The following is a 49,060-nucleotide window of genomic DNA, read 5'->3' on the forward strand; positions in this document are numbered from 1 at the left end:
GCAAGAGTGAACCACCTGATCCCTTCCCGAACTCAGAAGTGAAACCTCTTAGCGCTGATGGTAGTGTGGGGTCTCCCATGTGAGAGTAAGTCATCGCCAGCTCATTATTCCAAAAGCCCTCTGCTCACGCAGGGGGCTTTTTTATGCGTGGGGTTTCATGCTTACAACTTTTTCTATTGATATTTTCTGATCTAAAAAAAGAGTTAAAGAGTAACAGGGTGCAGCCAAAACTTCAGAGCTATTAGCTGCACCATATTGTTTGAAGTAATTAAATTTTATCTATCCTTCTTTAAGATATTTAAGAATTGTCAATTACTTCCTGTTGATCAAGCTGACGACGAGCATGTTTAAATGCTGTTCTTAGCCCTTCTTCTAAAGTCGGATGATAGTAAGGCTTTGCCAGAATCTGATGAATATCCTGCTCTGCATCAATCATCCAGGCTAGTATGTGTGCTAGATGTTCGGCTTGAGGGCAGAATAATTCAGCACCTAATAATTTTCCTGACATTTTATCTATATATACTTCAGCTCCACCTTTATTTTCAGCAAGAATTAACGCGCGTCCCTGTCTTTCATAAGATACAAAGCCTCTAATATATTCTGCATTTTTTTCCTCTAATTGCTTGAAACTTTGTCCAATAATAGCCATTTCTGGTTGGCTAAATACGATTGCCAAAGGAGTCAGGGAAGAAATAGGTTGAACATCTGGAAAATTCAAGCAGTTTTGGACTATTTCTTTACCATTGTGGGCAGCTTCATGTTGAATTGGGACATCAGGGGCTGCATCTCCAACAATAAAAATAGGCAAGTTTGCTAATTGCTTGGTTTTTTTATTAATAGGTAGCTTTTTAACATCTTGGAATTCAGGATTAATTTTCTCCAAACCTAATCGATCTAAATTAGAGTTACGACCAGTGGCTGAGAGTATATAATCTACTTCAAGACTTTGTTTTTGATCATTTTCTATATAGTCAATTTTTACCTGATCATTAAGGAGTTTGACTTGATTAGGTAGCGTTTTAAACTTGATATCCAGCTCGTTAGTTAACTTCTCTCTGACCAAAGCTTGTAGAGTTGGACTGGTGAGTACACCTATTTTCTGACTACGAGCAAACATAGTAGTATGTGCTCCTAAACGTTGCATGGCTTGAGCCAATTCAATTGCAATAACGCCACTACCAATCACTGCTAAGGATTTGGGTAAATGTGAAAGCTCAAAGATTTCATCAGAAGTCAGGAGTTTATCGCCTAATTCATTTTTTAAGGTAGCATCAAAATTTGGTCGAGAGCCTACTGCAATAATAAAACTTTTAGCTTGATAAGATTTTCCTTCTACTTGGACTGTTTGAGCATTAGTAAATTTTGCGTGACCAGACACCTTATGAGTTGAATCCCATTGTTCTACTTCTTTTAAAGTGGCCTGAATATAATGATCACGAAGCTTATGCAGGCGATCCATAACGATGGAGGTATTTATTACTGCATCATGCTGTAATCCGAGATTTTCTGCAGTTTTAATCTCATGCATACGGTTAGCAGAAGAAATCAGAAGCTTGCTCGGCATACAGCCTACACGAGCACATGTAGTATCCCATGAACCGGCATTAATAATTAAAATATTTTGGGTATGTTTAATAGCTTCTTTATAGGCACTGATTCCTGCTGTGCCTGCGCCGATAATAATAATGTCATACATAAAATGCTTACCAATTCTCAGAACATGAATATTTATATGCATGATTTACAATGTTTCTGATGTAAATTATGTAACTAGATTGCATATTTTTGCTATTTTGAGTAAATTTTGTGTAAAAGCCAGAAGATTAACTTTTATGGCAGCTTAACTATTATATGCAGTGGGAAAAAACATGAGTTTGTTTATAAATTTAAAAAAATTAGGGGTTAACACGACTGTTTTAGCAACATCGATTTCTTTAGTTGCATGTGGCGGGGGGGGGAGTGACGGTTACTATAATAATGACAATAATAGTCAACCAAATACAGGAGGAAATAATGGAGGCGGCAATGAATCTACAGATAATACAGCTCAAGTTCCAGAAAGCTTGAATATTAGTTTGCAAGATTCGAGTGGCCAAAATATTGTTCAGGTTGTAGATAATTCAACTGTACAAATTGCTGTTCAGGTCTTAAATGCAGATAAAGGTGGAATTTCTAGCAAAAATGTACGATTAGCGATTAATGATTCAGATAAATTAGGTGTAACAAGCAAAAGTTCCTTAGTTGCTACAGCTGAAGATGGCATTGCTATTTTTGAGCTTAAAATTCCTTCAATTAATATTGAATCTGGTAAAGTACAATTAACTGCAACTGTAGATGGCACACAAGTTAAACAGGTATATACCCTTAATATCAAAAAATCTAGTGTAATTGTTAGTGATTATACTCTAGATGTGCCACAAGGCCTTACGATTGATTTACCAAATGGGGCAGTTGAATTTTTTGTCCAAGTGACTGATCCAAAAGGTGGTTCTAAGTCAGGACAAACCGTTGAATTGTCTTTACCTGCTGAGTTACAAGGATTGTTTGTAATTAGCAACGGATCATCTGTACAGACAGATAGTGAAGGTAAAGCAAATTTTAAACTTGTAGCAAATAAAAATTTAACTGCGGCACAAATTCAACAGCTTGTAGATACCTCTAAAACACTAAACTTTAAACTCATTGATGAGCATCGTGCAGAAAAGCAAGCAACTACGTCTCTAACATTTAAAGATATTGCAACAATTGTCGATAAACTTGAAATTATTAAGCCTGATGCACCGATTGCTGCAAAAAATGGCGAAGCACGTATTCGTGTATATGCCAAAAATTCCAATAAACAAGATTTAGCAGGTAAAAAAGTTCGCCTGGAGACCAATCAATCAGGTCGTGGTGTGACCTTGGATAAAACTGAAGCCATTACAAATGCACAAGGTTATGCGGAATTTATCCTAAAAAGTAATTCTGATACACCACTTGCTTTGAAAGATGAAGGAATTGAACTTAAAGCAACTTTCTTAGAGAACCCTCAGAAATTCGCGACCATTACTGTTGATGTTATTACTGCAGATGATAGTGCAACCGATCAAGAAGCTATTCAACGTTTAGAAATCGCTTCATCTTATAAAATCAATGCAATGTCTGATAGTGTTGAAATTAAGGTAAAAGCGATTGCGAACAATGGTCATGCTGCGAAAAAAGGTAAAATCAAACTTACCTTGAATAGCGAAGCTGTAGCGAATGCTGTTAAGTTAGAAGGCAGTAGTGATGGTGTTAACTTTGACTTAAATGAAAGTCAGTCTGTCGGCGCAGAGGGTTATGTCACTTTCAGAATTAAAACACCAGCATCGCAAACAGCAGCAGCTGTAGAAGCATTAAAGGCTTCAGGGATCACAGCGACGTTTACAACAGATAACGGTATTAGCAATAATATTAAAATTGTTGTTGAAGATAAGGCTGTTGCAACTGAAGCAGTTAAGTATCTCTTAATTGACCCAATCAATGAAAACTTTGATCCTACTAAGAATCAAGACATTACGATTAAAGTAAAAGCAATTAGTGAAAAAGGTGGCCCTCTTAAAAATGAAAAAGTATCAATTAAATCTTTACTTTCAGATGATCAGCTGAATAAGTTGAGTCTAAGTTTAAGTACAGCTGCTGAAGTTTTAACAGATGTAGATGGTTATGCAACGTTTGTTTATAAGTATCAATATAATAAATCTGCAGAACAGCAAGCGTTGGCTAAGCAAGGGATTACTTTTACATCCACGGCATTATCTAATCAAAAGACTCAAACAATTAAAGTTAACTTCAATACAAAGAGTGTCAGTGACAAAGTCAGCCTTGATTACTTTACTTTAGATACTGATGGTTTAGCTCAAATTGCACTTAATCAACAAACTGAAATTGTAGTGCGTACGCAAGCCTTTGGTGTTGATGGTGCAGTTCTTGCAAATCAAGAATTAGCTATTGGTATTGATGAAACTGCGATTTCAAATGGTGTTTCATATGCCACAGCAACTAAGCTTGTATCAGATGCACAAGGTAAAGTTGAATTTAAATTAAAAGTTGCAGCACGTAATTTAACTGAATTAAATACCTTAATTGAAAAAGGCCTAACTGTTGCAGTAGTGTCTTATCGTAATGATGGTTCTAAGCATTCAGTTACTCGTAAAATTGATTTAGTTTCAAACTCGATTATTGACACTGGAACGAGTCAAGTGGATTACCTTATGGTAGATCCAATCTTAACCCGTTTTGACTATACGCAAAATCAAGAAATTACCGTTCGTGTAAAAGCATTAGATGTCAATGGAAGCCCATTAGCAAAAGAAAAAATTCAATTAAAATCTGCCCTAACTAATCAGCAGATGCAGCAGTTAGGCTTAAGTTTTACGACCCAAGCAGAACAAATCACTGATGCATTAGGTTATGCAACGTTTAAACTTAGTTACCAGTATAACGAAACGCCTAAACAAGAAGAGCTGGCGAAAAAAGGTATTACTTTCAATGCTTTGGCGAATGGTAAGGTCAGCAATATTCGCATTAACTTTAAGGCTTCGAGCGATAGTATTGACTTAAGTTTCTTTACTGTTGATACAGATGGACAAGCCTTAATTTCGACCACTACAGATACACCGATCAAGATCCGTGTCAAGGCAATGGGTACAGATGGTAAGGTTTTAGCTAACCAACGTATTAGTATTGGTATTGATAATACTGCAGTTTCAAATGGCGTAACGTATGCAACCTCTAACAACCTAGTTACAGATGCATTAGGTAATGCTGAGTTCGTTTTAAATGCGAAACCAAAAAATAAAGATGAACTGAATGCATTGCTTGCGAGTGGTGTAACAGTCGCTGTTAAAGCAACTGCAAAAGATGGTTCTGAATATACAACTCTAAGAACGATTAAGCTTATTGAGCAAGAGCAAGTATCGCAAGTATCTTCACTACTAATCGATCCGTTACAAGCAGCATATGACTATACAAAAGACCAAACAATTCAAGTGCGCGTGAAAGCGATTGGTCAAGCTGGTCAGTCTTTACGTAATGAAAAAGTGAGCTTAACGACAGCCCTTAGTGCACAAGAGTTAGCTGATCTGAATTTAAGTCTTGTTGGCGATGCGACGAAACTGACTGATGATTATGGTTACGTGACATTCACATTTGACTATAAATACAATGCACAGTCTCCTGCACAAAAGAAACTGTTAAATGGTTTTGAAATTACAGCAACTGCCAATGGAAAGACGAATAATACGATTATTAACTTTAAAGCACCTGCAAATGAACAAGAAATCAATCTTGATTATTTAGTGGTATCTACAGGTGGTCGTGCAGTTATCTCAACCGATCAACCAACAGAAGTGATGATTACAGCAACTGCATTGGCAACAAATGGTCAGATATTAAAAGACCAGACTGTGAAAATTGAATTGAATGAAACAGAAACCAATAGTGGTATTTCATTTAATTCTGCGACAGAAGTTGTGACCAATGCACAAGGACAAGCCACATTTAAAGTCAACATTGCACCAGAAAATGCATCTGAATTAGAGGCATTGCTTGCATCTGGTTTGAATGTTCGTTTATCTGCACAGCGTGTAGATGGTTCTGCATACAAAGTATCAAGAAAAGTTGAACTTTATAAGTCAGAAGCAGAAGCACCAAGTGAAGTTGATTATCTGATCATTGATCCAATTAGTGTTTATGACTACAGTAAAAATCACATTATTGCGGTACGAGTGAAGGCGATTGGTGAAGATGGTAGCGCATTACGTAATGAAAAAATCACATTGCGTCCTGAAAACATCTCAAGTGCAGAATTAGCAAAACTTAATTTAAGTTTAAATGGTGCTGCTGAGCAATATACCGATGATCAAGGCTATGCTGTCTTCGAATTTAGCTATAACTATGATGCACAATCTACAGAGCAAAAACCTCTTGCATTGAAAGGTGTAGCATTATTAGCGACTGCAAATGGAAAAGAGCAACGCACGGTTATTAACTTTGCGGAAACTCAAACTAATACGCTTGATTATCTTGTCATTGATATGATTGGTAAAGCTGTCATTGATACGGATGTAGAAACTAAAGTTGCGTTATCTGTGCTTGCAAAAGGTACTGATGGTTCAGTTTTGGCGAATCAAAATGTTCAGATTGAATTAACCAATGAAAATGGTATTAATCTTCTTACAGCTTCGTCAGTAGCAACTGATGCAGAAGGTTATGCAAAATTTGAATTCAGTGTGCATCCAAAGAACCAACAGGAATTAGAAGCATTATTGGCAAATGGCGTAACAGTGAAAGTCTTATCTGCAGTTGCTGATGGATCTGTTCGTCAAGCACAACGTAAAGTTGAATTAGTACAAGCTGAAGAGCAAGTTGAATCTAAAGTTGAGACTTTAGTTATTGATCCAATCTTAAACTCATTTGACTATACTCAAGATCATACGATTCAAGTACGTGTTAAAGCATTAGATGCTGATGGCAGCACGCTTAAAAATGAAAAAGTCGCAATCACGACAGATATTCAAGAGAAATTAGCACAACTGAACTTTAGCTTGAATGGTGCAGCTGAACAGTTTACTGGTGATGACGGCTATGCGACATTTGTATTTGAATATAAATATGCAAAATCTACAGTACAGCGTGAGATCTTAAATGGTGTAACTGTTACCGCAACTGCAAATGAAAAAACACAGACAACAAAATTGAACTTTAGAGAGTCTTTAACTTCAGAAGCTTTAGACTATATTTCTATTGATACAAATGGTTATGCTGCGATTGAAGAAAACGTACAAACTGATATTACCGTTAAGGTACGTGCAATCAATGTGGGTGGTAAAGCACTTGCTAATCAAGATGTCACGATCAGCTATAATGAACAAGCACATAATAATGGTGTTTATTTACTTGATCCAACAGGTGCGAATGTTGGTGCACAAACCTTTACGCAAAAAACGGATGCTGATGGATATGTAACCTTTACCTTTAAGGCATTGCCACGTAATAAAGCGGAAGTGCAAAAGCTGATTGATGATGTGACTGGTGATTTACAGGTTACATTAACAGCTAAACGTGCTGATGGTTCGAATTATGAAGCTTCTCGCCGTATTGATTTAAGAGCTCCTGATGTTGAGTCTACACCTGCAGAAGTTTTAATTGATCCAATTCTGCAAGCATTTGATTACTCAAAAGATCAAAAAATTATTGTACCAGTAAAAGCGTTATCTGCTGATAAGGGTGCTTTACAGGGTGCAAAAGTTACGATTGATACACCGGATTTAACCCTAGAGCAGTTAAAAACAGCACAGTTAACTTTAACAGGTGAAGCAACTAAGCTTACTGATGCCAATGGTTACGCTTATTTTGAGTTTGAATATAAAGTTGCAGGTACTCAAGAGCAGATTAAGTTGGTAAGTCCAGGTGTTCGTATCACGGCGACAACCAGCAATGGTAAAGCTGCTGTTCAAACCTTGAACTTTAAATCACCAAATGCCGGGCAGATTCTAGATTACTTTACCTTAGATGCATCTGATTATGTTGTTACATTGGGTGTGAATACACCTAAGACGATTCAGGTGACAATTAATGCGAAAGATACACAAGGTAAGGCTTTTGCAAACCAAGTCGTTTCACTTGGGTTAAATGAAGCTGCTTTAAGAAATGGTGTAAGTTTTGCTTCACCATCTCAAGTCATGACAGACAGTAATGGTCTTGCAACATTTGAAGTGACCATCAATCCTCAAAATGAAGCGGAAGTTGAAAACCTAGCTGCAAATGATCTTGAATTTACAGCAACTGCGCGACGTGCTGATGGTTCTGATTATACTTTGGTTCGTAAAATTGAATTAGATAAAGCTGCTGTGGTTTTACCAGATTTAGTGAATCTTATTTTTACTACAGTAGATGGTAAGCCACTAGATACGATATCTGTTCTCGGTGGTGAAGCACGAATCAAAATTACAGCAGTTGATAAAGATGGTAAAGCGATTCCAAATACACCAATTGCGGTTGCTCTTTCTAAGCTAACCTCTAGTCGTGTTTCATTAAGTAATATACCAACGCAAACTAACAGTAATGGTGAAGCCGAGTTTACGGTAACGGTATCTGAGGGCGTGTATGATGCTAGTTTGATCAAAAATGGTATTGTCTTTGCCGTAGTAGGTACAAATTTAAATAGCGGCAATCGTATCCAACAAACAGGCTCTGTTCAGGCTACAATTCCAAAAGATTCTGTTAACCTACGCTTAACAAGTGATGCGAGGACACTAGAATACGGTAAACCACAGCAAATTCTAGTTGCAGTTAAAGATGAACTAGGAGCAAATACAATAGGTTATCCTGTCAATTTATCTCTAAATCAAGTTGCTATTGATGCAGGTGTAAAACTCAGTGCTGATTCTGTTGTTACAGTAAATGGTAGTGTACCGGTCACTATTACGATTCCTAATAACCTATCTGCTCAAGCAAAACAAAACTTAGAACGTGATGGTATTATTGTTAGTGCATCAATTCGAAATCCGAAAGGACAGGAGCTGACATCAGAAATTTCCTTTGATGTCATTGCTGCAGTAAACCCATACTTTATCCAATTGGATTTAAGTCGTTTCACAATGTCTTCAGCTGGTTCGAATAATGTTGTGACAGCTAAACTTGTGGATCGTCATGGCGGTGCTATTGCGAATCAATTTGTACAGTTAAGTTTAGCTGACTTCATTGAGAATAATGCTAATTTTGTCAATAACATCTATATTGATGGCCCATCTAGTGTTCAAACCGATGATAAGGGTAATGCTGAATTTACCGTGGTGATTCCACCAAATGCTGACCCTGATTTAATTCGTTTACTTGAGCAAGATGGAATTACCATTCAGGCATCACATATTGATACCAATGGTGCAATCCGTACGCAAAGAACGAATATTCCAGTATTTTCTCCTGCTGCGCAGACCTTCCCTCAACATGCGATTAAATTAAAGTCTGTGAAACAAAGTTTAACTGCAGTAGGGGATTCAACTGATATCATTGCATATGTTGTAGATGAAGATGGTGGCGCGGTTGTCAATCAAGTCGTATCTTTAAATATTGCGAATGCTGCGAACAACGGTATGATGATTGTCGGTCCATCAATGTTGGCATCTAATGAAGTAGGTGAAGCAAAATTTACAGTGCGTTTTGATCCATCATTAATTAAAGAACCTACAACATTATTGGAAGTATTAAGTTCACCGACTTTGATCACCGCGACACATAATAACGGTGAGCGTAATATCACACAGGAAATAGAATTACCAATCATTCGTAATGACCGTGATTTAGAACGCTTATCTATTGTGATTGCACGTGATACAACCAATTTGATCGAAGATACAACGAGAGAATATTATTTACAGAATATTTCAGTTGCAGTTCAAGATCCACGTGGTAATCCAGTTCCTCAGCAACAGATTCAAATGGATGTGGATGCAGTTGCATATATGGTAGGTGAATATACCTATGGTTTCCCTCTAGATCCGAATCTTTATCCGTCAGTTGTAGCTGATTGGTTAAGAGATGTAAATCAAATGTGGCATCCAGACACTCAACAGCCACTTGGTCCATTATTAACGACAATTCGTTGTTCTGTTCCAAGAAATAATCTTGATGGATTTATCAATATTCAGAATATGGATAGTGGTCAAATGCGTAAAGTACCTACAAATGTAGTTGACTTTGTTGGTCATGAAACACAAGGAAATGTATTATATACAACGGATGAACGAGGTCGTGTAGATCTACAAATTCGTTATCCAAAGCGTTTTGCAACTTGGGTGAGTGTTGAGCTTGAAGCATCGTCTGTGAATACAACTCAGCCTGATATTACGCATTATTCATTCACTTTGCCGATTTTAAATAGTGATATCACACCAACAACACATCCAGCAATTGAAAGCCCTTATTTAGGTTTTAATACTATAACTACGGATGCGGTGACTAAAGAAGTTCGTTATACATGTGCTCCTTAATATAATAACTATTTACGATTTATAAAAAAACAGCGCTTCGGCGCTGTTTTTTTTGAGAGCTTCTTTTTTAAAGTTAAATAGAAGTTCCCATGCTGACACCCACAGTAGGCTTAAAATTCATTGAACTACAACCCATCAATGCAAGACTGCAACATATAACCAGTAAAAATTTACTCATTAGGTCAAGCTCTGAAATTAAAAGGAAATGTTAACTAAAAGTACATTTCCCCCAAATACCTTAGTCATCCAGCAGGTCCATCTGTTTCGCCAGTTGATATAAGTTATTAGAGCGATTTCCTGTACGGCAGAACATCAAGATCGGTTTTGGTAATTCGTTATAATGGTTAGCAAAGGTGCGCACATCAAGCTCAGTAATCTGGCCGGCAACTACTGGCTGGAAGACATAATCCAGACCTGCACTGCGAGCAGCTTCCTCAATTTGTACGCTGGTTGGCTGTTCAGGGCCACCTTCCATATCCGGACGATTATTGATAATTGATTTGAAACCTTTTTCAACTACTTGAGAGATATGTTCAGGACCAATTTGGCCAGCAAAGCCTACATTTTCGCTCATGATGTCACTCCATTATGTCATTTATCTTGATAAGCTTTATGATAGCATTAAGCTGAAAACATGATGGCCTAGTTCTGAAAAATTTATAAACGATTACAACTATAAAATAACGCAATGGAGCGCGTATGTACGCCTATACAGTCGAACCACTGTATGTCAAAAGCGGTCAGGAAGTGATTGCTGCGGATTTCTATCGTCCTCAACAGATTGACAAACCAGCTGTGATCCTGATGGCTCATGGCCTAGCGGCTTTACGTCATTTTAAACTGGTGCAATATGCCCAACGTTTTGCCAGTGCAGGTTATGCGGTGGTTCTGTTTGATTATCGCTATTGGGGAGGCAGTACCGGGCGTCCGCGTGAATTGGTGTCGATCGGTGCTCAGCTTGAAGACTGGCGTACCATGATCCAGCATTTGCAGGCACGTAAATCGATTGATGCCAAACGGATTGTGTTATGGGGAACGGCATTAAGTGGCGGGCATGTACTGACATTGGCCGCAGAACTAAAAAATATTCAGGCGGTAATGGTACAGGTACCCTTTGTTGATGGTGCAGAAAGTGCCAAACTTTATCCTTTGCAGCAATTGCCTAAAGCCCTGAAGATTTCCAGTCAGGATTATATGGGGGCAAAGGTAGGAATGGCGCCCAAGACCTTGCCGGTGGTTGATCGTCATAAACTCTGTTTTATGCCGACACAAGACAGTTATGAAGGATATCTATCCATTGTGAATCCAGATTATTACTGGAGTGGTCATATCCCAGCCCGGGTATTCTTTAAATTGATGCGATATCGTCCTATTCAGGAAGTCCGCAAAATCACTATTCCTGTTCTGTTTATCGCAGCACAACAAGACAGCCTGATTCCCATTGAAGCCAGTCGGGAAACCGCAACCAATATTGCACCATTTGTACAATATCATGAGTGGAATATGCGGCATTTTGATATTTATCATGGTGAATGGTTTGAAAAAGCAGTCTCGACCCAATTAGAATTCTTACATCAACATATTGGAGTGCGCTAGATGATCATTGTATGCCCGAATTGCCAGGCTAAAAATCGTGTGCCTGAAGAAAAATTAACGGCCGATCCAGCATGTGGTCAGTGTCATCAAGCTTTAGTTCCACTGGCGCCGATTGAGCTAAATGAACAGAACTTTAGTCAGTTTGTCACCCATAGTGATCTTCCCATCCTGATTGATCTATGGGCAGACTGGTGTGGTCCATGTAAAATGATGGCACCGCATTTTGCTGCTGTAGCAAAAGAAAATCCACAAGTGGTATTTGCTAAAATTGATACCGAAGCCAATCCGCGATTAAGCTCAGCATTTAATGTACGTAGTATTCCGACGCTGGTTTTGATGAATAAAACCAATGAAATTGCTAGAATAAGCGGTGCATTACGTTCAAGCGAACTACAAAAGTGGCTTGATCAGCAGTTAAATAATGCTCAATCCTAATTTAAAAAGCCTGGAGTTCAAGTGACAGATTCTCATATTAAACCAGAGGGAGTACTTTCCCTGCAGACGATTGCAATGCCTGCGGATACCAACTGGAGTGGAGATGTATTTGGTGGCTGGATTGTTTCACAAATGGACTTGGCGGGAGCAATTCATGCAGAGCGCTTTAGTAAAGGACGCTGTGCAACGATTTCGATTAACCAGATGACCTTCCTGGTTCCTGTGAAAGTCGGCGATGTCATTAGCTGCTATACCAAAATTCTAAAAGTCGGTAATACTTCAATCCAGATGCAAATCGAAGTATGGGACAGTCATGATAACTCACGTGCACCTGTACGCGTGACTGAAGGGGTATTTACCTTTGTCGCAGTGGATGTCAAAGGCAATAAACGTCCAATTCCAGATGAAGCAAAACAGAAATTTGCAGAATCTCAGCAGAACTCATAATTCATTAAATAAAAAATCCCAGATCAATAATCTGGGATTTTTTTGTCTGTATTGAAATTAGCCTGGCTTCAACTGGTTCTTGGCAATCCAAGCCCAGAGCATTTCACATTGAATCGGTGCTTCACCAGATTCATCAGTTACAATAACTTGTACCAGTGTTTCACCTTTTTCTGAACTTTGCATCAATTGCTGCTGTTCAGGAGTCAACGTAGCCACCGCAGTCATGGCACCTTTGGTTGGACGCTTAAAGTCCACTTTTAGGCTTTTAATCAGAACCACTGCGCTGTCAGGCACATTCATCGCAGTCACAAAACCGGTCGCTGTTTCTGCCAGCAGTGCCATGGCACAGGCATGAATCTGACCGATATGGTTCTGCATGACCTTATGATTGGCCATACTTACCACGACTTTGGAAGCACTGATTTCCTGATAGCGAATCTTGGCAGAGCCAACCATCGGAACTACTCGGCCAAAAGTCTTACTCAATAAAGCAGTACGCATACCTTGCGGTAATCTTGATGTCGCTTTGACCAGTTTGGTCAGTCGGTTGCTCTTTGCCATAATTCCATCTACAGACGTTGAAATATCTTAGTCTTTAAAGTTGTTAAACTGTAAAGGCAGACCGAATTGTTGTTCTTTCAGGAATGCCATCACTTGTTGCAAGGTATCGCGTTTTTTATCAGTCACACGAATCTTGTCACCCTGAATTGAAGATTGCACTTTAATACCACTTTCTTTAATGGCCTTATTAATTTTTTTCGCAGTATCAGAGTCAAGGCCATCTTTAAGCTTGATCACTTGAACTACATTTTTGCCTGAAGCGGTCATTTTTTGTGGATCTAGCGCCTGAATATCCACTTTACGCTTGAAGAAATGGTTTTCCAGCATGGTATACACTTGCTCACATTGGAAATCACTTTCTGTGCTAATTTTGATTTCCTTGTTTTTTTCATTCAGTTCAATAGAAACATCCTGTCCACGGAAATCGAAGCGGGTTGCAATCTCTTTTTGGGTATTTTGAACTGCATGATTTACTTCAAAAATTTCTAATTCAGAAACAATATCGAAAGAAGGCATAGTTTAGACCTTTACAAAGGGAAAGAATATCTGAGATGCTAGGGATGTTTTCTTCATTTGCCAAGTGTTGTTTACATCAAAGGAGTGCGCAATGATCCGTAAACAAGAAATTACAACATTTGAGTTCCCAGAAAATGCTGTAATCTGGGATGTACGAGATGCAAGTGCTTATGCTGAAGCACACGTGAAAGGGGCGGTCAATCAGCCCATTAACGATCTTTCAGCAGATAGCCTGACTCAGGTGTCAGCGGATCAACCGATTTACATTTTATGTGGTGGTGGGAGTAAAGCTCCACGTGCAGCTGAAAAGTTAGAAGGTTTTGACAGCTCACGTGAATATGTCATCCTGATGGGTGGTACTCGTGCTGCTCGTGATGCAGGTATGCCACTGGAACAAGGTGCATAATTGACCTTGTGAAAAAAAGCGCCTAAGGGCGCTTTTTTGTTGTCTGGATTTCTTCAAAGTCCCCCTTCTTTAAAGGAGGATTTAGGGGAATTAAACTCTTTCTAAAACTTCCTCCCTTGCGGAACAGTGTTCCTCACTCTTTATTAAAGGGAGGAGCTCTTTAATTTTGAGGCTTAAAATAAGGCTTCTTGGCTTTTACCTTCTTTTGAAAACGTGTTACGTCGAGTTTTTTTACCAAGTTTGAAGGTGCGGGGCAGGCTTCTCCCAAAATCTGGGCTGCCAGAATTTCACTACACAGTGGTGCAAATAGAAAACCTTTAGAGCCAAGCCCCGCAAAACTGTAAACTTCTTGATCTACATTCATCTTACCGAGCAAGGGAAAATAATCCTGACTCTGGGCGCGTACTGCTGCTCGACCTTGCCAGGTTTCGGTAGATGGGAATAACTGTGCATATTCAGGAAAGACACTGTGGATAAGTTCATAATTATGCACATGATCTTCTATTAAGACTTCTGCATCATCCCGGCCTGGATAGAATGAAGCGCCCAAAATCAGTTGTTCGGGATTGAGCTGCATACAGTAACCGCCGTAACTATAGGCTGTATCCTGATTCAATGGCTGATCTTGATTATTGACCCAGCTGACCTGTCCACGAATCGGTTTCAGGACTGGATAATGTTCAAAGAATTGCTGGGTATCACGTGCGGTACATACAATGATGTGATCAAACTTGCCTAAGGATTGCTGCTCTGCAAATAACGCAGGCTGTTCAGCAGCCTCAATATGACTAATTTTGGCTTGTTTATACTGAATAAGAGGATGCTGCAGAATTTCATCACGCAGTTGATGAGGTGAAACTGCACCCGCTGCTAATAGTTTTAAAGCTGGAAATTCAGTTTGAATCTCTTGGTCTGCTGCACTTTGAGCAGCAAGAATTTCTGTGGGATATTCATCTGCCAATCCTAAAAGCTGTTCAGGATTTTTTAAGGCAAGCTGATTGACCTGAATTGAGCGAAAAGCTTTAAATTTCTGATAATGAATTAAGGCATGCTGCCAGGCCACCGTCATCAGATGTTCAGCACTTTGCTCAACTGGACACAGTTTAGGATTGAGCAGGGCAAGGGGATTGCCGGAACCGCCTGAAAGCGGTGCTGACTGGTCGTAAATCGTGACTTGATGACCACGCTGAGCAAATGCCCATGCTGTACTTAAACCTGCGATTCCAGCGCCAATCACAGCGATTTGACGAGGTCTGGTAGGACGCTCTAGATCGGGTTCAATTTTTTTTTGAGCAATTTCCTGTTCTAAAACCGTTTCACTGTCTTTATTTTCTTTAACAGGATTCCAGATCGCTTTCAGCATTTCACGTTTATGGCCAAATCCACGTGGACGGGAAATAGAGATGCCGTGCTGTTTTAAACCACGTTTTAAGACACCTGCAACGCTAAAAGAAGCAAAAGTCGTTCCGATCTCGGATAAACGCACAATGTTATTTAAAACATTTTCTTCCCACATGTCTGGATTACATGATGGTGCGAAGCCATCCAGAAACCAGGCATTAACAGGTGCAGTTTTTTCAATGACAGGAAAGACATCATGTGCATCTCCCAGCCACAGATCCAGACTGAAACGCTCTTCAGGAAAGCTGAGACGATGACAACCGGCAATCGGCATTGGATATTGGGAGATGAGTTGATCTGCTAGCGGTTTCAATTCTGGCCAGGCATTTAAGGCACGGACTAAATCTGCTCTAGAAAGCGGAAATTTTTCTACTGAAATCGCATGCAGATGGCTTTGGTTATCCGGACGAACCTGTTGCCAGAGTTGCCATAACGCCAGAATATTTAAACCCGTACCAAAACCCGTTTCACCGACACAGAAATATGCAAAAGGTTTTAATTCGGCAAGGCGGGTACTAAGGTCATTACCATTTAAAAAGACATGCCGGGTTTCCAGCAATCCATTGTCTTTGGAAAAATACACATCACCAAATTGCTTGGACACAGGCACATCAATGCCATCCACCAATTGCCAATCCAGATCGGCAGTTTGAATTGCATGCGACAAAACGGGTACAACCTTAAAGATATTTGGACGGCTTATAGATTACCACTGACGGCGACGTTTGGTATAAACATAGCTCGCAATCAGAAAGCCAAGTAATACACCGACTGCCAAAGTTGCCGCGCCGTAGAGAAACATCTGGGCACTACGTTCACTTTGCAGGACCTGTACCTGAACCCCGAGATTGTCGTTCTTGAGCTGCAATTCCTGATTTTGTGACAGGGCTTCCAGATTGGCTTTTTCCAGTTGCTGTAGACGCGTTGCCTGATCTTTGACTAAAGCTTTGACTTTGGCATCTTGCTGGGCTTTCTGCTTGGCAATTTCTTCTGCGGTGAGCGGCTTTTTCTCAGTCGGCTGAACAGTCTGAGCAGTTGTTGCAACTGCTGGAATAATTCCAGCCTGCTGTGCAGAAGCGCCCTGAGCAGGTGCTTGTGTGGTAACAGCTTGGACAGGAGTAGCTGCTGGCTGTGTAGCCGGGGCAACTGGAGCAGAAACTTCAACAGCCCAGGCAGAAGGAATCATGAAACAAAAGCCAATGAAACTGGCGGTAACAGCGCGCATGAACCTTATCCTTTAGGAAATGCTTTATTAAATGGTTTCACATCAATATGCGCGTATACGCCTTCTTTCAGGAATGGCTCATCCTGTAACCATGCATCCAGTGCTTCACGACTGTCAAAATCAACGATGATGGTGCTGCCATAGAAACCGGCTTGAGGATTGGCTGGATCTTTAGGCATGGCACCTGCAACAATCAGACGGCCTTCAGCATCTAACTGTTCTAGACGTGCAAGATGTTGTGGACGAATCGCAAGGCGTTTTTCAACTGTACCTTCCCGGTCGGTACAGCTAACGACGAATAATGGCATGATGACTCTCTATCGTTTGTAGTTGGACTTATTCAGCTGTTCTAAAGTATTTGCGCAATACAATAAACTGAATAATGATAAAGGAAAACATCACGATCATGTCACCGAATGCAGTAAATTCGCCCCAATATTTTCCATCCATCCATAAATAGGCAAAGAATGTATGCAGAAATGACATGAGGGTAAACATACCCACCCAGGCATAGTTCAATTTAAGCCAGCCTTTGGCGCTCAAATTAAATACTGGGCCAAACAGACGCTGGATGAGTGGCTTCTTATCTTTGCTAAACCATGGCGATAACAGGAAGACACCTGCAAAGACCAGATTCAGTAATACAGCTTTAAGACGAATATAGAAATCGTCGCTGAGCATCAGGGTGATCCCACCGAAGATCACCGTCATAAACAGAACAATCCATTGCTGTTTGTCCAGGCGAAATTTCTGCATGACAAATAACGCACCATAGACCACCAGCATGGAAATGATCAGACCCGTAGTTGCAACGAGAATATTGTTATTGTCGACACCCCCCGCAGAACCGATCAATTGTAGAAGTTGATGGTCAGTGTCTTTTGGATCTACAGTTTTATATAAATAAAAGAAAATAATGAGTGGCACAAAGTCTAAAAGTGCTTTCATGTTAGAGTATCTAAATCTGATCAAATAAATGTCATAGTATAGAGATGCACGGCGTAGATTTACATACACATAGTAATATTTCTGATGGAACTTTGAGTCCTCAGCAATTGGTCGAAGCGGCTGCGGACAAACTTATCCATACTTTGGCCCTGACTGATCATGACACTATGGACGGTTTAGTGTTGGCTGAAGAAGCTGCCAAAAATCATGAGATTAAGATAATTTCTGGAGTCGAGATTTCTAGCCAGTGGTCACGTCCTGCGACCAAGAAAAATTATGGCGTACATATTGTGGCACTCAATGTTCAGAATCCTGAGCCGTTACAAAAAGCCCTCAATCAGCAGAAGATCATTCGTGCCGAACGCTCTAAACAGATCTGTGACCTTCTGGTTCCTTTAATTGGTCAGGATATTTATGCTGACGTGATTGCCAAAGTTGATAATATTCCTGATCGGGTTACCCGAACCCATATTGCCAAAACGCTGGTAGAAAAAGGCATTGTGACCCGCCCCCAACAGGCCTTTGATAAGTACATCAAGGAAGGTAAAAAGGCCTATGTCAAATTTGATGGTCTGGGTCTGGAAGAAACCATTCAGGTCATACATGACAGCGGTGGCTTTGCCGTGTTGGCGCATCCAACCCGTTATGATTTATCCGCGACTAATATTCGTTATCTGATCGAGATCTTCGCCAAGTTTGGTGGAGATGCGGTGGAGTTGCCGCCCGCTATTGATCCAAGTTCAACCCGTCAGATGGTTGACCGGATGATTGCAGAGCAAGGACTTAAAGTTTCAATTGGCAGTGATTTTCATGGTGACCATATGCCCTGGATTAAACTGGGGAATGTGCCGAGCTTAAAACCAGGGCAGGTCGGGATTTGGGAGAGTTTTTGTTAATTCTAAATCTTGATGAATGGATCAGTTTTAAGATCTTGGGCGAATTTATACATCAAATGCAGAATGAGGACATTAACAAGTAATAAGGCCCATTCAGAAGTGATTAAAGTCATGATGACGATATACAGCATGATGGAAGTCAGGACTAAATTTCGATAAAAGTTTGGATGTTTTTTTGAAATGAACAGATGATCAATCTTGAGATCAAGTTTGAACTTACGATAGGCAATCACATCAATGCGTGAGGATAAGGCGAGTTCCAATTGTTTAAAGTATTTTGCATGAGAATGAATGAGATAAGTTTTACCATAACCTGTGGTTAACTGTAAGTCATGACTTTCTGGACAGGTTCTCAAGGCTTCTATGTGTGTAATTCGGGATAAGTCGAGCATAAGCGCCGATGGGATTTTTTCTAATCTCCCTAGTCCTCTTTGTGCTCCAACTTCTGTGCCAATGAATATTGAAAAATCATTATTTTGGGAAATTTCAAATAACTGGATGATTACATGAGAGCGTGTCAAAAAATGTATATCGATCAGTTGCCCAATCATCGCATCACTTAATTTGACTTGAAGTGTAAAAAAAGGCGAAAGATTAAAAACCTGTTTTAAATCTACATTAAACCAGATGCCTTGATCATGATTGGGCAGTTGTAATAATAACTGTGGCTGTTTCACCTGCCACCATTTTGCACGAATAGTACGTTGAGCCAGAATAATTGCTTGTGAATGTTGGACTGCTTGCTCAGTCATATCTTTTTTGAGTTGAGGATCGATCAAATATTTTTGTATAAAAAAAGGAAACTTTAAATTTATTCCTCGATCCTGAAACAGAAAGAGGGGAACACATAGACTAAATAAAATATGGAAAACAGGCCTACGTTGAAGATCGAGAAAAAGTTCTGATTGGACTAATGAACTCACTATAAAAGCCAAGATGGCACAAAGTAAAAATAGTGCTAAAGCCAACCATGGTCGAACAATGGGTTGAGACACCGCTTGTTGAATTTTTTGTTTTAATTTCATATTTTTTTGAATTTTTAGATAAAAATTAGAACCTCAAAATGCTAATTCTGAGGCATTTATTTATAAATTATAGCAAATTATTATCTTGTGCCTGAATCGGTGGCGGTGTCGGTTTGCCCAGAGTGCCTAACAGTTCGATTTCAATGGTACGAACCATGGAGTCCAGTGGCAAGTCATTGCTTTGAGTTCCGAAAGGTTCTTCAATCTCTGAGCTTAGTGCATCCAGTCCCAAAAAAGTATAGGCCAAAATACCGACCAGCAAAGGCGTAAACAGACCAAGCGTTGAGCCCAGACTAAAAGGTAAAATAAAACAGAAAAAATATACGGTACGGTTCAAGAGTACCGAATAGGCAAAAGGCAAAGGCGTCGTCGCAATCCGGTCACAACCTGTCTGCACAATACTGAGTTCCGCGACATGATTATTCATCTGCATATAAATGATGTCAGAGATTTCACCTTCTTTGAGAGCTTGCATTAGCTCCCACTGAATCAGACTCAAGGTATATTGCGGTGCATTGGCCTGTTGATAGAGCTGAGTAATCGCCTGCTGGCTCATCCCACTTGTTTCCACCAGTTCAGTCGGATTGGCTGTCTGATGGCGCAGACGGTCACGCAGTACGTTCGCGAAAACGATGACGTGCTGAATCACACGTTCACGACGGCCTTGAGACAACATCCGGCAGTCACGGTCAAAATGACGTGCATTGGCAATCAGAATACCCCAGAGTTTACGTGCTTCCCACCAGCGGTCATAACAAGCAGTATTTTTAAATCCGAGAAAGATAGACAGTACTACGCCGATGAGGGTAAAGCCGACGAGAGGGAGTTCTGGAAAATGAAAATAACCTACACGTGAAAAACCACCAATAATGGCTGAAATCAGCATGACCACGCCTAAAGGAGGTAAAACCTTAGGTAAAATCGTTCCTCGCCAGGAAAATAATAATTTAAAAACGTTCTGCTGGTCACGTACGATCATTTATTGGAATCATCACAATTTTTTTTCATGATCTTCTTGAGTTGTAGCTGCTTTGTCAAGTGCTATTCCCCCTTAGGCTTCAGGTTTGATGAGTTGCTGCTCAGCAAAGGAAAAACTGCCCTCCAGCGCGATGATGCAATGGTCAATTAAACGGATATCGACCAGTCGACATGCCTGTTGAATCTGGCGGGTCAGATACAGGTCAGCCTTAGAAGGAGTGGCTTGGCCCAAGGGATGATTATGCGCAATCACAATTGAAGTTGCCTGTTGGGTAATGGCATATCTGAGCAACTGATTAATCGAAATATCACATGCATTCACAGAGCCATAAAACAGCTTTTTAAATGCAATTTTCCTTAAACTGGCGTCCAGACACAGGACCGCGAATACTTCCTGATTTTCACTCAATAATTCGAAACGTAAATAATCCCGTAGTCTTTTTGAATTACTTAATTCTAAAGAATCCTGTTTAAGATGCTCGGCAATATAACGCCGTCCTAATTCTTTAACCGCCATCAGTTGGGTATATTTACTGATGCCCATGCCATGAAACTGGCTGACTTCCTGCAAAGGTGCATCGAGTAAAGCAGTTAAATGACCAAAATGTTGAATCAATAGCCGGGCTAATTCTACGGCCGAATGCTGTTGTGATCCTGATCGGAGAAAAATGGCCAGCAGTTCTGCATCAGATAAACTTTCTGCCCCATATTGAATTAAACGTTCCCGCGGCCGTTCCAGTTCAGGCCAGTTTTTGATTGAAAATTGCATAGTTATTAGACTTATTTATTATGAATTATGAGTTTTCCCTGAAGCTGATCTCTTGGGAATGCAATTATTTAATGCTATTGTGAGCCCCACTGCAACAGAAAGGTAAGCTGTTCGTGAGCTTTGATCTAAGTGTAATTCCTCATAAAAATATCATTTTAGCAGTCACTGGCGGTATTGCTGCCTATAAAAGTGCCATTCTGGTTCGCCGTCTGAAAGATGCCGGGTTTAATGTGCGGGTTGTCATGACTCAAGGCGCACAGGCTTTCATTACCCCTTTGACCTTTCAAGCCTTGTCAGGCAATCCGGTACATACCGAGTTGCTGGACCCTGAAGCTGAAGCGGGCATGGGGCATATTGAGCTGGCACGTTGGGCTGATCTGTTATTGGTTGCGCCAGCCAGCTGCGACACGCTGGCAAAATTTGCAGCAGGCCTTGCAGATGATTTGCTGAGCACTTTGTATCTGGCAACCAATGCACCGGTCTGGGTCGCACCAGCCATGAACCAGCAGATGTGGGCTGCCAAAGCAACCCAGCGTAATCTTGCGACTTTGATTGAAGATGGCGTACATGTGATTATGCCGGATGCCGGTTCACAAGCTTGTGGTGATGTAGGCTTGGGCCGTATGCCGGAGCCGGAAGAGCTGGCACGTCAGGTCACAGAATATTTCCATAAAGCTCAGCGCGCGATTGCAGAAAAATTTGGCATGCTGGCGGGCAAGCAAGTCACGATTACAGCTGGTCCGACCCGTGAAGCGATTGACCCGGTACGTTATATTTCCAACCATAGTACCGGGAAAATGGGTTTTGCATTGGCAGCAGCCTGTTATGCAGCTGGAGCGAATGTCACCCTGATTGCTGGTCCGGTGAGCCTAGATACCCCAAATGGCGTCAAACGTAAAAATGTTTCTTCGGCAGTGCAAATGCTGAATGAAAGCATGCAAATGCTGGAGCAGGGTTGTGACATCTTCATTGCGACCGCTGCAGTAGCTGATTATCGTGTCGCACAGGTAGCCGAGCATAAAATCAAGAAAGCAGGCGATGAGCTGAATGTCGCTTTAATAAAGAATCCGGATATTGTGGCGACCATCGCACAGCAGGAAAAACGTCCATTTATGGTAGGCTTTGCTGCAGAAACCCGAAATATTGAAGAATATGCAGCGGGTAAACTGGTGGCGAAAAAACTGGATATGATTGCCTGCAATGATGTTTCGCGTGCGGATATTGGCTTTGCATCCGATGAAAATGCCATGACGGTATTCTTTGCCGAACACTATCATCTGGATAAGCGTGATCTGGACAAAGCCTCTAAACAGGAAATTGCCCAGCAACTGGTTGAAGCGATCCATGATGCCTTGCACCATGATCCTGCTGCAGAAGATGATTTTTAAGTTTTCAATGACGGTTAAAGCCCTGACTGATTCAGGGCTTTTTTATAGGGTTTTTTACCATGAAGTTAAAAAGCCAGTACAACATAAAAATAAAAACGACTTTATAGACTAAGGATTTATTTATTCATTTATTTAAAAAAAGTATAAAATGGATCACAGAATAATCCAAAGATGAAAAGTTTTACACATCTGTAAAGCAGTGAGAGAACACAAGGGGGCGGGATGAAAAAAATCATAATGATATTGATGATCGCCTGTCTGGCTGGATGCAGCTATTTTGTATCGATTGATGAACTGGCCAGAAATATTCAAGGACAAATGCAGCAAGAATTTAATGCCAATCCGAATTATCAGCATTATCGTCTGACTGTAGTAAATGTAAAAATCCGCCATCGCAAAGGCAATGAGTTTGAAGCAGTTTCACATCTGAATTATCAGGGCAATGAATATCCCATTAACGTTAAAATTTCAAAGGTGAATGGTGGTTATAGCTGGGCCATTGAAGATGATGCTTTTGCCTTTATCGATGAAATCGAGATTGAAAAATATCGTCAGCAACTGGATCGTGAACTGGAACAGTTGGCCTCATCACTTGATGATCTGGAACCTGTGCATGAACCTACCAATATTGAGTTAGGGCCAGATGTCCGTCCAGTTACAGAGCCTGTTCTGCAAGCGGCTTCCTATGATGAAGAACCGATTCCGGTCGGAAATATTACGGCCTATACCCACTAATTTTTATTTTAGGTCATAAAAAAGCACCGGGTCTCGGTGCTTTTTGATTTTAAGGCTGAACTTGATGTTCACGCAGATAATCTTCAGTGCGCTGCATGGCTTCCTGAATATTCAATAATGCTGTTTCTACATCTTTTAGCGTTTTGGCATTGCCACCACTTAAAGCCTGACGCCATTTACGTGCACCTGGTAAGTTCTGAAATAAACCTAAAATATGACGGGTAATAATTGACAATGGTGCACCTTCAGCCATACGTTGGGCAATATAAGGCAGCATTTGTTGCATGATCTCAAAACGGTCCGGTGCTTCGAGATTCCATAGTTGACCCAGCTCAGCTAACAGGTACGGGTTGTGATAGGCTTCGCGGCCAATCATCACGCCATCGACATGCTTGAGATGTTCAAGCGTTTCTGCATAAGTTTTAATTCCGCCATTAATTTCAATGGTCAGTTTCGTACGGTCCTGCTTCAGACGGTAAACATCTTCATAGCGTAGTGGCGGGATTTCACGGTTTTCTTTAGGTGAAAGACCTTGGAGTAAAGCAATTCGGGCATGCACAATAAAGTTATCGCAACCGGTTTTGGCGACCGTATCCACAAAATGCAGCATTTCTTCATAAGAATGCATGTCATCAATACCAATGCGGTGTTTCACACTCACCGGAATATCCACGGCATTACGCATTGCATCAATACATTCTGCGACCAGATCAGGTTCAGCCATCAGGCAGGCACCAATTTTATTATTCTGTACCCGATCACTCGGACAGCCGACATTCAGGTTAACTTCATTGTAACCCCAGTCCTGAGCCATTTTAGTACAAGTTGCCAGATCTTGAGGGTTGGAACCGCCGAGCTGTAACACAATCGGATGTTCTTCTTGATTGAAGTCCAGATGGCGTTTGGCATCGCCATGAATGATGGCGCCCGTAGTCACCATTTCGGTATATAAAATGACATTTGGATTAAACAGGCGCGCAAAGAAACGATAATCTTTTGTCGTCCAGTCCATCATAGGTGCAACGGATATACGTGGGAGCCTTGATATATCAGTGTTTTGTTTTAAATCAGTCATTTAAGCACCTATGAGCATTCGTATCATTTACGATAAATTTGTATCTTTTCCTATCTTTTTGCAACTCTTGCAACTATATTTGCAACCATTCCCGTTCATTTAAGAAATAGTTGCAAGCATGGGCTATATCACAGAGTTAAAATCCAAAACTAAAGGTACCAGATACAAGGCTGTGATCAATATTCGCAAGCCAAGTGAGGGTATCGAGTACTTTGATACTGAAACATTTAGTACCAGAGCTTTGGCAAAAGCATGGCTAAAAAGAGAAGAGGACAGATTAGAAAAGAATCCTCACTTGTTGTCAACCGACAAAGATGCTGTGGCATCTGCAGCCATGTCTTTGGCATCGGCAATTACCAGGTATAAATCTGAAATTTCAGACTATGGCAGGACTAAGGCATTTACCCTTGAGATGCTGAAAAAGTTCGATATTTCTCAAAAGTCCTTGGCTGATCTTAAGCGTACCGACTATGCAAATCATGCGCTGCGTAGACGTGATGGCTATAAAAATGAAAATTATGATTTAGATCCAGTTGAGCCAAGTACTATTCTTTTCGAATTTCAGTGCATGAAATCGGTATTGGATCATGCCGAACTGCTTTGGGGTGTCGAGATCGACTTCAACGAATATGAGAAGGCCGTTAAGGGTTTAAGAAAGTCCCGTGTGATTTCTGAGTCTGAAGAGCGTAACCGGTTGCCAACGACAAAAGAATTGCAGGATCTGACCACGTATGCGTACATGGATTTTCATTTAAAGAATTATTCAAATACGCCTTTGTACTTGATTATGTGGCTTGATATTTACACGGGTCGTCGCTTGGGTGAATTGCCAAGGCTTGAAATACAGCATTATGATCGTGAGCACAAGAAATGGTACCTGGAAGCAGTGAAGCATCCAACGAAAAAGAACAATGACAAATGGTTTGTGGTCTCAGATGAAGCAGCAGAAATCATTGATGAGTTACTCAAGCCTGAAATCCGTAAAAAAATGCTTTTACGTGGCGGTGATGATCGGTACCTGATCCCAACACATGAGGAAAATATTGCACGTCATTGGCAGAAAATTAAGAAACAAGCCTGCATTGATGATTTACGTTTTCATGACCTTCGCCATGAGGCAGCAACACGTTTGGCAGAGCAGGGCTTAACGGTACCACAGATCCAGCAGTACACTTTGCACGATGACTGGAATAGTCTGAAAAGGTATGTGAATTTAGATATTATTCGAAAGGATCTGCTCACATATAGGCAAGCAATTGAAGTGGCCAAAACCACTGGCATTGCTGAAGCCATAAAAAAAGCCTCTGATTAGAGGCTTTGGGGTTTGCGTTTTTTTACCAATAAGCTTTGCCATATTTTGAAGAATCTGTGTGATGTATTTCTACACGCATTCCACGCTCTTCAAGCTGCTTAATATAATTGTCTGTTTCCAATTGATCACTTTGTGCAAAATACGGCAAATCTAAAGCAATATAGTTTTTCCCATTTTTGATTTGTCTTTTTATACCGCTTTCAATTTGTTTGCGACATTTTTCAAATGTTCCAACGCCAGCCATATGTTTTTCCTTTTTAAGATTAAGATGATTTTTCATCAAGTAATTGAGCAAGAAGCACCGCACCAGTACGGCAACGGTTTACAAGTTTCATGACATTGGGGTCATCATAGGTCACAAGATTGTCGCGGAATTTTGGCAATGGCAGCTCACGTCCTGCCTTAGAAAATTCATGGTTGATATGCGCCACGATTTTATTGTCAAGATTGCGTTTAAAGTTTGGGTCTTTAAGCATTTCAATGTGAGTCATTGGCTGGCTCCATCTCAATTACTTCACAAGTAAATTCACGGGAGCCTGGAGTGGCAAATCTTTCAGTTATTCCGTATTCTTTTTGAAGGTAAGCATTAAAAAACTCTGGCTTGTCCATTACGCGAAAACCATCTGGCAAGGCATCCTGAGCCTTTTTAAATATCAACTCAAGCGTAGATCGAGTAGGGTACTGGCCCACAGGAAGCGACATTGTGACTACTGCCTGTTGCCCAGATTCCTCTTCAACCGCATAAACCTTCATTTCGATTTCAATTGGTGCATTCATCTTCATTTACGCCACCGCCATTTTTTTAATTTTGTTAAACGTCTTTGAGTCCAATTCCTTTTCAGCAACCTTGAAAAAACGCATCGCCAGCTCCTGCGCTGAGTGATTATTCTTCTTCATGATCTTGGCATCTTGATCAAGCAAAGTGACAGTCTGGTTGATGCGTGTCAGCATAGAATTGACTTGTGACAATTCAATATTCAGTAAAGCAATTGAATTGCCGTTTTTGCATTTGTCCTTGGCTTCAATCAAGCCTGCACGTTTGGCTTTGAGCTGGTCACGTAGATCCAAAAGATCATCACGGCTAAATTGTTGACTTAGTTTTAAAGGACTAAGTTCTAACAATTGTTCTTGTGCATTTTCAAGTTTCATTACCATTCCCACATTTTGTATTTAATAAATAAAGTGCCATTTGCTAAGAGCATCAGCTCAAGCATCAACAAGAAAAACTCTGCCATTGGTGAACTCATCCTGAATGCGTTGAAATTCTGAAACAGCAAATTGTTGAGCCATTTCATTAATCAGTGATTGAAAATGAGCAAAAATATAAAGTCCGAACTCAGCCATGTTGAGTAGCTGTGGATCTGCAGAGCTTTTTGATTTGATCAGTTCAATTTCGGCATGGCTTGCAAGCTTGAGCTCAAGCAATAACTGGTAGTATTTATCCAGGTTATGAATATCTACATTCACAGATACATCGGTTGGATCACACATGAATGGTTGGCCACTGTATAAATGGCCAAACACTCGATTATCTTCAAGACGGTCAATAATGCCGTTCCCTGCAAAATGAATTCCTGAAAATTCAGTACTATTTTCAGAGATAAAACTCACTGCCACATGGTCGCCTGTATTCATGCTGCTAATTCCTTTCTTTTGTCTTGAATAATTCTTCTACAAGCGATGCAATGATGTTTATGAGAGGATTTATATACACGGAACTCAGTTTCACCATGTTTTTGACACTTGCCAATAAATAAATCTTTGCCTAAGCGCAAGGCTTTATGTTTTGCTTCAAAGTTGAATTTGCAACGTTGTTGCTCTGTACTTAAAGGTTTTTGATGATTCTCCAAAACAGGTCGATGGCTACTCACAGATGCAGTCATCGCTTGGCGCATTGTGTTTTGAGAATTATTCCATCCCGTTTCTTTGGGTTTATCATTCAGACCTGAGTAACCTGCAGGAAATTGATCTGGACACTGTTTTTTTTGCTTGCGCAGGAACCAGCGAACCTGAATATCAAGTCGTCTTGATTCGGATTTTTTGCGCAAAATGTCATGGCTTGAATTAATGTGCATACTGTTCACCATTCATGGCTTTATGATCGTGCTGGGCCAATGCAGTTTGCTGATCGATATACACAGCAAGATCATGCAAATTGACCATCCAAGATGCTTTCTGTTTTTCGCCTAAACGGATCACAGGGAACGGCAATTCCTGTTTCACTGCTTTACGTTTGGCAATTTCAAGTGACATGTGGCTCAAGTAGTCTTCAACCACATTTTCAAGCGGTACCACTGGAGACATGTAGCGCAACACAAGCATCGTGTACGTGTTGATAACTGGAGCAAATTTACCTTTCACTTCAATTCCCCTAGTTCCTTGAAGATACGTTCAGCCGTTTTTACATCAACGGTTGCAGGTACCACATGCTGACCAGGCATGTGAAAAGTAATCACATGCACACCATTGTTATTACGGATCACCACGTTGTTCACATTGCTGATATTGATAATGTGCTTAGTGTGGTTTAAATCGGTGAATTGAAGCATTAACGATTCTCCCGTTTCCTTAAAGCTTTGTGATCCGCTTTAAGCTCCTTTTGGTGCTCATTTAACTTGCACATTACAAAAATCACTGCAATTACAAGTAATAGAATTGGATATGCAAGACAGAATGCGATGGCTGCAATTGCGACATATTTATTCATTAGCTCACCTCATTAATTGAAATTAGAGCTGCGTTTAAGTGCTTGTCTTCATCAGATACAGCAGTTGGAGTGTCATGAATCAAACAATGACAGCATTGTTCATCCGTATAATTTGGACATTTCCCTTGGCAAGCATGGCCACCTTTTTTTCGATGCAGTTTTGGCCATGAATCAATGACTGATTGCTCAGGTACGATGCTTTCAGGGGTGATGGATAGGTTCATAAATACTCCTCAATCAATTGAGCACGCATAGCCTTTGCAACGTCATCAAGCCATTTAGCTTTTTCAGTTAAGTCAATAAATTCGAAATTGATCGCAGCATCAATGAATGCATTTGCTTGTGCAATTGCGATTGTAAATTCGTGTTGATTGTTTGATTTGTAGATGCCGTGAATAGCGGTCTGTATCTGTGATACAGCACGTTCTTTGTAGAAATCAAAGTCTTTAATTTGTGGTTGGGCAAAGTCGTCTGCGAGTAGACGACTTAAAATGATTTGATCAAATTGATCAGTTTTTTGAGGATTTGAACTTTTCATAAAAAAACCTAAGTTGACTTAGAATGTATTTAAACTAAGCCAACTTAGGTTTTGTGTCAATTAAATTTCTAAGCTATCTTAGAAATATTTTTTATAAAATTGAATTATAAGAATTTTTTAGATGGTTCAAATTTTCCAATATATTTGCCTTTGTAAATGCAATTTTCTTTAAGGGGAATGATGTTAGGTTGAAAATTAGGATTTAATGCCTGTAAATACATACGATTAGGCTCTCTAACCAATGCTTTGAAAGTAGCTTCATCATCGCAGCGAACTACTACCATTTCGCCAGTTTGTATTGAAGTTAGGTCAATATCTGGATCTATGCAAATATAATCGCCATCTTTGAAGTGAGGTGCATTGCTAGTACCCTGTACGATCATATAAAAACTATTTTTCCCTGCATTTGGTGGTGCAGGTAGCCATTTTTCAATTTCATGTGGCTCTAATGATCGAACATTAGTCCAATTTCCTGCTTGAACGTAATCTAAAACAGGTAGCATTCTTGAGATAGGTCTGAAATCTCTAACGGATTCACTTGCTTCATGTTGTCCATATTTTAAATATTCAATGGATGTATCAAGCATTTTGGATAACGTTTCAAGGTTTTCATATTTGGGTTCATTAACGTCTTTTTCCCAAAATCCAATAGTTACATCCGATACGCCTACTAAATCTCCTAGTTTTCCTTGGGTTAGCTTTTTCTCTTTTCTAAGTTTTTTGATTCGAGAGCCGATGGTTTCCATAAAAAAATTCCGAGATAAATATCTAAGCTATCTTAGCTATTGACTATCAAAGATAAGTTGTGTCTAATTAAATCTAAGTCAACTTAGATTTTGGTATTAACATGACTCGTAAAGAAGCAATGGAATTATTGGGCTTTAAAAAATTGATTCAGTTAGCAGATAAGCTTGAATTAACGACCGCCGCTATAGCGCAATGGCGTGACGGGGAGGATATTCCAGAATATCGCGAGTATGAAGTCAGAGAATTAGCCGCTGGTCGCACTCCAAAACGTTTGCTTAAGTCTAAGCAAAATGTAGCTCATGCAAATAACTAAAAAAATGAATGAATTGGGAAATTTTAAACATGCAACTTACAAGCACTCAGCGTTTAGAACGTACAGTACTGTCATTGTCTATGGCATTGAAAGCAGCAGTGTATCGCCAAAATGATGATTCAATCATGGCAATTATTGCTGAAAAGAATGGTTTTAATATCAATACATTTCGCAGTTCGTTAAATCCAACGACACCTACGCATAAAGCTAATATTTATCATTTAGAAGCGGTTTTGTCGGAAACTCAAGATGCCCGAATTATGGATAGCATTTGTGCTATTCATGGCAATGCTGCTTGGTTTGAATTGCCAAAACATGAAAATCTAAATATAGCTGATTTTGTGATGAAAATCGGAAAGTTAGCACGTGAACAAGGTGATTTGTCACAGTCAATTGCAACTGCAATTGGTGATGGGGTGGTTAGTAAAGATGAATTAGCCATTATTCAAAAAGATGTCATGGATCTTATTAGAGTGGCACTAACACTATTGGCTATGGTTGAACAACAGCATGAGCAGGTAGTGTGATGGTGAAATCTAGATTTCAATTGGATGATGTAAAAGCCAAAGCGCAAGGTCTTTGGGCTGATACGATTTTTCCGAGATTCAATATCGATGTGCGATTTAAGAAAAAAACACCATGTCCAGCATGTGGTGGACGTGATCGCTTTCGTTATGACGACAAAAATGGCAATGGTGATTATATCTGTCAGCATTGTGGCGCGGGTGACGGCTTCAGTCTTATCCAAAAATGCACACATTTATCGTTTCCAGACACGATTGCAGAAGTTGCAGCCATTGTCGGACTTGATGCAACGTCAAATATCACAGATGCAGACCGTGAAAAATGGCGTAAAGAAAAAGAGTTACGTGATAAAGAACAACGTGAGCGTGAACGCAAGCGTCAGGAGCAAATTGCACGTAAAGCTGAAGGTATTTTTCGCAATGCATATTTGGGAGATTTCAGTCAGTATTTGAAAGACAAACAAGTAGATAAAGACCCAAAAATTAAGATTGACCATAACGGCAACCTGTTAATCCCTGCTATCGATTTTAAAGACAATAAAATGTGGAATTTGCAGACCATTGAGCCTGATGGCACAAAATATTTCATTAAAGGTGATACCAATGATTCTGGTGAATGGGAAACCGGCGGTGGCCGCATGGGCGGTTTGGGCTTCATGATTGGAGAAGTTCAGCCAGATCAATACAACCCGTATTACATTGGTTTGGCGGAAGGTTATGCAACGGGAATGTCTACTTTTATGGCTTCTGGTATTCCAGTAGCACTTGCATTCGTAGCGAATAATTTACCGAAAGTAGCGTCAGTACTTAAAGCTAAGCATCCCAATGCGTTATTCATACATTACGCGGATGATGACAGTGCCAAAGAAGATACAGGCTTGAAGTACGCCCAAGAAGCACAAGCCATAACAGGTGGCATCATTGTACTGCCTGATTTCACCAAAATTAAGGAGTCAGTTGCATGAATTCTAAGGTCTATACAGACTTCAACGATCTGCATGTCAATTGCGGACTCGACGAAGTCGGAAAGCAGATCCGTTCAGCTATTTCTTCTATTCAGATTTCCCCCGCACCCCCAAGTAATGCAACCAACAATTTTTTGGGGCAAGATCCCGATTTTGAACAAATCGATGTTGTTGAACAAAGTGGGGGCGCGGGTATTTCGCAGGAAAATACTGCTCAATCTGTGCCTTCACCTGAAAATCAAATGGAAAAATGGATTGCCCGTTTCTGCTTAATCGAAGGTGAAACCAACGTTTGGGATGATTACGGCAAAAAGATTTGGAAAAAAACCGCATTTCAGACCATGTTAGGTGGCAAGAAAGTCTTTGATCAGTGGAATTCACATCCAAAACGTAAAACCATTTCATCAGATGATGCAGCTGGGCGTGCAACGGATGAAGGTCATCTCAAAGCAAAAGAGATGATCGAACGATTCATTATGCTTGAAGGCAAAAAAGCATGTTGGGATACATTTCGTCGTGAGCTTGTCGGCACGGATGTTATGAAAGAAAACTGGGCAGGTGCTTATGATGTATGGGCAAAGTCTAGAGAAAAACGCATGATTTGGCATGAAGACCTAGTTTTTGTCCCAAGCATGCATATCAGTGAAGGTCAGATCAATACCTATGACGGCATGGACATTTCACCGATGCTGGATGATAAAAATCAGATTGTTCAAACTTCCGATGCGTTGGAGCTGTGCATACCAATTATTAACTTGGTCAAATTTTTATGTGGTCGTGAAACGGCTGCTTATGAATGGCTGATGAAATGGCTAGCTTATCCTCTGCAACATCCAGGTGCAAAAATGAATACATCTGTTTTGCTGTGCAGTGCCGTGCAAGGTTCGGGTAAATCCCTATTCTTTGAGAAGATCATGACACGGATTTATGGTGAAAAGTACTCTGTCACATTGGGTCAAAATGGTCTTGAATCCATTTATACAGATTGGGCTGAACGTAAGCTGTACTGCCTATTTGAAGAAATATTTAACAATAAGTCTAAGTTCGGCATGATGGGTCTGATCAAACACATGATCACGGGTGAAAAGATCCGTATCGAGAAAAAGTTTATGTCAGGCTATTCGCAGAATAACCACATCAACTGTGTGTTCTTATCCAATGAAGTACAGCCATTGGCTATTGAAGAACGTGACCGTCGATTCTTGGTACTCGAACCAAATCAAAAATTAGGTGATGACCTAAAAGGATTGATTGAAAACTGTCTTGAACCTGACAGTAAAGCAATCAGTGCTTTCTATACCTACTTGTTGTCGATGGATCTGACGGACTTCACCCCATACACTGAGCCACCAATGACCAAGGCCAAACAGAAAATCATTCAGTTCGGTTTACCAGGCTGGAAATTATTCTTAGATGATTGGCGTGTAGGATTATTAGAGCATCCATTTGTTTGTTGTCTCTCAGATGATTTGTACATGGCTTATCGTCAGTGGTGCCATAAGAATGGAGAAAAAGCGATTCCATCTAACAAGTTCTTAAACTTGATTGCATCTGAGCGTGTCGTGGCCAAAGGGCATGGACGGATCTATGAGGATGTTGTCACTGGAGCTGGTTATCAGGAAAGACGCAAAGAGGTGCAAAGGCGCATGGTCTTTACTGCCAATCCACCTGAAGGCGTAAAAAGAGCAGATTGGCTGAGTGGACAAGTGAAAGAATTTCGTGCTAAGTTAAAAGGAGATCATGATGTCCCTAACACACTATAAAATATCAATAATTGTTACGGGTGTTACGGGTCTGTTACGGGTTAAATCAATACCCCGTAACACTGTCAAAGCCTTACACCATCTCACTTTCAGCGACCTTGTTACACCTGTTACGGGCTTATGCGCGCGCGCACGCGTGAAAAAAAAATTATTCAATCTGCTAATTCTTATTTCTAAAGCTAAGAATATTTTTCTTACGTGCGAGAAAACAGCCCGTAACACCCGTAACACCTGTAACAACTATTGTTTTTATTACATTTTTAATTTTTCTACACGTAACAAATCAGCATTTACCCGTAACAAATCGACCTGTACCCGTAACAATCAACAAGGAATGTGAATAATGGAACAATATTTGCGATTGTTAAATCCTAAAACAACGAATTTTGATGCAATTGGTGGTGGTAGTCATGGTTCAATCACAGCGCAGGATGTATGTGTGGCAATGAGTTATGCTCGATTATCGTTACTTCAAGACAATTTAGTCCGTTTAAAGTGTCTAGGTGCGAACTCAATCGAGAATATTGAAAAGTTTGCTACGGTACTTTTGGGTAAGTATGATACTCGGCTTATGAATGCAGGCTTGGCGAATAGGTATCACTTGGCGGTTATTCGTGTTGCGCTTATTGAGTTTTGTAAAGTTCCAGCCAACTACAAGCCGACTGAGCGAAATCGTGAGGTTCTTTCGGGTTTTAGTGATTCAACTGTGCGAAAGCATCTCGCTAAACATATTGATGCAATCCTTGAAGACTTTCAGGATGAATATAAGTTAAGTGAAGAAAAGATATTTTTTCAGCTAAATAAATCTAAGTGAAATTAGATATTGACACAAAAGCAAACTTGGGTTAATTTTTCCCACAATGCAAAACTGTATTTAAAGCGCTGTAAGTTCTTAAGAGTCTCTCCCCAGAGGCTCTTTTTTTATGGCTGTATGTCAGGCGCGGGGCAGGGCATACAGTCTTTTTTTTAAGGATGACCGCATGGCAAACAATCAGATGATCGTTCGCATCTCAGTTCAGATGCCTAAACGTCGAATGGTATTGCTCACAGCGCTTCATGCAGTGGACAAGATCATTCAACTGAAAGCAACACAGAAACTGCGTGAATTAATTATTAAACGTTCCATCAAAGTTACTCCGGTGAAACATGAACAAAGCACCACAGAAAGCTAAGCGTCCATGTCTATCATCGGGCTGTAAAGACTTTGCATCGAACAAAGGATATTGCGACAAACATCAGAGCCGAGTGAAGCAACGTGATCGTGATCGCGGGACTGCACATCAGCGTGGCTATGATGCCGAGTGGAAAAAACATCGTGATCAATTCTTGTTGGAACATCCGCTGTGTGTTGAGTGTCGTCGCAAGGGTTACGTGATGCCTGCAACGGTGGTCGATCACATCATTCCACACAAGGGTGATAAGGATCTGTTCTGGAACAAATCAAACTGGCAACCGTTATGTGAAACACACCATAACATCAAGACTGCATCAGAAGATCGCGGTGCTTGGATTCCAGTAGTGAATAAGCCTGTGATAGATCCTGATCGAATGAATCCTTTCAAAGTTGGTGACACAGTGACCATTGCAAATGATGTGATCCTCAGCCGACTTGGTTGTACTGATCAGGATCAATGGGAAGTACTCGATGTGCTCAATGAAAAGATTCTCGAAGTATCCAATGGCATGAAGATACAGCAGCTGCACTTCATTCATTTCAAAAGACATACTGAGACTGCACACGTTAGCTAGTCTCAATGTTGACAGCTCGGAAAGACGGCCAAAGCTAAACCCAATAATACTGACTGAGCCAACCGATACTCTTTAGGGGTATCCCTTTCAGGATGCGGACCAGTGGCTTTGTTTATCGTGAGCACAGAGCGGTGCGTTCAGATGCTGAACTGAAAACATTGACAGCAAGGAAAGCCTTGCACCGATTTCAAATTAATTAAGGGGATATGGGGTCAAAAGTCAAAACCGACCTCCCGATAAAGACCGCCCCCCCATGAAATTTTCTCTCCGTGAGAAAAAATCGAAAGGGAGGGGGGTATCAGAGGTGATTTATGACTGATAAAGATTTCACATTCCAAGCTGGATCTGAACTACTGCAACCGAAAGTTGCAGTAAAGGCAAAAATCCCGCCTAAGCCTGAAGGCTTGACCAAAGTTGCAAATGCAGTTTGGGAAGAGTTAGGACCAAAACTTGTTGAAGTTGGTCTGCTTAGTGAGGTGGATGGAGCCGCGTTTACATTGCTCTGCCGAAATATTTCTGACTATGAAGCTGTCTTGGCCAAGTTACAGACCGTCGATGACTTCGTGGATGAGACACCAAATAAATTTAAGGTCCAGTCAGTGTGGTTCACATTACGGAACAGACTGCATGATGACATTTTGCGACTGTCCAAAGAATTTGGTCTGACTCCAGCTTCTCGAAGTGGTATGCGTGGTGCTCAGACGGATAAGAGTCAGCAATTGGGTCTTGGGTTTGAAACGCCTGAACCAACTAAACCAGAGAGTGCATTTACAGTGCGTAGACGATCATGAGCGAAAGAAATTATTTAGAAATCATGCACCAGTACTGCAAAGACGTGCAAACAGGTGTACGAATTGCGGGAAAGTTTGAAAAATTAGCAGTAAAACGTTTTCTAAATGATTTAAAACGCCAAGAAAACGACCACGATTTTCCATATTCATTCAGTGAAGAGCGCATGAATCATGTGTGCTCGTTCATTGAAAACTTGCATCACTGGAAAGGTGCTTTAGCACGTAAGCATTTCATCTTAGATCCATGGCAAGTTTTTGTTGTTGGCAACATTTTCGGCTGGGAAGATGAGGACGGTATCAGACGTTTTACTGATGCTTATGTCGAAATTTCTAAGAAAAACGGCAAATCTACCCTTGCTGCTGCCATTGGTTTGTACATGTTATGCGGTGATGGTGAAGCGGGTGCTGAAGTTTATGCAGCAGCTGCCAATTATGACCAAGCAAAAATTGTGTGGCAGGATGCCAAACAGATGGTACTGCTGAATGCTGAATTAAGAGCAATATTTGGTATTGAAACGACTCAGTATGAGATCCGTTCGACCACTGGCAACGACAACAGTATTTTCCGTCCGATTGCGACAGACAAAGAAGGCAGTAAGGACGGTAAAAACGTCCATTGTGCCATTCTTGACGAAATTCATGCGCATAAAGATTCTGAAACTTACGACATCATGGCAGATGGTGTCATTGCTCGTCGTGAGCCTTTAGTTTTGGGTATTACCACAGCAGGCAGTAATAAAATCGGGGTCTGTTGGCGTGAGCGCTGCAAAGTTGTCGATATTTTGTATGGTAAAGATAATTTAGAGCGTTATTTCGGCATCATTTTTACCATCGATAAGGGTGATGATTGGCGAAATCCTGCGGTTTGGCCAAAAGCCAATCCGAGTATGGGCGTAGCGTTTGACACAAATTACTTGCAAGGCAAATACAAGAAGATCAAAACCGCTGCTGAAGAAAGCCGATTTAGACAGAAAAGTTTGAATGAATGGGTGCAAGGGGCAGACAGTTGGATTGCTTCGAGTGAATGGGAGTTGATTGCAGATCCGAGCGTCACTGAAGATGATTTTAAAGGATGTATTTCTTTTGGTGGCTTAGACTTGGCAAGCAAAATGGACTTGGCAGGTTATGTGAAATGGTTCCCTAAACTGATTGATGGGCGTGTGCATTGGTATATTTTTGCGCATCAGTACATCAACTCCAACGTGGTAAATCAAAGACGTGCAATGGACGGTCAGAAACGTCCAGATGAATATTTGGATTGGGTCGAAAGCGGTCATCTGATTGAAACGCCAGGGAACGTCACTGACTTTTCACAGATTTATAAAGATGTGATCGAAAGTCATTTGCAAGCCAATATGTATGAAATTGGTTTTGACCCATGGAATGCAGCGCAATTCGGGCAGGATTTGATTGCCGATGGTTTAGAAGCAATTGAAGTTCCTCAAAAGGTCAATCCGTTGAGTATCGGCATGCGTTGGATGGAAGAGTTGATCCGTGATGGAAGGCTTCATCATGATGGCAATCCCGTGCTGCATTGGTGTATGTGCAATATTGAAGTTAAAGAAGACAACAACAGCAACATTTTCCCACGTAAGCCTGACAAGGCACGAAAAATTGATGCTGGTGTGGCTGCCATTATTGGTGCTACACGGGCAATGCTTTGGGATAAATTGGACGTTTTCGACTTGGTACCAGGTGAAGAAGATGGAAACATTGATGACTGGTTGAATGACATGATTAAGGTAGCGAAGCGATGAGTAAAAAGCGCGATAAAGTGAAAATTCGTGATAAAACAAATCGCGATAAGCTGAAGGTTCGCGGAACGGGACCAAAGCAAGACAAAAGGGGGGCGACATTACATGATCGTCCCCTTTCTACTTTGAGAACGGCTAAGCCTGTCAACTTTGATAGTGCGATGACGCTCAGTGCTGTTTTTGCTTGCGTTAAGATTCTTGTTGAGTCAGTGGCCACGTTGCCTCTGCAAATGTTCAAGATCAATAAGGATGGAACGCGAACACAAATTAAAGATCATGACTTGATTCGATTGCTGAACAACAAGCCGAACCGTTATCAGACCCGTGTTGAGTTTTTTGAACAGCTGATGCTGAACCTTGTCGCAGGCAATAGCTTTGGCAAGCGTGATTACATCGGAAAAAAGCTCACCAGTATTCAAATTATTAACTCTGGATCAGTAGATCTGAAGTTAGACGATAAAGGCAATCCGATTTATCAGTGTCAAATCAATGGTCAGAAAGTCGAATATTCTGAAAAGGATATTTGGCATGTCAAACTTTTTGGCACGGGATTGATGGGAATGTCACCCATTGCTTATGGAGCTCAGTCCATTGGTGTGGGTCTAGCTGGTAATGAGAAAACTACTCGTCTGATGTCCAATGGTGCTAAGCCAACAGGCGCGATTTTGACACCAAAGTGGTTGAAAAAAGAGCAAAGAAACGAAATTCGTGATGAGATGGATATTCTCGTAAATGGTGATGATGGATCAATGCCTGTACTCGAAGGTGATATGCGATTTGAGAAAATCAGTCTAACACCAGCGGATCTAGAATTAATTCAAATTCGAAAAATGTCAGTTGAAGAAGCTTGCCGATACTTTGGTGTGCCACCAATTCTGGTGTATTTGACTGAAGGTGCAACCGCATGGGGTAGTGGTATTGAGCAAATTATCGATGGATTTTACAAATTTGGTTTACGCCCATATTTGGAACGTATCGAAGAAAGTATCCGTATTCATTTGCTTCCGCGTGAAGATTGGGATGATTACGAATTTGAGTTCAAGACCAAAGATTTGTTGAGAGCGTCTTATCTGCAACGAATTGCCTCGAATAAAGATCGAATTCTTAGCGGTCAGGCATCGCCTAACGAGATCCGTCGTGAAGAGGGTGATGCACCCGATGCAAATGGTGATTTCTTATTGGTTCCAGTGAATATGACCACTGCTGAACGTATGAAAAAAGGTACTTATGGAGCGAAAGCTGATGAAAAATAAACTGCATGTGCGGAATAAGTTTTCGCCAAACATGCCAAAAGTGCAATGCCGTCGAATGCCTGTTGTTGCGGATAACTTACGATTTATCAACAAGGACGAAAAAACTGGCATCGTGAAGATCAGCGGTTATGCGGTGAAATGGGATTCAATCAATTATCACGGTGAAAAATTCATTCGTGGTGCATTTGCTGAAGTCTGTGCTGCATTTGCAGCAGGAACCAAGAAAATTCATGCTTATTACAACCATGGTTGGCGTCTTTGGTATGTCGATGCACAGCTAGCCATGCGTATTGGTAAATATACAGTTCTTAAAGAAGATGAAGTCGGTCTTTATGTTGAACTTGAATTTACACCACGCTTAGCCATTGCCAGTGATGTGACTGCCATGGTCCAACATGGCACGGTAGATGGATTCTCAATTGCATTTTTCCCAATCGGTGATTTGGATTATGACGATAAAGGCACTCATATTGAGATTCGTCGAGCTGACATTTATGAAATCAGTGTTGTTGATGAGCCATCAGATGATTCTGCGCGTGTGATCAATGATCAGACCATTGAAGCGATTGAATCAGAAGATGATGCTGAAGAACTTTTGCGTTCGCTGGGCTTAGCTGGGGATTACTCAAAAAAACTGATTGCACGTTTAACCGATGTGCATAAGCCAAAAGAAAATCCACCACCAAAAACTGAACCGAAAAAAGATCCTTTGGCATTCTTGGATCAAATAACCGTTTAATTTTCGTTTTAAATCCTGACCCGCTTACAGCGGGTTTTTCATTTTCTATGCATGGAAAAAAATATGAAAGCACTTTCAAAAACTGCAGTTGCTTTAGCAATGGGCGCAATGGCAACTCAATCAGCTCAGCCACTTTCTCCATTTATGGGCTTGAATGCCCGTGATCGTCAGACGGCTGAAGACTACAACCAAGCATGTGCTGACCTTCAGACACGTATGGCCAATTTGGATAAATTGATCACACGTTATAACGATGCTTTACAGCGTTTGGAAGGTGTGCCAGAAGATCTTCAAGAAGAACTTGAAACACGCGCCAAAGAAAACAAAAAATTGGCAAGTGAAATCGAAGAACTGCAACAAAAATTGGTTGATGGTGTTCAACATCGTGGTGCGGATCCTGACACCGTTGCATCGTTGCTGATTCGAAATAAAGAAGTCGCAGATCAAGCCAATGCCATTTGTCGTGCTCGCGGTAAATTTGGTTTGGATGGCGTTCAGGCACGTAACATCGTGACATTGGCAGGAATGGGTGCGACAGCATCGTTGGCTCAAAATGATTTGAGTCGTACTGTGGAACGTCCATTGACCATTTTGGACTGGATTAGCTTCACACCAATTACAGCTGAATTGGTGCCATTACTACAAGAATCTGCTTATGAAATCATGGCAGAACTTGCACCTGAAGGTACTGAAAAGAAAGAATCTAACTTAACTTTTGAAGTTGTAGATCTTAAAGCGGGTACCGTGGCGCATTGGATCAATATTTCGTTGCAAACGATGGCAGATATGCCGACATTGGCATCATATATTGAAGGTCGTTTGGCGTATGGTGTACGCCTTAAACTTGAAGCCTATATCGTTGCTGGTGATGGAGTTTCAGGTGGTACTGCTAAATCATTCAGTGGTTTACTTGAAGTTGGCAACCATGAAACTGTGACTGCGGAAGCAGATGATACAGCTGTTGATGTGATTAGCCGCGCAAAATATAAAGCAGGTTCAACTGGCTTATTGCCTGAAGCGGTGATTTTGAATCCTGAAGATTGGGGCAAAATCGAACGTTTAAAAGGTGATGATGGTCATTACATTTTTGGTTCACCTGGTGCAGCAGTTCAGCCTGTTCTTTGGGGCTTACCAGTGGTGCTTTCAGCAGCAATGACATTGGGTAAATATTGGGTTGGTAATATTTCTTTAGGTATTGCGGGATTTATTCGTGAAGATGTCGCAGTTGAGCTATCAACTGAAGATAAAGACAACTTCCGTAAAAACTTAGGTACCTTGCGTGCAGAAATGCGTGCATGTTGTGGCGTTCAAATTCCTGATGCATGTGTTGCAGGTGACTTACCTGTGCCTCCTGTCGGTCCTTAATTCGATAAACAATGAAAAGCAGTCCTTTGGGGCTGCTTTTTTTAACTCTTTTCGTGTCGCAAAAAGGCTATTTTTATGAGTAATTTAATTGACCCCAACATTGTCAAAAAACAGTTACGTGTTCTACATGACCGTGATGATGATTACATCGGATTACTCACAAAAGCAGCTCTCAAACATATTCAAAACTTCTTAGATCGACCACTTGAAGAAGTGACGGTCAATGGTGAATTGCATGAAGATTTGACCATTGCTGCCTTGTTGATCATCACAGATATGTACGAGAACCGAGCAGCTCAAACTGAAGTCAATTTATACGTCAACCAAGCAGTTGAAATGTACATGCTGCCATACCGAAAAATGGGGGTATGAGATGGGAACATTTATTAAAGAGTTTGGATGTTCTGATGCTTCAGTTGTAGAGAACACAGTCAATAAGTATGCATCAAAGAATGATCTAGAAATTCGGCAGATATGCGTAGTAATTGATGAAAAATCGAAGTGGCGCTACAGAGCCATCGTACTTTTTCAGAAGCCAATCAATATTGACGTGAACGTTCCAAAGCTAAATGGCTTGATGACGTTGCTTAGTGATAAGGGGAAACGTTAATCATGCAATCAGGTGATTTAGACCATTTATACGAAGTACTGCAACGTACTGAAGAAAAAGACAGTGCAGGTCAAAAAAAGTGGGTGTGGAACAAGATTGGTGAATTTTACGGTGGTGAAGTGCCTGTCAGTACTTCGGCATTTTCATCATCTGGTGCAATGGGATCGGCTTTAGTCGTTCAAATCAATTACCGACCTGCCGACTTTCCAGATTTGTTGCCTGAACATCAACTGCGTGATGCAGACAGCCAAAACATTTATGCGATTACGGGTATTTTGCCTGTCAGTCGTGCTAAGCATCGAATTATGTGTACGGTAGGGAAAATATGATTAATTCGTCTGTGGAAGTTGAAGGCTTAGACGATCTGACTGAAAAGTTGGAAGGTCTAGTCAATCTAGCGAAGCAGACGAGTGTGACGCAATCCGTTTGCCGATTCGCTTTAAAGGAATTACATGCCGATGTGGTCGCAGATGCACCACGGGCAGAGGAAGCGTATTACCGGTATTCCCGTGGATCTGCCAGAGCACGTAGGCGTGGCAATCCGCAAAATTCAAGACGATTGGTTCAACCAGGTACGCTTCAGGAATCAATCAAATTTAAGCGGATTAAATTGCCGAAAAGTGTCGGTGTTGGCATCTATGTCACCAATAAAGCCTTTTATTGGCGATTCATTGAGAACGGGACACCACACATGGCAGCAGACCCATTCTTGCGTAATAACTTTGATCATCAAAAAGAACGTGTCGTCGAACGATTTAAAACCAGTTATGCAAGACGTATTAAAGCCATTATTAAAAAACAGCAGGTGAATGCAGATGCTGGCGATTGAAATTTGTAATGCACTGCTGAGTGGTGCTGGATTTAAGTGTGGACCTGCACCGATTGCTGCAGGTGAAGACCTGACAGATGGCTATGTTACTTTTCAGGACATCAGCACGGTACCGCAAAACGATGTAACAGGTTGGATGGGCATTGATTATGTCCGCATGCAAGTGAATGTCTATCACCATGAAAAATTGAAAGCATCACAGCGTGCCAATCAGATTAAAAAATTATTTTCAAAGCAGAATCCGTACTGTGACTGCACGCCAATTGGTGAGCGTGGATCACATGACACTGAAACCTTGCTGCACTGTCAGCAAATCGATTTTTACATGACTCAATCTGATAACAGTTGTTAGGAGACACTATGACTGATTGCGCAGCGGGAACAGTAGATTCCCAAGGAATTAAATTAAGTGTTAAAGGTGGTGGTTTCACTGATAAGACTGAAGTTGGTGACATCTTAGATTTTCCGTTACCAAGTGGCGAACGTTCGACAGATGATGTAACGTCAGTATTATCTAAGTTTGCTCAGAAATTGGCAGCAGGTGTGATTGATTACGGCAGTTTAGATTTTGTGATGCTGCAGCGTACGAACAACGATCAACAGGTGAAACTTGAACGTGAATTTATCAAAGGTAGCTGTCTTGAGTGGGAAATTGAATTGCCTGATGAAGCGAAAACAGCTTATACCTTCTGCGCTTCAATTACTAAATTTGCACCATCGCGTGAAGCGTCGAAAAAGAACCGTGTGAATATGTCAATTGCGATTTCTGATGCAGTGGATCACCTTGAAGATGGTGTTTCAGTACTGGATGTGCCTGCAGGTCCATAAGCCAAAAACATTCTATAAAGACCCCGTTTCGACGGGGTTTTTTCATTCTATCTATTTAAAAAAATGAGAGGCAATCATGTCTAATTTAGCAAATGCATTCTTGGCAACAGTTGGTAAAAAACAATCTCAAATTGTTGAAATTAAAGATGTGGGAAATGTTGGTGTACTAACTTCATTAACTATGAAGCAACGTGCTGAATATTTTAATGAGCGTAAAAGTCTAGAAGACTCGGAAGGCAATGCACTTTTACTGCAAACAACTGTATTTGACCCCGAAACAGAAGAACATATTTTCAAAAAATTATCGTTGGACGATATCAATAACCTGCCAACGTACGTAACAGATCCATTGATCAAAGTGGCACTGCAAGCGATTGGTGTAACGCCTGAAATGATTGCACAGCAGGCCAATAAAGAAGTGGAACCGCAAGAACTAAAAAACTCCGCGAACGACCAGAACTAATGTTTATGTTTCAGCTCGCACTGCGGTTGGGTCGGACCGTAAACGAGTTGATGAGCAGTATGAGTGCTGAGGAATTCGAGTACTGGAAAGCATTTTCAGTATTCGAGCCAATTGGTGTTCTACGTGAAGATGCATTATTTGCCAATGTCTGTAAAACACTTGCAGATTTACAAGTGAAAAATGAACTGACATTACGGGATTTCACTGTGTTTAATCGCAATAAAGCAGAGCCTGAACCTGATCAAGAGCAAGTCATGCGTAACATCAAAGCATTGTTTGGAGCATTAAGTGCCAAGTCAAAAGCATAATTTTAAGGTCGGGGATGATGTTTATATTCCTGACCTGTTTGCCCGTCACAAATTTCGGGTACCAGATGATGAACAATATGTCGTAGATAAATTGATTGATGATGAACGTTTGCAAGTCAGTATCGAAGATCGTTCATTTGTTGGTCATTATTCACATTTTGCAGTTGTATCTGCTGGCAAAAGTTCATAATTGTTTATATTCTAACCTCTTATAAATATAGGGGGTTAGAATGGCGATTAAACCTTGTAAAGAATGCGGTTCACCAGTAAGTGATAAAGCACCAACTTGTCCACAGTGCGGTGCCAAGCAACCAAAGAAAACATCTAAGTTGGCTTTGATACTTGCAGGGTTAGTTCTGCTCGTTATATTTGGTTCGTTGCTATCAGGCGGTGATGAAAAAGCTTCAGACGAAAATGAAAATAGCACTGTTAGGCAAAAATGGTTTGTTGAAACTGAAACAGACCCAATGACAGATAAGAAGCGAGTTTATGTTTCAGTTGTTGCTAATAACGTTTTAATGAAAGGAAACGATTGGTCTACTTTGCAAGAACCAATAATGACATTTAGGTGTCAGGATGATTCAACCGAAGTTTTGGTTGATTTTAAGCAACCGTTGAGTCCTGAATACGGTAATGCTTTAAGAAGAACTACAAAATTTAGATTAGATGATGAAAAGCCATTTAATGTCACTTTAGACACAGCTCAAGGTAATTTGAGAGTTTATTTTGTTTCAGATCCCGTCCGAAATTTAAAGAAAATGATTGGTCATCAGAAATTATTAATTTCGTACCAAGCACATAGAACTGGTGAACAAGTTTTAGAATTTGACATAACTGAACTCGAAACTAGGCTAAAACCTATAAGAGAGTTATGTAACTGGTAATTTTTTAATTAAAGAAAACCTCGCTTCTAGCGGGGTTTTTTTTATGGGTGAAATTTATGTCAGGTGATATTTTAAGTCGGATTCAAATTCTGCTGGATGCAAATACAGCGAATTTTGAGCAAAAAATGAAAGATGCTCAAGATACCTCTGTATCAACCTTTGACAAAATTAAATCCAGTGCAAAAGTCATGGGTACCGCAGTTGCTGCGGGTGCAGCTTCAGCAGCAATTGCATTATCAGCGATGGCTTGGGAAACAGCAAATCAAGCTGTTGAGCTCGAAAAATTTGCGCTGCGTGCTAATACCACAACTCAAGATTTCCAAAAAATGGCGGTGGGTGCTCAGGCTTATGGCATTGAGCAAGAAAAACTCAGCGACATGATGAAGGACTTCAACGAAAAGCTGGGTGAATTAACGACTATCGGTGCTGGTGGTGGGGTTGATTTCTTTGAACAAATCGCTGTTAAAACGGAAGGATCTGCAGCAGCAGCCGAAAAGCTAATTCTGAAAATGCAGAAGCTTTCAGGTCCTGAAGCACTCCAGCTCTATGTCGATAAACTCGAAGAAGCGGGGGTGACACAACAACAGATGTCATTCTATCTGGAGTCGATGGCTTCAGATATGACAGACCTCATTCCATTGTTGATCAATGGCGGGGAGGGCATGCAGCTTTATTCCGATGCTGCGGAACGTGCCGGCATCGTGATGAACGATGAAACCATTGCCCAGGCGAAGATATTAAAAGAGCAAATGTATTTGCTCGATTTACAGTTACAAGGTGCTAAAAATCAGCTGATGCAGGCTGTAATTCCTGCATTTGTCGATATTGCACAGGCGTTCTTCAGCGGATCTGAGCAAGGCTTGCAGTTTACTGATGTTGCTAATGGCATTGCCGATGGTCTGCGATTTGTCGCCAAAGTTGCGATTGGTGCTGCTACAGCCGTTCAATTGGTTGGTAAAGTTGTTGGTGGTTTACTAGCGACTGGTCAAGCGATTCTTACGGGTAATATTAGCCAAACGCAATCTATTCAAGATGCGATGGTTGCTGATTTAGATGCAACCATGCAATCAGCAGCTGCCAAACTTGATCAGATTAGTAATAACACAGCTTCAACCACAGCCAAACAAATGGCAGCCTTGCGTAGTGTTGAGAAAACAACGAGCGGTGTGAATGCTGGTTTAGGCACATTAGTTGAGAAGCAGGACAAGGCAGAAAAATCAGCATCTAAATTAGCAAAAGCAACATCAAATGGTGCGAAAGCTCAACGCGAAAAAAACCGTGAAATTGAAGAAGCACAACGATTGATCTATGAATACGGTGATGAAATTAACCGTATTAATATGGATCTCGAAAAAGAAATTAAACGTATCAATGATGCTCAATATCTCAAAAGTGATGCTAAGACGCGGATGATCAAAGATGCCCGTGACTTATCAAGTGCTAAGCAAAAACTATTTGTTGCTGAATTGGAATTTGAAGTTACTGAGCACCATTTAGCTGAAGAGGAAAAGTTAAGAAAACAGCTAGATATTGATAAGTTACGTCTTGAGTCTACGAAAGGACTGCATAAAGCAGAACTTGAAGAGAAAAAGAAAGCATTGGATGCATGGTACAGATTGGATCTGGCACACATTGAAGAGCAAAAACGATCTCGTGTGAATGATGCCATGGCTGCATGGGGTGGCACGTATTCAGATATGACAGGGCAGGGTGAAGATCATGCTTTGTCACAACAGCGGTTTTCACGTACAGATCAGTCGCAGGAACTGTTTGACGCTCAAATGGCGTTAGCCAATACAGCTGAAGAACGCGAAGCGATTTGGGAAGCACACCACAATCGCATGCAGTTCATTGAGCAAGAGTACTTCCGTTCTCGTGCCAACATGCAACTGCAATGGGGCATGAGCTATGTCCAAGGTGCAGCAGGTGTCATGGCTCAAGTCTTTGGTGAAAACTCCAAAGCTTATCAAGCCATGTTTGCCGTGCAAAAAGCTATGGCGATTGCTCAAGTGATGATGAATGCGCCTGCTACGTTCTCCGCAGTAATGACATCGGCTTCAGCGATTCCAGTGGTCGGTCCATTCATTGCACCAGGCTTGGCAGCGGGTGCTGTGGCATTGCAAATGGCTCAAGCAGCTGCAATCGGGTCTGTTTCATTCCAGCCTGTAGGTATGGCACATGATGGTATTGATCGTGTACCTGAAGAGGGGAGCTGGTGGCTTGATAAAGGCGAACGTGTCCTTAAAGAGCAAACGTCATCTAAATTGGATAGTACGCTTGATGAGATCCGTCGAAGCAATCGTGAACCTGCACACGATATGCCACCGGTTGAACAGCCTATTTATAACATTCAGGCTTTAGATGGTAAGAGCGTCGAACGTGTCTTGAGAAAACACAGCCGTCACGTTGCTGGAAGTATGAAAGGCTATGCACGTAATTTTGGGAGATAAATGATGTCTGATGTTTTATTTCCAGACTTAACAATTGGTTATGACCTGACGCGAAAGCCGATGTTCAATACCAAGATTATGACTTCTGTGAATGGTCGTGAACTTCGTGCAAGTTATCAAGCTGTGCCGAAATATGAGTTTTCACTGACTTTGCCAGGGCTGCAGGAACGTAAAGGCGAACTGCAAGCAATTGAGGATTTCTTCATTGCTCGTCGCGGTGCTTTTGATTCGTTCCTGTTCAAAATGCCGTGGGACAATGAATATGAATGCATCTTCAATGGTGATGGCACTAAGACTTTATTTCAGCTGTATAAAGGTCAGTTGCCATTGGGAAATACACAATCTCAAGTGGCAATGGATCTTGATCCGACCTTTTGGAATGAAGATGACAATCAGCAGTTCTGGAGCAATAACGATAATGAATTATTCTGGGATGATACAAAAATCACAGTCAGCAAAAGTGGCATTGTTCAAGCAACAAAGCCATTGAAAGCAGGGCATAAATTTTCAGTGAAAGGCACATTTTATTATCGTTGCCGATTTGCTGATGATGGCCAAGCTTTTACGCTGTTCAGTTATCGCTTATGGAAAGGTGAAGTTACATTGATCGGATCATTGGGAAATAAAGTATGAGAGCAGCTTCTGCAAAACTAATTGCGTTACTTGATGCTGATCAGTTCGTGATGGCAGATCTCTACACCATTACGACAGTTCAAGGTGATGAATTACGATATACGAATTATGACTTTGATTTGACTGTTGCAGGTCAAACATATAGTTCGAGTGGTCCCATTATCAGTCGTGAAGGAATTAGCCTGTCACTCGGTATTGAAGTTGATAATTTATCGATCAGTATTGATTGTATTGATGATAATGAATGGAACGGCATCAATGTTGTTCAAGCGTTTCATAATGGCCAATTAGATGGTGCTCGATTTAAGTTAGAACGCATATTTATGGATATGAATACACCAACGGACACCAGTGCCGGCACCATCAAATTGTTTGAAGGTCGAATCATTGAGCCTGACTTAGACAGAAATTCAATCCAAGCTAGTGTTGCGTCAGATCTGGATGAATTGAATGTACAAATGCCACGAAATCTGTATCAGCCAAGCTGTACCAATACGCTATTTGACACGGCATGCGGTCTATTGCGTCAAAACTTTATGGTGCAGACAACCATTGAAACGGGGAGTACTGCAGCACGAATTTTATGCCAAGTGAATCAGCCACAGGGATGGTTCACACAAGGTGTAATTGAATTCTTGGACGGTGGTAATGCCGGTCTAAAACGGACGATTCGCATGCATGAATCAGGTGCTTTGTTATTGACTTTGCCATTGTTGGAAGCACCGCAGGCAGGGCAACGAATCAAGGTTTATCCAGGATGTGATAAGCGTTTAGAGACTTGTCAAAACCGTTTTAACAATTTCGCTCGTTTCCGTGGCGCGCCATTTATACCAGTGCCTGAAACCGCAGTTTAACCAAATTTGTATTAATCCATACCCAGCCTGCGCTGGGTTTTTTTATGGGGTGAGAAAATGCCTTTACCTACACCAGCTGACATTCGTGATAAAACGAAAAAACACTCTCAAGTGCGCGAGATGTTGGCTCAATTATCTGAAAGTGTTATTGAGAAAACTAAATCAATCACTAATGCTATTGACTTCGATACTTACAAAACTGAAGGCTCTTATGCAATTGCTCATGATTTAATAGCAACTTCTACAAACAAACCTATAGGTGCTGTT

The 49,060-nt window shown here is 40.9% G+C and carries 58 protein-coding genes and 1 rRNA gene; 36 read left to right on the top strand and 23 right to left on the bottom strand.

What is annotated here, in order from left to right; translation table 11 throughout:
* Positions 1-102: ribosomal RNA gene (gene rrf / locus FTU01_RS05140) — 5S ribosomal RNA — on the top strand; the annotation flags it as partial.
* A gap of 196 nt (positions 103-298) precedes the next feature.
* On the opposite strand, the gene FTU01_RS05145 is transcribed toward rrf, so the two are convergent.
* Positions 299-1,696, bottom strand: a complete 1,398-nt coding sequence (locus tag FTU01_RS05145; protein ID WP_180048070.1) for a dihydrolipoyl dehydrogenase — start codon at positions 1,694-1,696, stop codon at positions 299-301.
* 172 nt (positions 1,697-1,868) lie between these two features.
* Between FTU01_RS05145 and FTU01_RS05150 the strand changes: the two genes are divergently transcribed.
* Positions 1,869-10,013, top strand: a complete 8,145-nt coding sequence (locus tag FTU01_RS05150) for a hypothetical protein (protein WP_180138409.1) — start codon at positions 1,869-1,871, stop codon at positions 10,011-10,013.
* Between the two features lie 238 nt (positions 10,014-10,251).
* Here the strand turns inward: FTU01_RS05150 and FTU01_RS05155 are convergent, their stop codons facing one another.
* Positions 10,252-10,587: a TIGR01244 family sulfur transferase gene (locus FTU01_RS05155; RefSeq protein WP_004783676.1), complete on the bottom strand. Its 336-nt coding sequence runs from the start codon at positions 10,585-10,587 to the stop codon at positions 10,252-10,254.
* 125 nt (positions 10,588-10,712) lie between these two features.
* On the opposite strand from FTU01_RS05155, the gene FTU01_RS05160 reads away from it, so the two are divergent.
* From FTU01_RS05160 to FTU01_RS05170, 3 genes are all read left to right on the top strand, one after another.
* The gene (locus FTU01_RS05160) at positions 10,713-11,609 is read left to right on the top strand and encodes an alpha/beta hydrolase (RefSeq protein WP_159123097.1); all 897 of its coding nucleotides are present in this window, start codon (positions 10,713-10,715) and stop codon (positions 11,607-11,609) included.
* Complete coding sequence (gene trxC / locus FTU01_RS05165; RefSeq protein WP_004783672.1) at positions 11,610-12,044, top strand: thioredoxin TrxC; 435 nt, start codon at positions 11,610-11,612, stop codon at positions 12,042-12,044.
* A gap of 75 nt (positions 12,045-12,119) precedes the next feature.
* Positions 12,120-12,491 (top strand): acyl-CoA thioesterase, encoded by a 372-nt coding sequence (locus FTU01_RS05170; RefSeq protein WP_171523022.1) that lies wholly within the window; start codon positions 12,120-12,122, stop codon positions 12,489-12,491.
* Positions 12,492-12,548: 57 nt separating this feature from the next.
* Here FTU01_RS05170 and FTU01_RS05175 read toward each other — a convergent pair whose 3' ends face one another.
* Complete coding sequence (locus tag FTU01_RS05175) at positions 12,549-13,052, bottom strand: DUF4442 domain-containing protein (RefSeq protein WP_179993327.1); 504 nt, start codon at positions 13,050-13,052, stop codon at positions 12,549-12,551.
* 27 nt (positions 13,053-13,079) lie between these two features.
* Complete coding sequence (locus FTU01_RS05180; protein WP_004783667.1) at positions 13,080-13,568, bottom strand: YajQ family cyclic di-GMP-binding protein; 489 nt, start codon at positions 13,566-13,568, stop codon at positions 13,080-13,082.
* Between the two features lie 91 nt (positions 13,569-13,659).
* Here FTU01_RS05180 and FTU01_RS05185 point away from each other — a divergent pair, with 91 nt between their 5' ends.
* Positions 13,660-13,974, top strand: a complete 315-nt coding sequence (locus FTU01_RS05185; protein WP_005233835.1) for a rhodanese-like domain-containing protein — start codon at positions 13,660-13,662, stop codon at positions 13,972-13,974.
* A 160-nt stretch (positions 13,975-14,134) separates the two neighbouring features.
* Here FTU01_RS05185 and mnmC read toward each other — a convergent pair whose 3' ends face one another.
* From mnmC to FTU01_RS05205, 4 genes are read right to left on the bottom strand one after another with little or no spacing between them, the layout of a single operon-like run.
* Complete coding sequence (gene mnmC / locus FTU01_RS05190) at positions 14,135-16,042, bottom strand: FAD-dependent 5-carboxymethylaminomethyl-2-thiouridine(34) oxidoreductase MnmC (RefSeq protein WP_180138411.1); 1,908 nt, start codon at positions 16,040-16,042, stop codon at positions 14,135-14,137.
* A 39-nt stretch (positions 16,043-16,081) separates the two neighbouring features.
* Positions 16,082-16,600 (bottom strand): hypothetical protein, encoded by a 519-nt coding sequence (locus FTU01_RS05195; RefSeq protein ID WP_159123094.1) that lies wholly within the window; start codon positions 16,598-16,600, stop codon positions 16,082-16,084.
* 5 nt (positions 16,601-16,605) lie between these two features.
* Entirely contained in the window at positions 16,606-16,908 is a 303-nt protein-coding gene (locus FTU01_RS05200) for a YciI family protein (RefSeq protein ID WP_004783657.1), read from the bottom strand.
* A gap of 28 nt (positions 16,909-16,936) precedes the next feature.
* A complete protein-coding gene (locus FTU01_RS05205; protein ID WP_005233839.1) occupies positions 16,937-17,548 on the bottom strand; it encodes a septation protein IspZ in 612 nt (203 codons plus the stop codon).
* A 44-nt stretch (positions 17,549-17,592) separates the two neighbouring features.
* Between FTU01_RS05205 and FTU01_RS05210 the strand changes: the two genes are divergently transcribed.
* A complete protein-coding gene (locus FTU01_RS05210; protein ID WP_159123093.1) occupies positions 17,593-18,444 on the top strand; it encodes a PHP domain-containing protein in 852 nt (283 codons plus the stop codon).
* 2 nt (positions 18,445-18,446) lie between these two features.
* On the opposite strand, the gene FTU01_RS05215 is transcribed toward FTU01_RS05210, so the two are convergent.
* The 3 genes from FTU01_RS05215 to radC all read right to left on the bottom strand — a co-directional run bounded on the left by FTU01_RS05215 (position 18,447) and on the right by radC (position 21,216).
* Positions 18,447-19,469 (bottom strand): hypothetical protein, encoded by a 1,023-nt coding sequence (locus FTU01_RS05215; RefSeq protein WP_180138413.1) that lies wholly within the window; start codon positions 19,467-19,469, stop codon positions 18,447-18,449.
* A 67-nt stretch (positions 19,470-19,536) separates the two neighbouring features.
* Positions 19,537-20,448, bottom strand: coding sequence for a bestrophin family protein (locus tag FTU01_RS05220; protein WP_159123091.1), 912 nt, complete (start codon positions 20,446-20,448; stop codon positions 19,537-19,539).
* 72 nt (positions 20,449-20,520) lie between these two features.
* Positions 20,521-21,216 (bottom strand): DNA repair protein RadC, encoded by a 696-nt coding sequence (gene radC / locus FTU01_RS05225; RefSeq protein ID WP_159123090.1) that lies wholly within the window; start codon positions 21,214-21,216, stop codon positions 20,521-20,523.
* A gap of 113 nt (positions 21,217-21,329) precedes the next feature.
* On the opposite strand from radC, the gene coaBC reads away from it, so the two are divergent.
* Both coaBC and FTU01_RS05235 read left to right on the top strand, forming a co-directional pair.
* Complete coding sequence (coaBC, locus tag FTU01_RS05230; RefSeq protein ID WP_159123089.1) at positions 21,330-22,604, top strand: bifunctional phosphopantothenoylcysteine decarboxylase/phosphopantothenate--cysteine ligase CoaBC; 1,275 nt, start codon at positions 21,330-21,332, stop codon at positions 22,602-22,604.
* 222 nt (positions 22,605-22,826) lie between these two features.
* A complete protein-coding gene (locus tag FTU01_RS05235) occupies positions 22,827-23,339 on the top strand; it encodes a hypothetical protein (RefSeq protein WP_166135648.1) in 513 nt (170 codons plus the stop codon).
* A gap of 49 nt (positions 23,340-23,388) precedes the next feature.
* Here the strand turns inward: FTU01_RS05235 and dusA are convergent, their stop codons facing one another.
* Positions 23,389-24,414, bottom strand: a complete 1,026-nt coding sequence (dusA, locus tag FTU01_RS05240; RefSeq protein ID WP_180138416.1) for a tRNA dihydrouridine(20/20a) synthase DusA — start codon at positions 24,412-24,414, stop codon at positions 23,389-23,391.
* 118 nt (positions 24,415-24,532) lie between these two features.
* On the opposite strand from dusA, the gene FTU01_RS05245 reads away from it, so the two are divergent.
* Complete coding sequence (locus FTU01_RS05245; protein WP_180138418.1) at positions 24,533-25,726, top strand: tyrosine-type recombinase/integrase; 1,194 nt, start codon at positions 24,533-24,535, stop codon at positions 25,724-25,726.
* Between the two features lie 22 nt (positions 25,727-25,748).
* Here FTU01_RS05245 and FTU01_RS05250 read toward each other — a convergent pair whose 3' ends face one another.
* The 11 genes from FTU01_RS05250 to FTU01_RS05300 all read right to left on the bottom strand — a co-directional run bounded on the left by FTU01_RS05250 (position 25,749) and on the right by FTU01_RS05300 (position 29,717).
* Positions 25,749-25,970, bottom strand: coding sequence for a hypothetical protein (locus FTU01_RS05250; RefSeq protein WP_120375862.1), 222 nt, complete (start codon positions 25,968-25,970; stop codon positions 25,749-25,751).
* A gap of 19 nt (positions 25,971-25,989) precedes the next feature.
* A complete protein-coding gene (locus tag FTU01_RS05255; RefSeq protein ID WP_120375863.1) occupies positions 25,990-26,217 on the bottom strand; it encodes a hypothetical protein in 228 nt (75 codons plus the stop codon).
* A complete protein-coding gene (locus tag FTU01_RS05260; protein WP_120375864.1) occupies positions 26,204-26,509 on the bottom strand; it encodes a hypothetical protein in 306 nt (101 codons plus the stop codon). Before FTU01_RS05260 ends, FTU01_RS05255 begins: the two co-directional genes overlap by 14 nt.
* On the bottom strand, positions 26,510-26,875 hold the full coding sequence (locus FTU01_RS05265; RefSeq protein WP_180138420.1) for a hypothetical protein: 366 nt from the start codon (positions 26,873-26,875) through the stop codon (positions 26,510-26,512).
* A gap of 57 nt (positions 26,876-26,932) precedes the next feature.
* Complete coding sequence (locus FTU01_RS05270) at positions 26,933-27,361, bottom strand: hypothetical protein (RefSeq protein ID WP_180138422.1); 429 nt, start codon at positions 27,359-27,361, stop codon at positions 26,933-26,935.
* Positions 27,358-27,801: a hypothetical protein gene (locus FTU01_RS05275; RefSeq protein ID WP_180138424.1), complete on the bottom strand. Its 444-nt coding sequence runs from the start codon at positions 27,799-27,801 to the stop codon at positions 27,358-27,360. Before FTU01_RS05275 ends, FTU01_RS05270 begins: the two co-directional genes overlap by 4 nt.
* The gene (locus FTU01_RS05280; RefSeq protein WP_373686371.1) at positions 27,791-28,087 is read right to left on the bottom strand and encodes a pyocin activator PrtN family protein; all 297 of its coding nucleotides are present in this window, start codon (positions 28,085-28,087) and stop codon (positions 27,791-27,793) included. Before FTU01_RS05280 ends, FTU01_RS05275 begins: the two co-directional genes overlap by 11 nt.
* The gene (locus FTU01_RS05285; protein WP_180138427.1) at positions 28,084-28,275 is read right to left on the bottom strand and encodes a hypothetical protein; all 192 of its coding nucleotides are present in this window, start codon (positions 28,273-28,275) and stop codon (positions 28,084-28,086) included. Before FTU01_RS05285 ends, FTU01_RS05280 begins: the two co-directional genes overlap by 4 nt.
* 157 nt (positions 28,276-28,432) lie before the next feature.
* Positions 28,433-28,657 (bottom strand): hypothetical protein, encoded by a 225-nt coding sequence (locus FTU01_RS05290; protein ID WP_180138429.1) that lies wholly within the window; start codon positions 28,655-28,657, stop codon positions 28,433-28,435.
* Positions 28,654-28,971: a hypothetical protein gene (locus FTU01_RS05295; protein WP_180138431.1), complete on the bottom strand. Its 318-nt coding sequence runs from the start codon at positions 28,969-28,971 to the stop codon at positions 28,654-28,656. The genes FTU01_RS05290 and FTU01_RS05295 overlap by 4 nt, the downstream gene beginning before the upstream one ends.
* 104 nt (positions 28,972-29,075) lie before the next feature.
* Positions 29,076-29,717 carry a LexA family transcriptional regulator gene (locus FTU01_RS05300; protein WP_120367365.1) on the bottom strand — a complete coding sequence of 214 codons (642 nt, stop codon included), beginning with the start codon at positions 29,715-29,717 and terminating at the stop codon, positions 29,076-29,078.
* 101 nt (positions 29,718-29,818) lie between these two features.
* Here FTU01_RS05300 and FTU01_RS05305 point away from each other — a divergent pair, with 101 nt between their 5' ends.
* The 26 genes from FTU01_RS05305 to FTU01_RS05425 all read left to right on the top strand — a co-directional run.
* Positions 29,819-30,031, top strand: a complete 213-nt coding sequence (locus FTU01_RS05305; RefSeq protein ID WP_120367366.1) for a ribonuclease D — start codon at positions 29,819-29,821, stop codon at positions 30,029-30,031.
* 29 nt (positions 30,032-30,060) lie between these two features.
* Positions 30,061-30,558: a phage regulatory CII family protein gene (locus tag FTU01_RS05310; protein WP_180138433.1), complete on the top strand. Its 498-nt coding sequence runs from the start codon at positions 30,061-30,063 to the stop codon at positions 30,556-30,558.
* A complete protein-coding gene (locus FTU01_RS15505) occupies positions 30,558-31,520 on the top strand; it encodes a primase-helicase zinc-binding domain-containing protein (protein WP_257233486.1) in 963 nt (320 codons plus the stop codon). The genes FTU01_RS05310 and FTU01_RS15505 overlap by 1 nt, the downstream gene beginning before the upstream one ends.
* Positions 31,517-33,283 carry a DUF5906 domain-containing protein gene (locus FTU01_RS15510; RefSeq protein ID WP_257233487.1) on the top strand — a complete coding sequence of 589 codons (1,767 nt, stop codon included), beginning with the start codon at positions 31,517-31,519 and terminating at the stop codon, positions 33,281-33,283. Before FTU01_RS15505 ends, FTU01_RS15510 begins: the two co-directional genes overlap by 4 nt.
* Positions 33,284-33,626: 343 nt before the next feature.
* Complete coding sequence (locus tag FTU01_RS05320) at positions 33,627-34,097, top strand: hypothetical protein (protein WP_180092427.1); 471 nt, start codon at positions 33,627-33,629, stop codon at positions 34,095-34,097.
* Between the two features lie 166 nt (positions 34,098-34,263).
* Positions 34,264-34,455, top strand: a complete 192-nt coding sequence (locus tag FTU01_RS05325) for a hypothetical protein (RefSeq protein WP_075167504.1) — start codon at positions 34,264-34,266, stop codon at positions 34,453-34,455.
* Positions 34,430-35,032: an HNH endonuclease gene (locus FTU01_RS05330; protein WP_180138435.1), complete on the top strand. Its 603-nt coding sequence runs from the start codon at positions 34,430-34,432 to the stop codon at positions 35,030-35,032. The genes FTU01_RS05325 and FTU01_RS05330 overlap by 26 nt, the downstream gene beginning before the upstream one ends.
* A gap of 311 nt (positions 35,033-35,343) precedes the next feature.
* The gene (locus FTU01_RS05335; RefSeq protein WP_180138437.1) at positions 35,344-35,823 is read left to right on the top strand and encodes a P27 family phage terminase small subunit; all 480 of its coding nucleotides are present in this window, start codon (positions 35,344-35,346) and stop codon (positions 35,821-35,823) included.
* Positions 35,820-37,580, top strand: a complete 1,761-nt coding sequence (locus FTU01_RS05340; protein ID WP_180138439.1) for a terminase large subunit — start codon at positions 35,820-35,822, stop codon at positions 37,578-37,580. Before FTU01_RS05335 ends, FTU01_RS05340 begins: the two co-directional genes overlap by 4 nt.
* On the top strand, positions 37,577-38,830 hold the full coding sequence (locus tag FTU01_RS05345; protein ID WP_180092436.1) for a phage portal protein: 1,254 nt from the start codon (positions 37,577-37,579) through the stop codon (positions 38,828-38,830). The genes FTU01_RS05340 and FTU01_RS05345 overlap by 4 nt, the downstream gene beginning before the upstream one ends.
* Positions 38,820-39,569, top strand: a complete 750-nt coding sequence (locus FTU01_RS05350) for an HK97 family phage prohead protease (protein WP_180138441.1) — start codon at positions 38,820-38,822, stop codon at positions 39,567-39,569. The genes FTU01_RS05345 and FTU01_RS05350 overlap by 11 nt, the downstream gene beginning before the upstream one ends.
* A gap of 63 nt (positions 39,570-39,632) precedes the next feature.
* Positions 39,633-40,934, top strand: a complete 1,302-nt coding sequence (locus FTU01_RS05355) for a phage major capsid protein (protein ID WP_180092442.1) — start codon at positions 39,633-39,635, stop codon at positions 40,932-40,934.
* 75 nt (positions 40,935-41,009) lie between these two features.
* The gene (locus FTU01_RS05360; RefSeq protein ID WP_180138443.1) at positions 41,010-41,306 is read left to right on the top strand and encodes a head-tail connector protein; all 297 of its coding nucleotides are present in this window, start codon (positions 41,010-41,012) and stop codon (positions 41,304-41,306) included.
* A 1-nt stretch (position 41,307) separates the two neighbouring features.
* The gene (locus FTU01_RS05365) at positions 41,308-41,544 is read left to right on the top strand and encodes a hypothetical protein (RefSeq protein WP_180138446.1); all 237 of its coding nucleotides are present in this window, start codon (positions 41,308-41,310) and stop codon (positions 41,542-41,544) included.
* Positions 41,545-41,546: 2 nt separating this feature from the next.
* Entirely contained in the window at positions 41,547-41,873 is a 327-nt protein-coding gene (locus FTU01_RS05370; RefSeq protein ID WP_180138448.1) for a head-tail adaptor protein, read from the top strand.
* Entirely contained in the window at positions 41,870-42,373 is a 504-nt protein-coding gene (locus FTU01_RS05375; protein WP_218952498.1) for an HK97-gp10 family putative phage morphogenesis protein, read from the top strand. Before FTU01_RS05370 ends, FTU01_RS05375 begins: the two co-directional genes overlap by 4 nt.
* Positions 42,360-42,725, top strand: a complete 366-nt coding sequence (locus tag FTU01_RS05380) for a hypothetical protein (protein ID WP_180138450.1) — start codon at positions 42,360-42,362, stop codon at positions 42,723-42,725. Before FTU01_RS05375 ends, FTU01_RS05380 begins: the two co-directional genes overlap by 14 nt.
* A gap of 8 nt (positions 42,726-42,733) precedes the next feature.
* The gene (locus FTU01_RS05385; protein WP_180138451.1) at positions 42,734-43,201 is read left to right on the top strand and encodes a hypothetical protein; all 468 of its coding nucleotides are present in this window, start codon (positions 42,734-42,736) and stop codon (positions 43,199-43,201) included.
* 76 nt (positions 43,202-43,277) lie between these two features.
* The gene (locus tag FTU01_RS05390; protein ID WP_180138453.1) at positions 43,278-43,664 is read left to right on the top strand and encodes a hypothetical protein; all 387 of its coding nucleotides are present in this window, start codon (positions 43,278-43,280) and stop codon (positions 43,662-43,664) included.
* 5 nt (positions 43,665-43,669) lie between these two features.
* Positions 43,670-43,972, top strand: coding sequence for a phage tail assembly protein T (locus FTU01_RS05395; protein WP_180138455.1), 303 nt, complete (start codon positions 43,670-43,672; stop codon positions 43,970-43,972).
* Entirely contained in the window at positions 43,953-44,162 is a 210-nt protein-coding gene (locus FTU01_RS05400) for a hypothetical protein (protein ID WP_180138457.1), read from the top strand. The genes FTU01_RS05395 and FTU01_RS05400 overlap by 20 nt, the downstream gene beginning before the upstream one ends.
* 40 nt (positions 44,163-44,202) lie before the next feature.
* A complete protein-coding gene (locus tag FTU01_RS05405) occupies positions 44,203-44,856 on the top strand; it encodes a type VI secretion system-associated protein TagO (protein WP_180092463.1) in 654 nt (217 codons plus the stop codon).
* 56 nt (positions 44,857-44,912) lie between these two features.
* Entirely contained in the window at positions 44,913-47,306 is a 2,394-nt protein-coding gene (locus tag FTU01_RS05410; protein ID WP_180138459.1) for a hypothetical protein, read from the top strand.
* A gap of 3 nt (positions 47,307-47,309) precedes the next feature.
* Complete coding sequence (locus FTU01_RS05415; protein WP_180138461.1) at positions 47,310-47,939, top strand: DUF2460 domain-containing protein; 630 nt, start codon at positions 47,310-47,312, stop codon at positions 47,937-47,939.
* Positions 47,936-48,793, top strand: a complete 858-nt coding sequence (locus FTU01_RS05420) for a DUF2163 domain-containing protein (protein WP_180138463.1) — start codon at positions 47,936-47,938, stop codon at positions 48,791-48,793. Before FTU01_RS05415 ends, FTU01_RS05420 begins: the two co-directional genes overlap by 4 nt.
* 57 nt (positions 48,794-48,850) lie before the next feature.
* The coding region (locus tag FTU01_RS05425; protein WP_180138465.1) for a hypothetical protein at positions 48,851-49,060 on the top strand (210 nt) is incomplete at its 3' end.

This window comes from Acinetobacter sp. YH12043 (genome assembly GCF_013419915.1).
Taxonomy (GTDB): Bacteria; Pseudomonadota; Gammaproteobacteria; order Pseudomonadales; family Moraxellaceae; genus Acinetobacter.

What these genes read in the sequence shown, in the direction of transcription:
- FTU01_RS05245 (WP_180138418.1), top strand. Translation starts at nt 24,533, where the DNA reads ATGGGCTATATCACAGAGTTAAAATCCAAAACTAAAGGTACCAGATAC.
- FTU01_RS05250 (WP_120375862.1), bottom strand. Translation starts at nt 25,970, where the DNA reads ATGGCTGGCGTTGGAACATTTGAAAAATGTCGCAAACAAATTGAAAGC.
- FTU01_RS05370 (WP_180138448.1), top strand. Translation starts at nt 41,547, where the DNA reads ATGCAATCAGGTGATTTAGACCATTTATACGAAGTACTGCAACGTACT.
- FTU01_RS05385 (WP_180138451.1), top strand. Translation starts at nt 42,734, where the DNA reads ATGACTGATTGCGCAGCGGGAACAGTAGATTCCCAAGGAATTAAATTA.
- FTU01_RS05180 (WP_004783667.1), bottom strand. Translation starts at nt 13,568, where the DNA reads ATGCCTTCTTTCGATATTGTTTCTGAATTAGAAATTTTTGAAGTAAAT.
- FTU01_RS05405 (WP_180092463.1), top strand. Translation starts at nt 44,203, where the DNA reads ATGGCGATTAAACCTTGTAAAGAATGCGGTTCACCAGTAAGTGATAAA.
- FTU01_RS05150 (WP_180138409.1), top strand. Translation starts at nt 1,869, where the DNA reads ATGAGTTTGTTTATAAATTTAAAAAAATTAGGGGTTAACACGACTGTT.
- FTU01_RS05185 (WP_005233835.1), top strand. Translation starts at nt 13,660, where the DNA reads ATGATCCGTAAACAAGAAATTACAACATTTGAGTTCCCAGAAAATGCT.
- FTU01_RS05375 (WP_218952498.1), top strand. Translation starts at nt 41,870, where the DNA reads ATGATTAATTCGTCTGTGGAAGTTGAAGGCTTAGACGATCTGACTGAA.
- FTU01_RS05155 (WP_004783676.1), bottom strand. Translation starts at nt 10,587, where the DNA reads ATGAGCGAAAATGTAGGCTTTGCTGGCCAAATTGGTCCTGAACATATC.
- FTU01_RS05325 (WP_075167504.1), top strand. Translation starts at nt 34,264, where the DNA reads ATGGCAAACAATCAGATGATCGTTCGCATCTCAGTTCAGATGCCTAAA.
- FTU01_RS05410 (WP_180138459.1), top strand. Translation starts at nt 44,913, where the DNA reads ATGTCAGGTGATATTTTAAGTCGGATTCAAATTCTGCTGGATGCAAAT.
- FTU01_RS05340 (WP_180138439.1), top strand. Translation starts at nt 35,820, where the DNA reads ATGAGCGAAAGAAATTATTTAGAAATCATGCACCAGTACTGCAAAGAC.
- FTU01_RS05295 (WP_180138431.1), bottom strand. Translation starts at nt 28,971, where the DNA reads ATGAAAAGTTCAAATCCTCAAAAAACTGATCAATTTGATCAAATCATT.
- radC (WP_159123090.1), bottom strand. Translation starts at nt 21,216, where the DNA reads ATGCAATTTTCAATCAAAAACTGGCCTGAACTGGAACGGCCGCGGGAA.
- FTU01_RS05210 (WP_159123093.1), top strand. Translation starts at nt 17,593, where the DNA reads ATGCACGGCGTAGATTTACATACACATAGTAATATTTCTGATGGAACT.
- FTU01_RS05350 (WP_180138441.1), top strand. Translation starts at nt 38,820, where the DNA reads ATGAAAAATAAACTGCATGTGCGGAATAAGTTTTCGCCAAACATGCCA.
- FTU01_RS05290 (WP_180138429.1), bottom strand. Translation starts at nt 28,657, where the DNA reads ATGAACCTATCCATCACCCCTGAAAGCATCGTACCTGAGCAATCAGTC.
- FTU01_RS05380 (WP_180138450.1), top strand. Translation starts at nt 42,360, where the DNA reads ATGCTGGCGATTGAAATTTGTAATGCACTGCTGAGTGGTGCTGGATTT.
- FTU01_RS05320 (WP_180092427.1), top strand. Translation starts at nt 33,627, where the DNA reads ATGGAACAATATTTGCGATTGTTAAATCCTAAAACAACGAATTTTGAT.
- FTU01_RS05360 (WP_180138443.1), top strand. Translation starts at nt 41,010, where the DNA reads ATGAGTAATTTAATTGACCCCAACATTGTCAAAAAACAGTTACGTGTT.
- FTU01_RS05335 (WP_180138437.1), top strand. Translation starts at nt 35,344, where the DNA reads ATGACTGATAAAGATTTCACATTCCAAGCTGGATCTGAACTACTGCAA.
- FTU01_RS05310 (WP_180138433.1), top strand. Translation starts at nt 30,061, where the DNA reads ATGCAACTTACAAGCACTCAGCGTTTAGAACGTACAGTACTGTCATTG.
- FTU01_RS05365 (WP_180138446.1), top strand. Translation starts at nt 41,308, where the DNA reads ATGGGAACATTTATTAAAGAGTTTGGATGTTCTGATGCTTCAGTTGTA.
- FTU01_RS05145 (WP_180048070.1), bottom strand. Translation starts at nt 1,696, where the DNA reads ATGTATGACATTATTATTATCGGCGCAGGCACAGCAGGAATCAGTGCC.
- FTU01_RS05220 (WP_159123091.1), bottom strand. Translation starts at nt 20,448, where the DNA reads ATGATCGTACGTGACCAGCAGAACGTTTTTAAATTATTATTTTCCTGG.
- FTU01_RS05200 (WP_004783657.1), bottom strand. Translation starts at nt 16,908, where the DNA reads ATGCCATTATTCGTCGTTAGCTGTACCGACCGGGAAGGTACAGTTGAA.
- FTU01_RS05355 (WP_180092442.1), top strand. Translation starts at nt 39,633, where the DNA reads ATGAAAGCACTTTCAAAAACTGCAGTTGCTTTAGCAATGGGCGCAATG.
- FTU01_RS05260 (WP_120375864.1), bottom strand. Translation starts at nt 26,509, where the DNA reads ATGAAGATGAATGCACCAATTGAAATCGAAATGAAGGTTTATGCGGTT.
- FTU01_RS05390 (WP_180138453.1), top strand. Translation starts at nt 43,278, where the DNA reads ATGTCTAATTTAGCAAATGCATTCTTGGCAACAGTTGGTAAAAAACAA.
- FTU01_RS05175 (WP_179993327.1), bottom strand. Translation starts at nt 13,052, where the DNA reads ATGGCAAAGAGCAACCGACTGACCAAACTGGTCAAAGCGACATCAAGA.
- FTU01_RS05170 (WP_171523022.1), top strand. Translation starts at nt 12,120, where the DNA reads ATGCCTGCGGATACCAACTGGAGTGGAGATGTATTTGGTGGCTGGATT.
- FTU01_RS05285 (WP_180138427.1), bottom strand. Translation starts at nt 28,275, where the DNA reads ATGCTTCAATTCACCGATTTAAACCACACTAAGCACATTATCAATATC.
- FTU01_RS05300 (WP_120367365.1), bottom strand. Translation starts at nt 29,717, where the DNA reads ATGGAAACCATCGGCTCTCGAATCAAAAAACTTAGAAAAGAGAAAAAG.
- FTU01_RS05205 (WP_005233839.1), bottom strand. Translation starts at nt 17,548, where the DNA reads ATGAAAGCACTTTTAGACTTTGTGCCACTCATTATTTTCTTTTATTTA.
- FTU01_RS15510 (WP_257233487.1), top strand. Translation starts at nt 31,517, where the DNA reads ATGAATTCTAAGGTCTATACAGACTTCAACGATCTGCATGTCAATTGC.
- FTU01_RS05275 (WP_180138424.1), bottom strand. Translation starts at nt 27,801, where the DNA reads ATGCACATTAATTCAAGCCATGACATTTTGCGCAAAAAATCCGAATCA.
- FTU01_RS05265 (WP_180138420.1), bottom strand. Translation starts at nt 26,875, where the DNA reads ATGAAACTTGAAAATGCACAAGAACAATTGTTAGAACTTAGTCCTTTA.
- FTU01_RS15505 (WP_257233486.1), top strand. Translation starts at nt 30,558, where the DNA reads ATGGTGAAATCTAGATTTCAATTGGATGATGTAAAAGCCAAAGCGCAA.
- FTU01_RS05255 (WP_120375863.1), bottom strand. Translation starts at nt 26,217, where the DNA reads ATGACTCACATTGAAATGCTTAAAGACCCAAACTTTAAACGCAATCTT.
- FTU01_RS05305 (WP_120367366.1), top strand. Translation starts at nt 29,819, where the DNA reads ATGACTCGTAAAGAAGCAATGGAATTATTGGGCTTTAAAAAATTGATT.
- FTU01_RS05270 (WP_180138422.1), bottom strand. Translation starts at nt 27,361, where the DNA reads ATGAATACAGGCGACCATGTGGCAGTGAGTTTTATCTCTGAAAATAGT.
- FTU01_RS05420 (WP_180138463.1), top strand. Translation starts at nt 47,936, where the DNA reads ATGAGAGCAGCTTCTGCAAAACTAATTGCGTTACTTGATGCTGATCAG.
- FTU01_RS05160 (WP_159123097.1), top strand. Translation starts at nt 10,713, where the DNA reads ATGTACGCCTATACAGTCGAACCACTGTATGTCAAAAGCGGTCAGGAA.
- FTU01_RS05395 (WP_180138455.1), top strand. Translation starts at nt 43,670, where the DNA reads ATGTTTCAGCTCGCACTGCGGTTGGGTCGGACCGTAAACGAGTTGATG.
- FTU01_RS05345 (WP_180092436.1), top strand. Translation starts at nt 37,577, where the DNA reads ATGAGTAAAAAGCGCGATAAAGTGAAAATTCGTGATAAAACAAATCGC.
- FTU01_RS05235 (WP_166135648.1), top strand. Translation starts at nt 22,827, where the DNA reads ATGAAAAAAATCATAATGATATTGATGATCGCCTGTCTGGCTGGATGC.
- FTU01_RS05195 (WP_159123094.1), bottom strand. Translation starts at nt 16,600, where the DNA reads ATGCGCGCTGTTACCGCCAGTTTCATTGGCTTTTGTTTCATGATTCCT.
- dusA (WP_180138416.1), bottom strand. Translation starts at nt 24,414, where the DNA reads ATGACTGATTTAAAACAAAACACTGATATATCAAGGCTCCCACGTATA.
- trxC (WP_004783672.1), top strand. Translation starts at nt 11,610, where the DNA reads ATGATCATTGTATGCCCGAATTGCCAGGCTAAAAATCGTGTGCCTGAA.
- FTU01_RS05415 (WP_180138461.1), top strand. Translation starts at nt 47,310, where the DNA reads ATGTCTGATGTTTTATTTCCAGACTTAACAATTGGTTATGACCTGACG.
- FTU01_RS05215 (WP_180138413.1), bottom strand. Translation starts at nt 19,469, where the DNA reads ATGAAATTAAAACAAAAAATTCAACAAGCGGTGTCTCAACCCATTGTT.
- FTU01_RS05330 (WP_180138435.1), top strand. Translation starts at nt 34,430, where the DNA reads ATGAACAAAGCACCACAGAAAGCTAAGCGTCCATGTCTATCATCGGGC.